The sequence below is a fragment of the Erwinia sorbitola genome (assembly GCF_009738185.1).
Taxonomy (GTDB): Bacteria; Pseudomonadota; Gammaproteobacteria; order Enterobacterales; family Enterobacteriaceae; genus Erwinia; species Erwinia sorbitola.
Genome location: NZ_CP046509.1, coordinates 1,532,808 through 1,590,478 on the forward strand (window position 1 = coordinate 1,532,808; position 57,671 = coordinate 1,590,478).

49 protein-coding genes and 2 riboswitches (2 of these 51 cut by a window edge) are annotated in these 57,671 nt (G+C 54.1%); of the genes, 17 read left to right on the plus strand and 32 right to left on the minus strand.

The annotated features are described in order from the left end of the window. Window positions 1-932, minus strand: partial view of a YeiH family putative sulfate export transporter gene (locus tag GN242_RS06825; RefSeq protein WP_154751721.1) — the 5' portion only. The gene continues 121 nt to the left of window position 1, outside the view; 932 of the gene's 1,053 nt are visible here — the first part of the coding sequence; the start codon lies at window positions 930-932; the stop codon falls past the left edge of the window. Window positions 933-1,676: 744 nt separating this feature from the next. Between GN242_RS06825 and yieE the strand changes: the two genes are divergently transcribed. The 4 genes from yieE (at window position 1,677) to GN242_RS06845 (ending at window position 6,218) form a co-directional block, all read left to right on the plus strand. After that, window positions 1,677-2,543 (plus strand): DNA-binding transcriptional regulator YeiE, encoded by an 867-nt coding sequence (gene yieE, locus GN242_RS06830; RefSeq protein ID WP_154751720.1) that lies wholly within the window; start codon window positions 1,677-1,679, stop codon window positions 2,541-2,543. A gap of 193 nt (window positions 2,544-2,736) precedes the next feature. Continuing rightward, window positions 2,737-4,203 (plus strand): amino acid permease, encoded by a 1,467-nt coding sequence (locus GN242_RS06835; RefSeq protein ID WP_154751719.1) that lies wholly within the window; start codon window positions 2,737-2,739, stop codon window positions 4,201-4,203. Window positions 4,204-4,350: 147 nt separating this feature from the next. Beyond that, complete coding sequence (locus GN242_RS06840; protein ID WP_154751718.1) at window positions 4,351-5,433, plus strand: FecCD family ABC transporter permease; 1,083 nt, start codon at window positions 4,351-4,353, stop codon at window positions 5,431-5,433. Next, window positions 5,433-6,218: an ABC transporter ATP-binding protein gene (locus GN242_RS06845; protein WP_374189534.1), complete on the plus strand. Its 786-nt coding sequence runs from the start codon at window positions 5,433-5,435 to the stop codon at window positions 6,216-6,218. The genes GN242_RS06840 and GN242_RS06845 overlap by 1 nt, the downstream gene beginning before the upstream one ends. A 138-nt stretch (window positions 6,219-6,356) precedes the next feature. On the opposite strand, the gene fghA is transcribed toward GN242_RS06845, so the two are convergent. The 3 genes from fghA to ptrR form a co-directional block, all read right to left on the minus strand. Further along, entirely contained in the window at window positions 6,357-7,199 is an 843-nt protein-coding gene (gene fghA, locus GN242_RS06850; RefSeq protein ID WP_154751716.1) for an S-formylglutathione hydrolase, read from the minus strand. Window positions 7,200-7,210: 11 nt separating this feature from the next. Beyond that, window positions 7,211-8,338, minus strand: a complete 1,128-nt coding sequence (locus tag GN242_RS06855; RefSeq protein ID WP_156287109.1) for an S-(hydroxymethyl)glutathione dehydrogenase/class III alcohol dehydrogenase — start codon at window positions 8,336-8,338, stop codon at window positions 7,211-7,213. Between the two features lie 149 nt (window positions 8,339-8,487). After that, window positions 8,488-9,366: a putrescine utilization regulator PtrR gene (ptrR, locus tag GN242_RS06860; RefSeq protein ID WP_154751714.1), complete on the minus strand. Its 879-nt coding sequence runs from the start codon at window positions 9,364-9,366 to the stop codon at window positions 8,488-8,490. Between the two features lie 101 nt (window positions 9,367-9,467). On the opposite strand from ptrR, the gene GN242_RS06865 reads away from it, so the two are divergent. The 7 genes from GN242_RS06865 (at window position 9,468) to mglC (ending at window position 17,812) form a co-directional block, all read left to right on the plus strand. After that, window positions 9,468-10,601 carry a YbfB/YjiJ family MFS transporter gene (locus GN242_RS06865; RefSeq protein WP_156287110.1) on the plus strand — a complete coding sequence of 378 codons (1,134 nt, stop codon included), beginning with the start codon at window positions 9,468-9,470 and terminating at the stop codon, window positions 10,599-10,601. Between the two features lie 140 nt (window positions 10,602-10,741). Then, window positions 10,742-11,407: a GTP cyclohydrolase I FolE gene (gene folE / locus GN242_RS06870; RefSeq protein WP_154751712.1), complete on the plus strand. Its 666-nt coding sequence runs from the start codon at window positions 10,742-10,744 to the stop codon at window positions 11,405-11,407. Between the two features lie 50 nt (window positions 11,408-11,457). Next, the gene (gene yeiB / locus GN242_RS06875) at window positions 11,458-12,636 is read left to right on the plus strand and encodes a DUF418 domain-containing protein YeiB (RefSeq protein ID WP_156287111.1); all 1,179 of its coding nucleotides are present in this window, start codon (window positions 11,458-11,460) and stop codon (window positions 12,634-12,636) included. 134 nt (window positions 12,637-12,770) lie between these two features. After that, on the plus strand, window positions 12,771-13,811 hold the full coding sequence (gene galS / locus GN242_RS06880; RefSeq protein ID WP_156287112.1) for an HTH-type transcriptional regulator GalS: 1,041 nt from the start codon (window positions 12,771-12,773) through the stop codon (window positions 13,809-13,811). Between the two features lie 317 nt (window positions 13,812-14,128). Then, a complete protein-coding gene (gene mglB / locus GN242_RS06885) occupies window positions 14,129-15,124 on the plus strand; it encodes a galactose/glucose ABC transporter substrate-binding protein MglB (RefSeq protein ID WP_154751709.1) in 996 nt (331 codons plus the stop codon). 137 nt (window positions 15,125-15,261) lie between these two features. Further along, window positions 15,262-16,782, plus strand: coding sequence for a galactose/methyl galactoside ABC transporter ATP-binding protein MglA (mglA, locus tag GN242_RS06890; protein ID WP_154751708.1), 1,521 nt, complete (start codon window positions 15,262-15,264; stop codon window positions 16,780-16,782). A gap of 19 nt (window positions 16,783-16,801) precedes the next feature. Further along, window positions 16,802-17,812: a galactose/methyl galactoside ABC transporter permease MglC gene (gene mglC / locus GN242_RS06895; RefSeq protein WP_154751707.1), complete on the plus strand. Its 1,011-nt coding sequence runs from the start codon at window positions 16,802-16,804 to the stop codon at window positions 17,810-17,812. Between the two features lie 67 nt (window positions 17,813-17,879). On the opposite strand, the gene sanA is transcribed toward mglC, so the two are convergent. From sanA to metG, 6 genes are all read right to left on the minus strand, one after another. Beyond that, window positions 17,880-18,593, minus strand: a complete 714-nt coding sequence (sanA, locus tag GN242_RS06900) for an outer membrane permeability protein SanA (protein ID WP_154751706.1) — start codon at window positions 18,591-18,593, stop codon at window positions 17,880-17,882. A 156-nt stretch (window positions 18,594-18,749) separates the two neighbouring features. Continuing rightward, entirely contained in the window at window positions 18,750-20,447 is a 1,698-nt protein-coding gene (locus GN242_RS06905) for an NAD-dependent malic enzyme (RefSeq protein ID WP_154751705.1), read from the minus strand. Window positions 20,448-20,574: 127 nt separating this feature from the next. After that, complete coding sequence (gene cdd / locus GN242_RS06910; RefSeq protein ID WP_156287113.1) at window positions 20,575-21,465, minus strand: cytidine deaminase; 891 nt, start codon at window positions 21,463-21,465, stop codon at window positions 20,575-20,577. Window positions 21,466-21,591: 126 nt separating this feature from the next. After that, window positions 21,592-22,284, minus strand: coding sequence for a CidB/LrgB family autolysis modulator (locus tag GN242_RS06915; RefSeq protein WP_154751703.1), 693 nt, complete (start codon window positions 22,282-22,284; stop codon window positions 21,592-21,594). Further along, the gene (locus GN242_RS06920; RefSeq protein ID WP_154751702.1) at window positions 22,277-22,672 is read right to left on the minus strand and encodes a CidA/LrgA family protein; all 396 of its coding nucleotides are present in this window, start codon (window positions 22,670-22,672) and stop codon (window positions 22,277-22,279) included. The genes GN242_RS06915 and GN242_RS06920 overlap by 8 nt, the downstream gene beginning before the upstream one ends. A gap of 72 nt (window positions 22,673-22,744) precedes the next feature. Beyond that, the gene (gene metG, locus GN242_RS06925) at window positions 22,745-24,826 is read right to left on the minus strand and encodes a methionine--tRNA ligase (protein WP_255476754.1); all 2,082 of its coding nucleotides are present in this window, start codon (window positions 24,824-24,826) and stop codon (window positions 22,745-22,747) included. A gap of 124 nt (window positions 24,827-24,950) precedes the next feature. On the opposite strand from metG, the gene apbC reads away from it, so the two are divergent. Continuing rightward, entirely contained in the window at window positions 24,951-26,063 is a 1,113-nt protein-coding gene (gene apbC, locus GN242_RS06930; RefSeq protein ID WP_154751700.1) for an iron-sulfur cluster carrier protein ApbC, read from the plus strand. Between the two features lie 29 nt (window positions 26,064-26,092). Here the strand turns inward: apbC and GN242_RS06935 are convergent, their stop codons facing one another. The 6 genes from GN242_RS06935 to GN242_RS06960 all read right to left on the minus strand — a co-directional run bounded on the left by GN242_RS06935 (window position 26,093) and on the right by GN242_RS06960 (window position 29,510). After that, window positions 26,093-26,341, minus strand: a complete 249-nt coding sequence (locus GN242_RS06935; RefSeq protein WP_154751699.1) for a hypothetical protein — start codon at window positions 26,339-26,341, stop codon at window positions 26,093-26,095. Between the two features lie 67 nt (window positions 26,342-26,408). Beyond that, window positions 26,409-27,026, minus strand: a complete 618-nt coding sequence (locus GN242_RS06940; RefSeq protein WP_154751698.1) for a trimeric intracellular cation channel family protein — start codon at window positions 27,024-27,026, stop codon at window positions 26,409-26,411. A gap of 110 nt (window positions 27,027-27,136) precedes the next feature. Next, the gene (locus tag GN242_RS06945; protein ID WP_154751697.1) at window positions 27,137-27,559 is read right to left on the minus strand and encodes a GNAT family N-acetyltransferase; all 423 of its coding nucleotides are present in this window, start codon (window positions 27,557-27,559) and stop codon (window positions 27,137-27,139) included. A gap of 170 nt (window positions 27,560-27,729) precedes the next feature. Next, entirely contained in the window at window positions 27,730-28,326 is a 597-nt protein-coding gene (gene wrbA, locus GN242_RS06950; RefSeq protein WP_156287114.1) for an NAD(P)H:quinone oxidoreductase, read from the minus strand. Window positions 28,327-28,524: 198 nt separating this feature from the next. Beyond that, a complete protein-coding gene (locus tag GN242_RS06955; RefSeq protein ID WP_156287115.1) occupies window positions 28,525-28,848 on the minus strand; it encodes an AzlD domain-containing protein in 324 nt (107 codons plus the stop codon). Then, on the minus strand, window positions 28,848-29,510 hold the full coding sequence (locus GN242_RS06960; protein WP_156287116.1) for an AzlC family ABC transporter permease: 663 nt from the start codon (window positions 29,508-29,510) through the stop codon (window positions 28,848-28,850). Before GN242_RS06960 ends, GN242_RS06955 begins: the two co-directional genes overlap by 1 nt. Before the next feature lie 103 nt (window positions 29,511-29,613). Between GN242_RS06960 and GN242_RS06965 the strand changes: the two genes are divergently transcribed. Further along, entirely contained in the window at window positions 29,614-30,162 is a 549-nt protein-coding gene (locus tag GN242_RS06965) for a helix-turn-helix domain-containing protein (RefSeq protein WP_154751693.1), read from the plus strand. Window positions 30,163-30,245: 83 nt separating this feature from the next. Further along, window positions 30,246-30,346: riboswitch (TPP riboswitch) on the plus strand. 734 nt (window positions 30,347-31,080) lie between these two features. Here GN242_RS06965 and GN242_RS06970 read toward each other — a convergent pair. Continuing rightward, the gene (locus tag GN242_RS06970; protein WP_156287117.1) at window positions 31,081-31,503 is read right to left on the minus strand and encodes a hypothetical protein; all 423 of its coding nucleotides are present in this window, start codon (window positions 31,501-31,503) and stop codon (window positions 31,081-31,083) included. Then, window positions 31,484-32,851 (minus strand): PAAR domain-containing protein, encoded by a 1,368-nt coding sequence (locus GN242_RS06975; RefSeq protein ID WP_156287118.1) that lies wholly within the window; start codon window positions 32,849-32,851, stop codon window positions 31,484-31,486. The genes GN242_RS06970 and GN242_RS06975 overlap by 20 nt, the downstream gene beginning before the upstream one ends. Before the next feature lie 411 nt (window positions 32,852-33,262). Then, a riboswitch (TPP riboswitch) is annotated at window positions 33,263-33,365 on the plus strand. 34 nt (window positions 33,366-33,399) lie between these two features. On the opposite strand from GN242_RS06975, the gene thiM reads away from it, so the two are divergent. The 3 genes from thiM to fbaB all read left to right on the plus strand — a co-directional run bounded on the left by thiM (window position 33,400) and on the right by fbaB (window position 36,186). Further along, a complete protein-coding gene (gene thiM / locus GN242_RS06980) occupies window positions 33,400-34,191 on the plus strand; it encodes a hydroxyethylthiazole kinase (RefSeq protein WP_156287119.1) in 792 nt (263 codons plus the stop codon). Further along, window positions 34,188-34,988: a bifunctional hydroxymethylpyrimidine kinase/phosphomethylpyrimidine kinase gene (gene thiD / locus GN242_RS06985; RefSeq protein ID WP_156287120.1), complete on the plus strand. Its 801-nt coding sequence runs from the start codon at window positions 34,188-34,190 to the stop codon at window positions 34,986-34,988. The genes thiM and thiD overlap by 4 nt, the downstream gene beginning before the upstream one ends. A gap of 145 nt (window positions 34,989-35,133) precedes the next feature. Beyond that, window positions 35,134-36,186: a class I fructose-bisphosphate aldolase gene (gene fbaB / locus GN242_RS06990; RefSeq protein WP_154751682.1), complete on the plus strand. Its 1,053-nt coding sequence runs from the start codon at window positions 35,134-35,136 to the stop codon at window positions 36,184-36,186. Window positions 36,187-36,315: 129 nt separating this feature from the next. Here fbaB and GN242_RS06995 read toward each other — a convergent pair whose 3' ends face one another. From GN242_RS06995 to GN242_RS07060, 14 genes are all read right to left on the minus strand, one after another. Beyond that, window positions 36,316-37,002: a GntR family transcriptional regulator gene (locus tag GN242_RS06995; RefSeq protein WP_154751681.1), complete on the minus strand. Its 687-nt coding sequence runs from the start codon at window positions 37,000-37,002 to the stop codon at window positions 36,316-36,318. 92 nt (window positions 37,003-37,094) lie between these two features. Beyond that, window positions 37,095-38,558 carry a mannitol dehydrogenase family protein gene (locus GN242_RS07000; RefSeq protein WP_156287121.1) on the minus strand — a complete coding sequence of 488 codons (1,464 nt, stop codon included), beginning with the start codon at window positions 38,556-38,558 and terminating at the stop codon, window positions 37,095-37,097. A gap of 48 nt (window positions 38,559-38,606) precedes the next feature. Continuing rightward, window positions 38,607-39,890 carry an MFS transporter gene (locus tag GN242_RS07005; protein ID WP_156287122.1) on the minus strand — a complete coding sequence of 428 codons (1,284 nt, stop codon included), beginning with the start codon at window positions 39,888-39,890 and terminating at the stop codon, window positions 38,607-38,609. Between the two features lie 76 nt (window positions 39,891-39,966). Beyond that, the gene (locus tag GN242_RS07010) at window positions 39,967-40,977 is read right to left on the minus strand and encodes a Zn-dependent oxidoreductase (RefSeq protein WP_156287123.1); all 1,011 of its coding nucleotides are present in this window, start codon (window positions 40,975-40,977) and stop codon (window positions 39,967-39,969) included. A gap of 10 nt (window positions 40,978-40,987) precedes the next feature. Then, window positions 40,988-42,202 (minus strand): D-mannonate dehydratase ManD, encoded by a 1,215-nt coding sequence (manD, locus tag GN242_RS07015; protein ID WP_154751677.1) that lies wholly within the window; start codon window positions 42,200-42,202, stop codon window positions 40,988-40,990. A 168-nt stretch (window positions 42,203-42,370) separates the two neighbouring features. Beyond that, entirely contained in the window at window positions 42,371-42,544 is a 174-nt protein-coding gene (locus GN242_RS07020; RefSeq protein ID WP_156287124.1) for a hypothetical protein, read from the minus strand. Between the two features lie 612 nt (window positions 42,545-43,156). Continuing rightward, window positions 43,157-44,056, minus strand: a complete 900-nt coding sequence (gene yegS, locus GN242_RS07025) for a lipid kinase YegS (protein WP_156287125.1) — start codon at window positions 44,054-44,056, stop codon at window positions 43,157-43,159. Window positions 44,057-44,553: 497 nt separating this feature from the next. Then, complete coding sequence (trhP, locus tag GN242_RS07030) at window positions 44,554-45,936, minus strand: prephenate-dependent tRNA uridine(34) hydroxylase TrhP (protein WP_154751673.1); 1,383 nt, start codon at window positions 45,934-45,936, stop codon at window positions 44,554-44,556. 162 nt (window positions 45,937-46,098) lie between these two features. Beyond that, window positions 46,099-46,806 (minus strand): envelope stress response regulator BaeR, encoded by a 708-nt coding sequence (gene baeR, locus GN242_RS07035; RefSeq protein ID WP_154751672.1) that lies wholly within the window; start codon window positions 46,804-46,806, stop codon window positions 46,099-46,101. Window positions 46,807-46,822: 16 nt separating this feature from the next. Beyond that, window positions 46,823-48,208, minus strand: a complete 1,386-nt coding sequence (gene baeS, locus GN242_RS07040; RefSeq protein WP_154751671.1) for an envelope stress sensor histidine kinase BaeS — start codon at window positions 48,206-48,208, stop codon at window positions 46,823-46,825. Further along, entirely contained in the window at window positions 48,208-49,614 is a 1,407-nt protein-coding gene (locus GN242_RS07045) for an MFS transporter (RefSeq protein WP_156287126.1), read from the minus strand. Before GN242_RS07045 ends, baeS begins: the two co-directional genes overlap by 1 nt. 4 nt (window positions 49,615-49,618) lie before the next feature. Beyond that, the gene (mdtC, locus tag GN242_RS07050; RefSeq protein ID WP_156287127.1) at window positions 49,619-52,693 is read right to left on the minus strand and encodes a multidrug efflux RND transporter permease subunit MdtC; all 3,075 of its coding nucleotides are present in this window, start codon (window positions 52,691-52,693) and stop codon (window positions 49,619-49,621) included. Further along, window positions 52,690-55,806, minus strand: coding sequence for an MdtB/MuxB family multidrug efflux RND transporter permease subunit (locus GN242_RS07055; protein WP_156287128.1), 3,117 nt, complete (start codon window positions 55,804-55,806; stop codon window positions 52,690-52,692). Before GN242_RS07055 ends, mdtC begins: the two co-directional genes overlap by 4 nt. After that, window positions 55,806-57,053: an MdtA/MuxA family multidrug efflux RND transporter periplasmic adaptor subunit gene (locus tag GN242_RS07060; protein ID WP_156287129.1), complete on the minus strand. Its 1,248-nt coding sequence runs from the start codon at window positions 57,051-57,053 to the stop codon at window positions 55,806-55,808. Before GN242_RS07060 ends, GN242_RS07055 begins: the two co-directional genes overlap by 1 nt. 284 nt (window positions 57,054-57,337) lie before the next feature. Here GN242_RS07060 and GN242_RS07065 point away from each other — a divergent pair, with 284 nt between their 5' ends. Continuing rightward, window positions 57,338-57,671, plus strand: the start of a protein-coding gene (locus GN242_RS07065; RefSeq protein ID WP_156287130.1) for an aldo/keto reductase. The gene runs 629 nt beyond the window's last position; the window shows 334 of its 963 coding nt (coding positions 1-334); its start codon is at window positions 57,338-57,340; the stop codon falls past the right edge of the window.

A 57,671-nucleotide genomic window follows, 5' to 3' on the forward strand; every position in this document is an offset into this window, starting at 1 on the left:
GTGGTCAGCCCAAGGGCGGCCATCGCAGTAGCCAGCAGCAGATTATCAAATTGATTAATATGAGTTATCCACGCATCCGGCAGCAGGTGCAGCGAGTTGAACAGCGTGACCCCGATAAACATCAGCGCGAACCACGGGAAAGTAATCGGGCCGCTGTGATCTGCCCCTTCGCTACGGCGTACTTTTGCTGCCAGCAGCAGCAGGAAGGGAGCCAGCATCATAATGCGCAGCAGTTTAGCGATTACCGCAGCATTTTCTGTCTCAGGGCCGATAGCGTGACCTGCTGCCACCACCTGAGCCACTTCATGCATTGTCGAACCGGTATAAATGCCAAAGTCTGAGGCGCTCACCTGTGGCAGATAAGTTTGAACCAGCGGCCACATCAGCGGGTAGATAAAGATTGCCAGCGTACCGAAAATCACCACGGTGGCAATTGCTACCGCGACTTTGGCGTTGTCCGCCTTGATTACCGGCTCAGTCGCCAGCACCGCCGCTGCGCCACAAATGCTGCTGCCCGCACCAATCAGCCAGCTGGTATCGCGATCCAATCCCAGTACGCGCTGGCCCAGCCAGCAGGCGCAGATAAAGGTCGTGGTCAGTGTCATCGCATCGATAATCACACCACTCAATCCTACATCGGTAAGCTGTTGCAGGGTCAGCCGGAAGCCGTAGAGTACAATCCCGGCACGCAGCAGACGCTGTTTTGCCAGCAGCACACCGCTGTCGCAGTGCGGCGACAGGCGAGAGTAAACGGTATTACCCACCAGAATACCGCCAATAATCGCCAGCGTCAGTGAACCGAGCCCCAGAGCTGTCACCTGCGGTTGATTGCCCAACCAGATAGCTGCGGAGGCGATAAGCAGCGCCAGCAGCACGCCGGCGGCATGGCGTGCAGGATGCGGGTGATGATGGGTTATTGTCAGTTCAGCCATGATAGTCCTCCTCGTGCAATGTCCTTATAATGTGTGGTGCTGGCTTAAAAGAGAAATTGATTATATATTTATAATTAACCACTATAAGTGTTAAGAGGCAGCTGCCACTGCTGGCCGGAGTGATCGCTTTATATCCTGAAAAATTCGGGTTGCAGGCAGGTGGCTACGCAGCGAATAACCAGGAGAGCTAACGCTCCTGCGGCCTGAAGTATGACTGTATCTATAACCCTAAATAATTCGGGTTGCAGGCAGGCGGCCACGCAGCAAATCCCCGGGAGCTTACATCAGTAAGTGGCCGGGGTGCGCGAGGAGAGCTAACGATCCTGCGGCCTGAAGTATGACTGTATCTATAACCCTGAAAAATTCGGGTTGCAGGCAGGCGGCCACGCAGCAAATCCCCGGGAGCTTACATCAGTAAGTGACCGGGGTGCGCGAGGAGAGCTAACGATCCTGCGGCCTGAAGTATGACTGTATCTATAACCCTGAAAAATTCGGGTTGCAGGCAGGCGGCCACGCAGCAAATCCCCGGGAGCTTACATCAGTAAGTGACCGGGGTGCGCGAGGAGAGCTAACGCTCCTGCGGCCTGAAGTATGACTGTATCTATAACCCTAAATAATTCGGGTTGCAGGCAGGCGGCCACGCAGCAAATCCCCGGGAGCTTACATCAGTAAGTGACCGGGGTGCGCGAGGAGAGCCAACGATCCTGCGGCCTGAAGTATGACGGGTTTGACTGAGGATGAGCCATGCACATTACATTACGCCAGCTTGAGGTTTTTACCGAAGTCCTGAAGAGTGGCTCGACCACCCAGGCCTCACAGGTGCTGGCGCTCTCGCAGTCAGCAGTGAGTGCTGCGCTGGCTGATCTTGAAGGTCAGCTTGGTGTGCAGTTATTTGATCGTGTAGGTAAACGGTTAGTGATTAATGAGCATGGTCGCCTGCTCTACCCGCGCGCTGTGGGGCTGCTGGAGCAGGCGCTGGAAATTGAACTGCTGTTCCGTGAAGACAACGGAGCGCTACGAGTTTCTGCCAGCAGCACCATCGGTAACTACCTGCTGCCGGGAATGATCGCCTGCTATCGTCGAGATTTCCCCATGCTGCCGCTGGAACTGAGCGTCGGCAACAGTCAGGATGTGATCACCGCCGTTGCCGATTTTCGTGTTGATATCGGTCTGATTGAGGGGCCATGTCATATGAGTGAGCTGGTCACGGAGCCGTGGCTGGAGGATGAACTGGTGGTGTTTGCTGCGCCGGGAGCCGATATTCTCAGCAGGCCGGTATCGCTACAAAGTCTGGCGGCTGCGCCGTGGATCCTGCGCGAACACGGTTCAGGCACCCGCGAGATTGTCGATTATCTGCTGCTGTCACATCTGCCGCAGTTCGATCTGGCGCTGGAGCTGGGTAATTCAGAAGCGATCAAAAATGCGGTACGTCACGGTATGGGGATCAGCTGCCTGTCGCGGCGGGTAATTGCTGAACAGCTTGAGATGGGCACACTGGTTGAGGTGGCGATCCCTCTGCCAAAACTCAAACGTACGCTATATCGTATTCACCATCGTCAGAAGCATATATCCAAGGCGTTGAGTCGTTTTCTGAGTTACTGCACCGAATAATGCTGTGCAGGAGATGCCCGGCTGCCGCCACGATATGCTCTGTGTGGTTGGTTTTTAACCAGTTTTCACCCGCGCTGTGCTAATAATTCCCGGTGGATCATGAAGCTAACTTATAACGTGGTGTAATCGCTATACGACCTCAGGTAGGTTGCTATAATCGCGGCTTATTTTTTGCAAGGCGCAGCGTTTAAACATGGATCATGACACAAAAACAACACAACCCCCTGGACTAAGGCGTGTACTGAAAGCACGCCACTTAACCATGATCGCCATTGGCGGATCGATTGGTACGGGCTTATTCGTCGCTTCAGGTGCGACCATTTCACAGGCTGGCCCCGGCGGAGCATTGCTCTCCTATATGCTGATCGGCCTGATGGTGTACTTCCTGATGACCAGCCTCGGCGAGCTGGCAGCATTTATGCCGGTTTCGGGTTCTTTCTCCACCTACGGCGCTAAATATGTCGAAGAGGGCTTCGGCTTCGCGCTGGGCTGGAACTACTGGTACAACTGGGCGGTGACTATCGCTGTTGACCTGGTGGCATCGCAGCTGGTGATGACCTGGTGGTTCCCGGATACCCCGGGCTGGATCTGGAGCGCACTGTTCCTTGGGCTGATCTTCCTGCTGAACTACATCTCTGTGAAGGGGTTTGGTGAAGCGGAATACTGGTTCTCACTGATCAAAGTCGCGACCGTGATCATCTTTATTATTGTTGGCGTGGCGATGATCGTCGGTATCATGCGCGGCGGTGAAAGCGCGGGCTGGCACAACTGGCAGATTGGCGATGCACCGTTCTCCGGTGGCTTTGCCGCCATGATCGGCGTGGCGATGATTGTTGGTTTCTCATTCCAGGGAACGGAATTGATCGGTATCGCGGCCGGTGAATCAGAAGATCCGGCGAAGAACATTCCGCGTGCGGTTCGCCAGGTGTTCTGGCGTATCCTGCTGTTCTATGTGTTCGCGATTCTGGTGATCAGCCTGATTATCCCTTACACCGACCCAAGCCTGCTGCGTAACGATGTCAAAGATATCAGCGTCAGCCCGTTTACGCTGGTGTTCCAGCATGCCGGCCTGCTCTCAGCGGCGGCGGTGATGAATGCGGTTATCCTGACGGCGGTGCTGTCGGCGGGTAACTCCGGTATGTATGCGTCTACCCGTATGCTTTACATGCTGGCATCGGAAGGTAAAGCGCCGCGCATCTTTGCGAAACTGTCGAAAGGCGGCGTGCCGCGTAACGCGCTGTATGCCACCACCATTGTGGCCGGGCTGTGCTTCCTGACCTCGATGTTTGGCAATCAGACGGTTTATCTGTGGCTGCTGAATACCTCAGGGATGACCGGGTTTATTGCCTGGCTGGGAATTGCCATCAGCCATTACCGTTTCCGCAGGGGTTATATGGCGCAGGGTCACGATCTGGCTGACCTGCCGTACCGTTCCGGGTTCTTCCCGCTGGGGCCGATCTTCGCCTTTGTGCTGTGTCTGGTCATTACCCTTGGTCAGAACTATCAGGCGTTCCTTTCGGATACCATTGACTGGGGCGGAGTGGCGGCCACCTACATCGGTATTCCGTTGTTCCTGATCATCTGGTTTGGCTTTAAACTGACGCGGAAAACGCGCTTTGTGAAGTACAGCGAGATGGAATTCCCGAAGTTCGAAAAATAACCCGAACGACGTAACAGACGTAACAGATGAAAGGCGCGGATTCCGCGCCTTTTTTTATGATATAAAATCAGACTCAAAATATTACTGATAAGTATTATCATTTGCTTTATTTTAACCGCCATTAACATGTTAAAGCAGGTATTCAGAATGAGCTTGACCCAGGAGCCCGTACAGCATGCGGGGAAAGTGGTGCCCGAAGGTGTGATGGGGCGCTACCATCAACTGTTACGCCACCGGTTAATGATTATGGCTGTGCTGGTCTTGGCTATTTTAGCTTCACTGGTACTGGATTTTACCTTAGGCCCGTCCGGCCTTTCGTTACAGGTGCTGTGGCAAACGCTGCTGTCGCCGGACACGGTTGATGCCGGAACCCGGGTGATTGTCTGGGATATTCGCCTGCCGTATGCGCTGATGGCGGTAGTGGTTGGCCTGGGGCTGGGGCTGGCCGGGGCAGAAATGCAAACCATCCTTAATAACCCGCTGGCCAGTCCGTTTACCCTTGGTGTCTCTTCGGCGGCGGCCTTTGGCGCAGCGCTGGCAATCGTTCTGGGTATTGGTATTCCCGGTATTCCCGACCAGTGGTTTATCTCTGCTAATGCTTTTGTCTTTGCGCTGATTGCCGCGCTGATGCTGGATGCGGTGACGCGCTGGACGCAGGTTTCCACCTCCGGCGTGGTGCTGTTTGGTATTGCGCTGGTATTCACTTTTAACGCGCTGGTTTCAATGATGCAGTTTATCGCCAGCGAAGACACCTTACAGGGGCTGGTTTTCTGGACAATGGGCAGCCTGGCGCGTGCTTCGTGGGAAAAACTGGGGGTTCTCTGTATCGCTTTGCTGATTCTGGTACCGTTCTCGATGTTAAGCGCATGGAAGCTGACGGCGCTGCGTCTGGGTGAAGATCGGGCGGTAAGTTTTGGCATTGATGTGCGTCGTCTGCGTCTGGTTACGCTGCTGCGCATCAGTGTTATTTCTGCCCTTGCGGTGGCCTTTGTCGGGCCGATTGGCTTTATTGGCCTGGTTGCTCCGCATATTGCGCGTATGGTGTTTGGTGAAGATCACCGCTTCTATCTGCCTGCCAGTGCGCTGACCGGGGCGCTGGTGCTGTCGATGGCGTCGGTGGTGTCGAAGAACCTGATCCCCGGCGTGATTATTCCGGTGGGCATTGTCACCTCGCTGGTGGGTGTTCCGTTCTTCCTGAGTATTATTCTGCGCCATCGGGGGAGTGTCTGATGCAGGGGCTGAAAATTAGCGGCTTTGATGCCGGTTATCCAAAACGTCAGGTGATCAGCAACCTTAATGTACCGCTGCTGCCGCGTGGCAAAATCACTGTGCTGCTGGGGCCGAACGGCTGCGGTAAATCAACGCTGTTACGATCGCTCGCCGGGCTTAATCGTGCCAAAGGTGAACTGTGGCTTAACGGTGAAGATCTGATGGCGCTGCCGTTTGCCCGCCGCGCCTCACGGGTGGTCTATCTGCCGCAGTCGCTGCCTGCCGGGGTACACCTGCACGTGCTGGAGTCGATTATCGTGGCGCAGCGCGCCAGCGGCGGCCGCAGCAATGCCGCCAGCGAAGCCGAAGTGATGACGCTGCTGGAGCAGCTGGGTATTGCCCATCTTGCGCTCAGTTATCTTGATCAACTTTCCGGCGGGCAGAAGCAGTTAGTCGGCCTGGCGCAGTCGCTGATCCGCCGCCCGGAGCTGCTGCTGCTTGACGAGCCATTAAGTGCACTCGATCTGAACTACCAGTTTCACGTAATGGATCTGGTTCGGCGTGAAACCCGGCTGCGCAATATTGTGACCGTAGTGGTGGTGCATGATATCAATATCGCGCTGCGCCATAGCGAGCACGTGCTGATGTTACAGAACGGCGAACTGATGGCGGATGGTTTACCGGAAGAGGTGATTACGCCGGATAGTCTGGCACGGGTCTACGGGGTGAAAGGGCGCATTGAGCGCTGTTCGCAGGGGGTACCACAGGTGCTGATTGACGGGTTAGTGGCAGAGGCTATCAGCTAGCGCGGGTATAACCCTTACATTCCTGGGCGATGCGGTGGTATTGGCAGGGGCGGGCGTACCCGACTCCTGTGGTTCGGTGGTATTTGGTAGGGGCGAGGCATGCCTCGCCCTGAGTCAGAGTTGCCACCCGTGCGCGATTTACACCAACAGATGTTTCGCGTGAAAGCGCAAATGATCTTCCACAAAACTGGCGATAAAGAAGTAACTATGATCGTAACCCGGCTGAATACGCACGGTAAGCGGATAGCCGAGATCTTCAGCAATCTCCTCCAGCCGCTGCGGCCTGAGCTGGTCGGCAAGGAACTGATCGCTGTCCCCCTGATCGACCAGCATCGGCAGCACGGCACCGCCGTTACGCATCAGCCAGCAGCTGTCATACTGCTGCCACGTACTGACATCAGCACCCAGATAGGCCCGGAATGCTTTCTGCCCCCATGCCACTTCCAGCGGATTGACGATTGGCGCAAACGCCGACACTGAACTAAACCTACCCGGATTACGCAGCGCAATCATCAGCGCGCCGTGACCACCCATTGAGTGCCCCATTATCGCCTGACGATCGCTGACGCTGAAATTACCGGCAATCAGTGCAGGCAGCTCGGTGTTGATGTAATCGTACATGCGAAAATGCGTCGCCCAGGGCGCTTCGGTAGCATTCAGATAGAATCCGGCACCCTGACCGAGATCGTAACCTTCATCGTTGGCAACCTCTTCGCCACGCGGACTGGTATCCGGCATCACCAGCACCAGCCCAAGCTCCGCCGCCACGCGCTGTGCGCCGGACTTTACGCTGAAGTTTTCGTCACTGCAGGTCAGCCCTGCCAGGAAGTACACCACCGGCGGCGGCGTACTGCTCTTAGGCCCGGGTAAAAAGATACTGAAAGTCATCGCGCAGTTCAGGCTTGTTGACTGGTGGCGATAGCGCTGCTGCCAGCCGCCAAACAGACGATGCTCTTCCAGAAGTTCCAGGGTCGATGGCATCCTTTCCTCTCTTATTTTTTAGCGAAATGCACCACGGAACGAATCGACTTCCCTTCATGCATCAGGTCGAACGCGTCGTTAATCTCTTCCAGCGGCATGGTATGGGTAATAAAGTCATTCAGCTGGAACTCACCGTTCATATAGCGCTCAACAATGCCCGGCAGCTGTGAACGGCCTTTCACTCCACCAAAGGCGGAGCCGCGCCATACGCGCCCGGTGACCAGCTGGAATGGACGGGTTGAGATCTCTTCACCCGCACCGGCCACGCCAATAATCACTGATTCGCCCCAGCCTTTGTGGCAGCACTCAAGGGCAGAACGCATTACGTTGACGTTACCGATACATTCGAACGAGTAGTCGACGCCGCCATCGGTCATCTCAACGATAACGTCCTGAATCGGCTTATCAAAATCTTTCGGGTTGATCAGATCCGTGGCACCCAGTTTGCGCGCCAGATCGTACTTGCTGGTATTGATATCAATACCGATGATACGGCCTGCTTTGGCCATTTTCGCACCGATAATCGCCGACAGGCCAATGCCGCCAAGGCCGAAGATCGCTACGGTATCGCCTTCTTTCACTTTCGCGGTATTGGTGACTGCGCCCATACCGGTGGTAACACCGCAGCCCAGCAAACAGACCTCTTCCAGCGGTGCTTCTTTGCTGATTTTAGCCAGCGAGATTTCCGGAATAACAGTGTATTCAGAGAAAGTCGACGTACCCATATAGTGGAAAATAGGCTGACCATCTTTAAAGAAGCGGGTGGTGCCGTCTGGCATTAAACCTTTACCCTGGGTGGTACGGATCGCCTGGCACAGGTTGGTTTTACCTGACAGACAGAACTTACATTTACCGCACTCCGGGGTGTACAGCGGGATAACATGGTCGCCCACTGCCACGCTGGTAACGCCTTCGCCAACGGCTTCCACTACGCCGCCGCCTTCATGGCCGAGTACCGCCGGGAATACGCCTTCAGGATCTTTACCTGACAGGGTGTAAGCATCGGTGTGACATACGCCGGTTGCGACGATACGTACCAGCACTTCACCTTTCTGCGGTGGCATCAGGTCAAGTTCTTCAATTTTCAGCGGTTCGCCGGGGGCCCATGCTACGGCGGCGCGTGTTTTAATCATCTGCATGTGTTGCTCCTGTGATTCGGGATAGAGATATAGACAGATATGACCAGCGTATCTGCGGCGCAAAACACGCCAGTTAAAATCAATAGCTGCCCCTGAGGGGGGCGAAGTGTTTAAGTTATAAGCGTAACCAGGCTTGACGGAAACAGCGGCTAATCGCTGGACTTCTCATCAAATTGTTCAATAATCAGATACTTCAGCGCCTCAACATTGGGCGTGAAAGCGTCGCGTCGCCATACCAGCAGAGTGGCGGTATCGCGTATCTCTGGCGGCAGCGGATGCTGGCGTACGCGCTCATGGCCCGGCATCTGTGCCAGCACCGCTGCGGGCAGTAGCGCCAGTCCGCCTCCGCAGGCAACGCAGGCCAGCATAGAGTGATAGGACTGTATCTCCATCACATTGCCCGGCTGAACGCCCGCATTGCGGAACCAGTTCTCAAAACGAATGCGGTAGGAACAGCCCGGACGAAAAGCAAACAGCGTGCTGCCAGCGGCATCGGCCGCTGTCACGATATCGGCATGTTCCAGACTGGAAATCAGCACCATCTGCTCGGGAAAAGCGACGCAGCTGTTGAGTTCATCGGCATTAACCGGCCCATCCGCCAGCGCGGCGGCCAGCGTTCCGGCGCGGACTTTTTCGATAATCTCCGAAGAGGTACCGGTACTCAGCGCAAAATTGACCGCCGGATAACGCTGATGAAACTCCGCGAGCAACGAAGGCAGGCGTGTGGCGGCGGTGCTCTCCATTGAACCAAGAGCAAAGTTGCCTGCGGGTTTACCGCCGTGCGCCATATTAAGCGCTTCTTCGCTCAGGGCGAGGATCCGCTGGGCATAACAGAGAAAATTGTGGCCCATCGGTGACAGGCGCAGACGCTGCTTTTCGCGGATAAACAGATCGGTGCCCAGCTCCTCTTCCAGCTGACGCAGGCGCGTGGTGAGGTTTGAGGGCACCCGATGTAACTGCTCTGCCGCCCGCACAACGGAACCACTGTCGGCCACTGCGCAAAACATTTTAAGTTGAGTCAGATCCATGTGTTCTCTTATCGTGAGCAACTTCGTTAGTATTATTCACTTTTCGTGATTCTAACCATCACTCATGCTGATGGCAACTGAAAATCGACTCTGGAGTCAAAATGGCGGTACGTGTCGCGTTGTGTGCTTTTCTGACGTTGGTAGTGGCAATGGGCATCGGGCGTTTTGCCTTTACGCCGCAGGTACCCTTAATGATAGGTGAACATCAGCTGTCGCTGACCAGCGCCGCCGTGGTAGCAGCGTTTAACTACCTTGGTTACCTGTGCGGCTCGTTTGATGCGATGCGCGCAACCCGGCGCGTTGAGTGGCGCTTACAGGCCGGAGTCTGGGGGGCCGTTGCGCTGACGCTGCTGTCAGCCTGGGTTTCCGGCCCGTGGCAGCATGGCGTGGTGCGTTTCCTGATTGGCTGGGCCAGCGGCTGGGCAATGGTGCTGATTGCTGCCTGGAGCAATGAACAGCTGCACCGCCATCAGCGCCCCGGGCTGAGTGCCGCTGTGTTCGCCGGACCAGGAACCGGGATCTTTATCAGCGGAATGCTGGCGGTGTGGCTGCATAGCCAGCAGGTCAGCGCTGCCTGGGCGTGGGGGGCTTACGGGGTGCTGGCGCTGATTCTGGTGGCGTTTATCGCCCGCACTCTGCCGCGCACAGGAGAGCTGCACCGCCCGGAAACCGCCCCGGAGCCGCTGCGTCTGACGCCTGGTCTGAAACGGCTGGTCTGGAGCTACAGCCTTGCCGGATTTGGCTATATTCTGCCCGCCACTTTTCTGTCGCAGATGGCGACCACGCGCTTCCCCGGGCTGATCAGCCAGTTTGTCTGGCCGGTGTTTGGCGGGGCGGCGGTGGCAGGGATCGCTATCGGCATTCTGACCCGCCATCTGGGTAACAGCAATCGCCGCCTTGCGCTGGTACTTGGGGTGCAGGCGTTGGGAGTTTTCGCTTCAGATTTGATCCCCGGGCTGGGTGGTCTGGCGCTGGGTTCGGCATTGATCGGCGGTGGCTTCCTCTGCGTAGTGCAGCTCTCTCTGCAATATGCCCGCGAGCTTGCTCCGCTGCATACGCGCTATTTAGCCGGACTACTGACCACCGGCTATGCAGTAGGTCAGCTGGTTGGCCCGCTGCTGTCGGCCCTCTCGACTGCGCTGACTCACCGTCTGGAGCCTGCGCTGTACGTTGCCGGGGGGGCACTGCTGGTGGCCGGGGCGCTGGTGTGGCAGCGCGAAGCAGCGGCTAAATGAAAGTGTTTCATCGACATTTAAATTGATTCACTGGATCGGACACCGATTGTGTTTCAAAATAGCGTCTCAGAAATCCCCTTTATTATAAAATCCATTGGGGATTGGATTTTGGTCAGACACCTGCTGGAGAAAAGAAACACATGGCGACGTTAAGTCAGGAAGCCACACTGGTTCATGAGGCGCTGGTTGCTCGTGGCCTGGAAACCCCGCTGCGTTCACCCGTGCGTGATATGGACGATGACACCCGTAAAAAGCTAATTGCGGGCCATATGACCGAAATCATGCAGCTGCTCAATCTGGATCTGGAAGATGACAGTCTGGCTGAGACGCCGCAGCGTATTGCAAAAATGTATGTTAATGAGGTCTTTTCCGGCCTGGATTACGCAAACTTCCCAAAAATTACCGTCATTGAAAATAAGATGAAGGTTGATGAAATGGTGACAGTACGCGATATCACCCTGACCAGTACCTGCGAGCATCACTTTGTGATTATCGACGGTCAGGCGACCGTGGCCTATATCCCGAAAGAGAAGGTGATTGGCCTGTCGAAGATCAACCGTATTGTGCAGTTCTTCTCCTCGCGTCCGCAGGTGCAGGAGCGCTTAACTCAGCAGATTCTCGTCGCACTGCAAACGCTGCTGGGTACCAGCAATGTTGCCGTCTCTATTGATGCGGTGCACTACTGTGTGAAAGCGCGTGGCATTCGCGATGCTACCAGCGCCACCACTACCACCTCGCTTGGCGGGCTGTTTAAGTCCAGCCAGAATACGCGCCAGGAGTTTCTGCGCTCGGTACGTCATCGCTGATAGATTTTGCAGGGTCAGGCATACTGCCTGGCCCCTACAGGAATGCCTCAATGTCCCGTATTCTCCCGCTCGATTTTATTCGGGGTCTGGCGATCCTCGGCATTCTCCTGCTGAATATCACTGCTTTTGGCCTGCCGAAGGCGGCCTATCTTAATCCTGCCTGGCAAGGGCTGCCCTCACTCAGTGATTTTCTGGTGTGGGCGGCGATGGATCTTTTCGCTCAGGCTAAATTTCTTACCCTCTTTGCTATCCTGTTTGGTGCCGGGCTGCAATTGCTGTTGCCGCGCGGTAAACGCTGGATACAGTCACGTCTCTCATGGCTGGTGATTTTCGGTTTTCTGCATGCGTTGCTGCTCTGGGAAGGGGATATTTTGCTGGCCTACGGTCTCACCGGGCTGGTGGCCTGGCGCATGATCCGCGATGTGTCCGGCACCCGGCAGCTGTTCAATACCGGGGTGATGCTGTATCTCATCGGTAGCGCAGTGCTGGTCGTGCTGGGAATGGCCTCCGGGCCGAATCCGAACAGTTCGTGGCTGCCAGGGGCGGCTGAGGTGCAGTATGAGACCTTCTGGCGCACTCACGGCGGCTGGGAGGCGATGTTCAACCGTCTGGATATGCTTGGTTCGGCACTTATGGCGCTGGCGGCGCAGTATGGCTGGCAGCTGGCAGGTCTGATGATGCTGGGAGCAGCACTGATGCGCAGCGGCTGGCTGCGTGGTACCTGGAGCCTGCAACACTATCGCCGTAGCGGCCTGCTGCTGGTGAGCCTTGGCATGCTGATTGAGATGGTCTCTGTCGCGTTACAATGGCACGTCAAATGGGAGTTCCGCTGGGCGGGATTCTTCCTCCAGGTGCCGCGTGAAATCAGTGCGCCGCTACAGGCGCTGGGCTATGCCGCGCTCTGCTTTGGCTGGTGGCCTCAGCTACAGCGTTTTCGCCTCACCCAAACGGTGAGCGCCGTTGGCCGCATGGCGCTCTCAAACTATCTGTTACAGACTCTGATTTGCACCACGCTGTTCAATCACTTTGCGTTATTTAATCAGCTCGACCGCTTGCAATTACTGCTGATTGTGCCGCTGGTCTGGGTGGTTAACCTGCTGTTTTCCCACTACTGGTTACGCATTTACCCTCAGGGACCGGTTGAATGGTTATGGCGTCAGCTCACCAGCGCCGGAATATCGTCTCAGGGTAAAAAACCAGCGGAAGATGATGTTCATCACAAAGGTTAAAAAATTGTATGTAACCGTTTTCAAGCCTGTGACGGAATTCACGTAGCACGCCGCTTCCGCCTGACAGAATAGACGCCAGAATGCGTCTGGGTAGGAAGGGCTATGCAAAAATTATACTTCGGTGGTAATCCCCTATGATTACCATACGTGATGTCGCTCGTGAGGCAGGTGTGTCTGTTGCTACGGTCTCGCGGGTACTGAATAACAGTGCCGCAGTGACCGAAGAGACCCGCGAGACGGTGCTGAAAACGGTTGCACGCCTCGGCTATCGCCCGAATGCGAATGCGCAGGCGCTGGCGACTCAGGTCAGCGATACCATCGGTGTGGTGGTAATGGACGTGTCCGATCCCTTCTTTGGTGCGCTGGTAAAAGCGGTAGACACCGTGGCCCAGCGCCTGCAAAAACATGTGTTAATCAACAACTCCTATCATCAGGCGGATAAAGAGCGCCATGCGATTGAAGTGCTGATTCGTCAGCGCTGTAACGCCCTGATTGTTCATGCAAAAGCGTTATCAGATCAGGAGCTGGCCGGGCTGATGCAGCAAGTGCCGGGGATGGTGCTGGTCAACCGTATTGTGCCGGGTTTTGCCCATCGCTGTGTCTGCCTCGACAATGTCAGCGGGGCGCTAATGGCGATGCGTATGCTGCAACAGCACGGCCATCAGCGTATCGGTTACCTGGGTTCTGTCCATCCGATTGAAGATAACGACCAGCGTCGTGAAGGGTGGGCGCAGGCGTTAAGCGAGCAGGGGATTACTCCGGTTGAAAGCTGGTGTGCCAGTGGTGAACCTGATTTACAGGGGGGCGAAGCAGCGATGGTGGAACTGCTCGGCCGCAACCTGCATCTTACTGCGGTATTTGCCTATAACGACAGCATGGCGGCCGGCGCGCTGGCAGCGTTGAAAGATAACGGTATTGCAGTGCCACAGCAGCTCTCAGTGGTGGGCTTCGATGATATTCCTATTTCGCGCTATACCGATCCGCAGTTGAGTACCGTGCGTTACCCGATTGTTTCTATGGCAAAACTGGCCACTGAACTGGCACTAAAAGGAGCCGCCGGGGAACTGGACAGCAGCGCCAGGCACTGCTTTATGCCGACTCTGGTCAGACGCCATTCGGTGGCAATGCGACAAAATGTGGCGGCCGTCACTAACTCAGGCGAATCTCAGATGTAACCGTTTCCAATCTGTGAGTAAATTCACAGTTAATTAACAACGCCTTCTCTATGATGGCAGCGTATGCAGGGTTTGAAACATTATGTAACGGCGCAACGGCCCCTTATCACGGCCTTTTGCCCTCCCTGCGAAACAGTTTCACACACAGCATTCAGGAAGCGTTCCGTACAGGGAAGTCGGGTTTGATGTTAGCTATCATCGGTGCCGCTGATCATAGATTTAACATTTTGCGTCACCGTTAATAAACTGATCGCCCCGTGCTTCCTCACTGAAGAGCACGCGGCGTTGAGTACTACCCTACAAAAACCGGAGATACCATGAATAAGAAGGTTTTCACTCTCAGCGCCCTGGTTGCCAGCATGCTGTTTGGCGCAACTGCTCAGGCAGCAGATACCCGTATTGGTGTAACAATTTATAAGTATGACGACAACTTTATGTCGGTAGTGCGCAAGGATATTGAGAAAGAAGCCAAGAGCAACCCGGGTATTCAGCTGTTAATGAATGACTCGCAGAACAGCCAGTCTACTCAGAACGACCAGGTAGACGTACTGGTTGCCAAAGGTGTTAAAGCCCTGGCAATTAACCTGGTTGACCCGGCCGCTGCTGCGGTAGTGATCAGCAAAGCAAAAGCTAACGACATTCCTGTGGTGTTCTTCAACAAAGAGCCAACGGCAAAAGCGCTGGCCAGCTACGACAAAGCTTACTACGTCGGTACTGACTCTAAAGAGTCTGGCGTTAAGCAGGGCGAGCTGATTGAGAAACACTGGAAAGCCAATGCTAACTGGGATCTGAATAAAGATGGTCAGATTCAGTTCGTGCTGCTGAAAGGCGAACCAGGTCACCCGGATGCGGAAGCCCGTACTAAATACGTGATCGACACGCTGAATAAAGATGGTGTGAAAACCCAGCAGCTGCATCTGGATACCGCTATGTGGGATACCGCACAGGCGAAAGATAAGATGGATGCGTGGTTATCTGGTCCGAACGGCAACAAAATTGAAGTGGTTATCGCTAACAACGATGCAATGGCAATGGGCGCAGTGGAAGCACTGAAAGCGCATAACAAGTCATCTGTACCGGTATTTGGTGTGGATGCCCTGCCAGAAGCGCTGGCGATGGTTAAATCGGGCGCAATGGCCGGTACCGTGCTGAACGATGCGAAAAACCAGGCGAAAGCGACCATTGATATGGCAATCAACCTGGCGGCGGGTAAACCTGCCACTGAAGGCACAGACTACAAACTGGATGGCAAAGTGGTTCGCGTTGCCTATGTACCGGTAGACAAAGACAACCTGGCAGATCTGCCTAAATAAGTTCTATCTGATAACGGGTGCGTATATTAAGCACCCGTTTTAAGATGTTAATTAATACCTGTAATAATTCAAGCTGCGTCCAACGCATCTGTCGCTTGAAGAATGAAGGGTAGATACTCTTTCAGCCGGGTAGATATATGGGCAGCGATAACGTGCAAACACAGCGCGAATTTCTACTGGAGATGACTGACGTCAGTAAGTCATTCCCCGGGGTTAAAGCGCTCGATAATGTAAATTTAAAAGTCCGTCCACACTCAATTCACGCCTTAATGGGCGAGAATGGTGCCGGTAAGTCAACACTTTTAAAATGCCTTTTTGGTATTTACAGTAAAGATACAGGGAGCATTCTTTTTCAGGGCGAGGAAATTAATTACAAGAGCTCTAAAGAGGCGCTGGAAAATGGCGTGTCGATGGTGCATCAGGAATTAAACCTGGTTCTGCAACGTACCGTAATGGATAACATGTGGCTTGGTCGTTATCCTAAGAAGGGCTTTTTCGTCGATCAGGATAAAATGTATCGCGATACTAAAGCGATTTTCGACGAGCTTGATATTGATATTGATCCACGGGATAAAGTTATTTCGTTGTCTGTTTCGCAAATGCAGATGATCGAAATTGCTAAAGCGTTTTCCTACAACGCGAAAATCGTCATTATGGATGAGCCAACCTCATCATTGACGGAAAAAGAAGTGAACCATCTGTTTACGATTATTCGTAAGCTGAAGGATCGCGGCTGCGGCATTATCTATATCTCACATAAGATGGAAGAGATTTTCCAACTGTGTGATGAGATTACTATCCTGCGCGACGGTCAGTGGATCGCTACTCAGCCGCTGGAAGGGCTGGATATGGATAAGATCATCGCTATGATGGTCGGGCGATCGCTGAATCAGCGTTTCCCGGATAAAACCAACGTGCCGGGTGAAACTATCCTTGAAGTACGTAACCTGACCTCTCTGCGTCAACCGTCGATTCGTGATATCTCCTTTGATCTGCGCAAGGGCGAAATCCTTGGCATTGCAGGCCTGGTGGGGGCGAAGCGTACAGATATCGTTGAGACGCTGTTTGGTATTCGCGAGAAGTCGGGCGGAACAATCAAGCTGCACGGTAAAACAATTAATAACCACAGTGCCAATGAAGCCATTAATCATGGTTTTGCGCTGGTGACCGAAGAACGCCGTTCTACCGGGATCTACGCTTATCTTGATATTGGTTTTAACTCGCTGATTTCAAATATCAGCAAATATAAAAACAGCATTGGCCTGCTGGATAATACCCGGATGAAAAGTGATACGCAGTGGGTCATTGATTCAATGCGGGTAAAAACACCGGGGCACCATACGTCGATTGGCTCATTATCAGGCGGTAACCAGCAGAAGGTTATTATTGGGCGCTGGTTATTAACCCAGCCGGAAATATTGATGCTCGACGAACCGACTCGTGGTATTGACGTTGGGGCGAAATTTGAAATCTATCAGTTGATTTCAGAACTGGCGAAGAAAGGTAAGGGCATTATTATTATCTCTTCTGAAATGCCAGAGTTATTGGGCATTACCGATCGTATCCTGGTAATGAGTAATGGCCTGGCCGCAGGCATTGTCGAAACGAAGACTACCACGCAAAACGAAATATTGCGTTTGGCATCGTTGCACCTTTAATGATGTAAGGGCTGTTACTATGAAAGCAGTGAATAAAAAAAGTTTGCTCACCTGGCTGAAAGAAGGTGGGATTTATGTGGTGCTGCTGGTATTACTGGCCATCATTATTATCCAGGATCCAACGTTCTTAAGTTTAATGAACCTGAGTAATATTCTTACGCAATCGTCTGTACGTGTGATTATTGCGCTGGGTGTTGCCGGTCTGATTGTGACTCAGGGTACTGACCTCTCAGCAGGTCGTCAGGTGGGGCTGGCGGCGGTTGTCGCCGCGACGCTGTTACAGGCGATGGATAATGCCAATAAGGTGTTTCCGCACCTGGATACTCTGCCAATCGCCGTGGTGATCGCTATTGTCTGTGCAATTGGCGCGGTAATTGGTCTGGTCAACGGCCTGATTATTGCTTACCTGAAGGTGACACCGTTTATCACCACGCTGGGTACGATGATCATCGTTTACGGCGTTAACTCACTGTATTACGACTATGTAGGCGCTTCTCCGGTCGCTGGCTTTGACGAGAAGTTCTCCACCTTTGCTCAGGGCTTCCTGCGTCTGGGTGATTTCAAACTCTCGTACATTACTTTCTACGCGATTATCGCCATCTTCGTGGTGTGGATCTTGTGGAATAAAACGCGCTTCGGTAAAAATATTTTCGCCATCGGTGGTAACCCGGAAGCGGCGAGAGTGTCAGGCGTTAACGTTCCGTTCAACCTGATCCTGGTTTATGCCCTGTCCGGTGTGTTCTATGCCTTTGGCGGGATGCTGGAAGCGGGCCGTATCGGTTCTGCTACCAACAACCTCGGCTTTATGTATGAACTGGATGCGATTGCCGCCTGTGTGGTCGGCGGGGTGTCGTTTGCGGGCGGTGTGGGTACGGTAGCAGGCGTGGTGACCGGGGTGATTATCTTTACGGTTATCAACTACGGCCTGACTTATATCGGCGTTAACCCTTACTGGCAGTACATCATCAAGGGCGGCATTATCATCTTTGCGGTAGCGCTGGATTCCCTGAAGTACGCACGTAAGAAGTAATTTTTCAGAATACGCAGAGGTCGGGGTACGCCCGATCTTAAAAAGGGCGAGGTATACCTCGCCCTTACTATTTCTTACGCTGTATATCCAGCAGCTGCTCCGGTGTCACCGCCGGGTAACTCTGGGCATCCTCAGGCACTTCATGCCGGGCGGGGATGGGCACCAGGGGCCCAAGGAAGCGCGGTTCACGCTTCATCAGATACAGATCAGCCAGCGCTCCAAGACGGGCGCCCACTTCGCGCATGCGCACACTCCACATATTCTTCGGCGAAGGCACCGCATAACACTGCGCCTGAATCCCCATATGCAGCGCAATAAACAGCGCACGTTCACAGTGGAAACGCTGGGTGATAATAATAAAGTCGTTGGTATCAAATACCTTGCGGGTGCGCACAATCGAATCAAGGGTACGGAAACCGGCGTAATCCAGCACAATATCGGCGGGCTGCACGCCTGCGGCAATCAGGTCACGGCGCATGGTCATCGGCTCGTTATAACTTTGCAGCGCATTGTCACCGCTTAACAGCAGATAGTTCACCTTGCCGCTGTTGTAAGCATTAATCGCGCCCTGAATACGATAAAGGTAATACTGATTGATCACCCCGGTACGGTAATACTTGGCGGTACCCAGCACCACACCAACCTGGCGATGTGGCAGTGCTTTCATATCGTCATAAACGTAGGGGGCAGTTTTCCAGCTCATCCAGCGATCGAGGCCCAGCGCGGTCAGAACCACCAGGGTGATGATGATAATCAGACCATAAATCAGGCGTTTCAACATGCTGAACGTGGCTCGGGTTGGCAGTGGAGAGTGGATTCAAGGCTACTTGAGGCGGGGAGGTGAAGCAAGTCGCACAGCGCCGGATGGGGGTTTTTCAGTCAAAAATCCCCTTCCTGAAGCACGATAACGCCAGGCAGGAAGGGGGATCGGCCGTTCTCAGATAGATGTACGACGATAATTACGATACTGCGGCAGCCAGAAATTGGCCGCGATGGCTTTTGACAGCACATCTTCTGAGGTCACAACCGCGACGCCAGACAGCTGTGCCGCTTTACCTACCGCCATGGCGATCAGTTTGGATACGCCCTGAATATCCTGCACTTCAGGCAGTACCGGGCCTGCACCATCGTTAACCAGCGGTGAGCAATCAGCCAGCGCCCGGCTGGCAGCCATCAGCATGCTGTCCGTCACGCGGGTAGCGCCAGACGCAATAACGCCAAGGCCAATGCCCGGGAAGATATAGGAGTTATTACACTGGGCAATAGGGTAGGTTTTATCTTTCCAGGTCACCGGAGAGAACGGGCTGCCGGTAGCAACCAGTGCGTTACCGTCAGTCCACGCCATAATATCCTGCGGAGTTGCTTCCACGCGTGAAGTTGGGTTTGACAGCGGCATGATGATTGGGCGGGCACAATGTTTATGCATTTCACGCACGATCTCTTCGCTGAACAGACCCGGCTGGCCGGATACACCAATCATAATATTTGGCTGGACATTACGCACTACATCCAGCAGTGACAGTGAGTCGCTGCTGCTGTCCCAGCTGGTCAGACTCTCACTTTTCTGCACCAGTTTGCTCTGGAAGTTCAGCAGGTTTGGCAGCTTATCGGTCAGCAGGCCGAAGCGGTCAACCATAAACACGCGGCCACGGGCTTCTTCATCGCTGAGACCTTCTGATTTCATCTGCGCAATTATCTGCTCGGCGATACCGCAGCCAGCGGAGCCGGCACCGAGGAATACCACTTTCTGTTCACACAGCTTGCTGCCTGCCGCGCGACTGGCAGCAATCAGCGTACCCAGCGTTACCGCCGCAGTGCCCTGAATATCATCGTTAAAGCAGCAAACTTCATCGCGGTAGCGCTCCAGCAATGGCATCGCATTTTTCTGGGCAAAATCCTCAAACTGCAACAGCACATTTGGCCAGCGACTCTTCACCGCGTGGATAAAATCATTCACGAAGCTGTTGTACTCTTCGCCGGTTATGCGCGGATGACGCCAGCCCATATAGAGCGGGTCATTTAGCAACTGCTGGTTATTGGTACCAACATCCAGCACTACCGGCAGGGTATAGGCCGGGCTGATACCGCCGCAGGCGGTGTAGAGCGACAGTTTACCAATGGGGATCCCCATACCGCCGATGCCCTGGTCGCCCAGGCCAAGAATACGCTCACCGTCGGTGACCACGATCACCTTTACATTCTGCTTGGTGGCGTTCTGCAACATATCTTCGATGTTGGCGCGATTAGGGTAAGAGATAAACAGGCCGCGAGCGCGACGATAGATCTCAGAGAAGTGCTCACAGGCGGCACCCACCGTTGGGGTGTAGATAATCGGCATCATCTCTTCCAGATGATTGTCGAGCAGCCGATAGAACAGGGTTTCGTTGGTGTCCTGAATATTGCGCAGATAGACGTGTTTATCGTTATTGTTTTTGAAGTCCTGGAACTGTCGCCACGCGCGTGTTGCCTGCTCTTCAATAGTTTCGACAGTTTCAGGCAACAGGCCATTCAGATTGAAGTCGTTACGTTCTTCAATGGAGAAGGCACTACCTTTATTCAGAAGGGGGAATTCCAGCAAAATCGGGCCAGCATAAGGGATGTAAAGCGGTCGTTTACTTTCGTATTCGAGTTCCATGCAATTCATACTCTATTTTAGGAGCGGGGGTCGTGGGGCCAATCCTAAAATAATTCATCTGAAAGTACAGCTTTTGTTAACACGCAATAACAAAAGCTGCGATCTTTCTCTAACTACAAAGACTTTGTTACGCTTTAATCAGAGAAACCGTGGTGAAACGGTTACATCCAAGGGCTGCCAGCGTGGCTGAGGTGGCACTTTGCTGACTCAGCGTGGCATCCGGAGCTTCGGCCAGCACGGCGCGCTGGATATCATTCAGGCTGAATCCACTAAGACTGAGCAGATTCAGTGCGCCCTGAAGCGGAGGCAGGCTCGGATTAAATGCGGCGTTTTCCGCATAGCGCCCGGCAAAAATAGCCCCCTGGGTAGTTTGCAGCGCTACGCCACTCCACGCTTTACTGTAGGGGGCGTGGCTGTGGCTGGCAGCGGCGATGGCGGCCTGCTCCAGCGCATCGCCGGAGAGGGTGAAACCGTGATCGATATCGTCCATCAGCAGGGTGCTGATCGCCAGATCGCGTGGCCCGAAAGAGTCCGGCAGATAATCACCGAGCGTGGCCGCTGTACGGCCTGGCAGCTCAATGGTTAACTCGCTGCCGCTGTTCAGCTCATTCATAAACTGTCGGCAGTGGCCGCATGGCGTGTAGTTAACGGTGATGCATTCCAGTGCCTGCTCGCCCCGGAGCCAGGCATGGGTGACCGCGCTCTGTTCCGCGTGGACAGTCTGCTGCATCGTGGTACCGGTAAACTCCATATTGGCACCAAACCACAGCGTTCCGCTTTTGCCGCGGGCGATGGCGCCCACTTTAAAATCAGACAGGGGCGCGACAGCACAGGCCGCCGCCAGCGGCAGCAGAGCAAATGCCAGCTCGCTGTCAGTCAATCCGCAATGTTTTTTTATTTTGCTGGCCTGTGGTGCCGTAATAAATCCGGCGAAATCGTCAGCGGCCAAAATCGGCTGAATGGCGCTCTGTAACAGGGTGGGCAGCGTGGCAAATGCCAGTGAATAACGTGGGTGCATGATGGAGCCTCTTTCGCTTGATACAACCCATGTTAGTGGGCCGGCAGCCAGTTATATGTGATCTAAATCTCGCTATCAATGTAATAAATGAAATTGATTAGCAAAATGCGAGACTTATCGCAACTTTTAACCCCAGAGAGCCATCAGTAATGGAAATATAAAGGGTGCCATTAACGAGGTGATAATCCCGCACAGCACCAGCGCCAGCGAGCTGAACGCGCCTTCCTGATAATCGACCTCAGCAGCGCGGGCAGTACCGAGGGCATGTGATGCGTTACCAATTGCCAGCCCGCGGGCAGATTTACTGCGTACGCGCAGCAGGTTGAGCAGCATATGCCCGAATACGGCACCCAGTACACCTGCCAGCAGTACACAGATGGCGCTGATGGCCGGGATGCCGCCAAGCGTACCGGATATGGCCATCGCTATCGGCGTGGTGACTGACTTTGGCAGCAAAGTGGCGGCAATTTCCGGCGTGGCACCCAGCCATAGCGCAATAGCGGTACCGGAAATCATCGCCGTGATGCTCCCGATAAAACAGACGCTGATTATCGACTTCCAGCGCGAGCGAATCTGGTGAAGCTGCTCATACAGCGGCACGGCCAGCGCCACCACCGCCGGTTGCAGCAGTTCATTAAGCAGGGCGCTGCCCTGGAAGTAGCGGGCGTAGGGCATTTGCAGCAGCAGCAGTATGGGAATGATCACCACGATGGCAATCAGCAGCGGGTTGAAAATCGACAGTTTAACTTTCGTCGCCAGCCAGCGTGCGGCAAGGAATACCAGCACGGTAAGCGGCAGTGACCACCAGATATCACTCATCTTCAACTCCAGTGCGGCGGTTATGGCGGTTATTAAGGTGTTGCGACAGCAGCCCGATAGTGACCAGAACAATCAGGGTACTGACCACGCAGGAGATGACAATCGGCCCAAACTGAGCGGTGAGAATATCCACATCGTTCATCACGCCTACGCTTATCGGCACAAACAGCAGCGCCATATAACGGATCAGCACACTACAGCCCGGTTTAACCCAGTCAACGGGCATGATGCGTAATGAGAGCAGGAGAAACAGTGCCAGCATTCCCAGGATACTGCCGGGAATGGAGACAGGAAGAAGGGCAGACACGCCGCGCCCGGCATAGAGACAGAGATAAATAATGACGAAGGCACGAAGGTATTGCCAGACAATGAGGAGAGCGTTGCGCATGGATAGATCCCATAAAACGTAGGGGCGGGGGAGTCCCCGCCCGGGTCAGAGATGTCTGACCCCTACGCGAGTTTACTTAACCTGCTGGCCCGGCTGCGCACCGCTATCCGGACTAAGCAGGAAGATATCTTTCCCACCAGGGCCTGCCGCCATCACCATGCCTTCTGAAATACCAAAACGCATTTTACGTGGGGCAAGGTTTGCCACCATTACCGTCAGGCGGCCTACCAGCACCGCCGGATCGGCGTAGGCTGCACGGATGCCTGAGAACACCTGACGTTTTTCACCACCAAGATCGAGCGAAAGACGCAGCAGCTTGTCGGAACCCTCAACAAACTCCGCATTTTCGATCAGCGCAATACGCATATCGATTTTGGCGAAATCGTCAAAACTGATGGTGTCCTGAATCGGATCGTCAGCCAGTGGGCCAGTAGCGGGCGCTTTCGCCGCCGCCGCATCTTCTTTCGAAGCTTCAATCAGGCCGTTAACTTTATCCATCTCAATTCGACCATATAGTGCTTTAAATGGCGAAATACTGTGGTTAAGCAGCGGCTGCTGAATGCCATCCCAGCTCAGTTCCTGATTGAGGAAGGCTTCAGTACGGGCGGTCAGCGACGGCAGTACCGGCTTCAGCCAGGTCATCAGTACGCGGAACATATTGATACCCATTGAGCAGATGGCCTGCAGCTCGGCGTCACGGCCTTCCTGCTTCGCCACCACCCACGGTGCCTGCTCGTCAACATAGCGGTTGGCGACGTCGGCCAGTGCCATAATCTCGCGCACCGCACGGCTGAACTCACGGCTTGCCCAGGCTTCACCAATGCTGGCAGATGCATCAGTAAAGGTCTTATACAGCGCCGGGTCTGCCAGTTCAGCAGAAAGCTGACCGTTAAAGCGTTTAGTGATAAAACCAGCGTTACGCGAGGCCAGGTTAACCACTTTATTAACGATGTCGGCATTAACACGCTGCACGAAATCTTCCAGATTCAGGTCGATATCGTCGATACGCGAAGAGAGTTTCGCCGCGTAGTAGTAACGCAGGCTGTCGGCGTCCAGATGTTGCAGCCAGGTGCTGGCCTTGATAAAGGTGCCGCGCGACTTAGACATTTTCGCACCGTTAACCGTGACATAACCATGTACAAACAGGTTAGTTGGCTTACGGAAGTTGCTGCCTTCCAGCATCGCCGGCCAGAACAGGCTGTGGAAGTAGACAATATCTTTGCCGATAAAGTGATAAAGATCGGCATCGGAATCTTTCTGCCAGAAGGCGTCAAAGTCGATATCACCACGTTTGTCGCACAGGTTCTTAAACGAGCCCATATAGCCGATTGGTGCATCCAGCCAGACGTAGAAATATTTACCCGGGGCACCAGGAATTTCAAAGCCGAAATATGGTGCATCGCGTGAGATATCCCACTGCTGCAAGCCGGATTCGAACCACTCTTGCATTTTGTTCGCCACCTGCTCCTGCAGCGCACCTGAGCGCGTCCAGGCCTGCAACATGGCGCTGAATTCCGGCAGATCAAAGAAGAAGTGCTCGGAATCACGCATGACAGGCGTAGCGCCAGAGACCACTGACTTAGGATTAATCAGTTCAGTTGGGCTGTAAGTAGCTGAACAGACTTCGCAGTTATCGCCATACTGATCCGGTGCCTTACATTTCGGGCAGGTGCCTTTAACGAAGCGATCGGGCAGGAACATGCCTTTTTCCGGGTCGTAAAGCTGAGAGATAGTGCGGTTCTTGATAAAACCGTTCTCTTTCAGACGGGTATAGATCAGCTCCGACAGCTCGCGGTTCTCTTCGCTGTGCGTCGAGTGATAGTTGTCATAGCTGATATCAAAACCGGCAAAATCGGTCTGATGTTCCTGACTCATATCAGCAATCATCTGCTCCGGCGCGATGCCCATCTGCTGTGCTTTCAGCATGATCGGGGTGCCGTGTGCGTCATCGGCACAGATGAAGTAAACCTGGTTGCCGCGCATTCGTTGGTAACGAACCCAAATATCTGCCTGGATATGCTCGAGCATGTGGCCGAGATGAATGGAACCGTTAGCGTACGGCAGTGCGCACGTTACCAAAATTTTTTTTGCGACTTGAGTCATAGCGAGACTTAGCTCATACCTGTTAAAAAAGGGCTTTAGATGGTAACCGATTGGCTGACCCTGCGTAAACAAGGGGTTCAACTCACAGTGGTTTTTCCCCACCAGCTGAGTCAGCCATGAGCAGATCTGATATGCTTATTGCATCGATCCAGAAGCACAGTATCAAGGAAACCAGATGAATTCACAATCCCAGGGAGCACACTCCCCTGAAGCGCTGCGCGCTATCGTCATGGGCGTGCTGACCACCTTTGAACATCCCACACTGCAACACAATCTTACGGCACTGAAGGCGCTGCGCCACTGTGCGTTGCTGGATAATACCCTGCATATCGAACTGACGATGCCGTTTGTCTGGCAGGGGCCGTTTGAGGCGTTAAAAGAGGCGGTGAGTGCTGAACTGCTGCGTCTCACCGGGGCGGTAGCGATCTCCTGGCGTTTAACGCTGAACGTGGCGACGCTGCAACGGGTGAAGAATCGTCCAGGCGTTAACGGCGTGAAGAATATTATTGCCGTCAGCTCGGGCAAGGGCGGGGTGGGCAAATCGACAACGGCGGTGAATCTGGCGCTGGCGCTCGCGGCTGAAGGAGCGAAGGTCGGCCTGCTGGATGCGGATATTTATGGCCCCTCAATCCCCGATATGCTCGGCACCGAGGATCAGCGTCCGACTTCGCCTGATGGTACCCATATGGCGCCGATTATGGCACACGGCCTGGCGACCAACTCCATTGGCTATCTGGTGACCGAAGATAACGCCATGGTGTGGCGCGGGCCGATGGCGAGTAAGGCGCTGATGCAGCTGCTGAACGAGACATTATGGCCGGAGCTGGACTATCTGGTGCTGGATATGCCGCCAGGAACCGGCGATATCCAGCTTACGCTGGCGCAAAACGTGCCGGTTACCGGAGCGGTGGTCGTGACCACGCCGCAGGATATTGCGCTGATTGATGCACGCAAAGGCATTGTGATGTTTGAAAAAGTGAATGTTCCGGTGCTGGGCGTGGTGGAAAATATGAGCATGCATATTTGCAGCCAGTGTGGTCATCATGAAGCTATTTTTGGCACGGGTGGCGCGGAAAAACTGGCGGAGCAGTATCATACTCGCCTGTTGAGCCAGCTGCCGCTGCATATCAGCCTGCGTGAAGATCTGGATAATGGCGAGCCGACGGTTATCCGTCGTCCTGAGAGTGAATTCACCGCGCTTTACCGTCAGCTTGCGACGCAGGTGGCCGCACAGCTGTACTGGCAGGGTGAAGTTATTCCGGAAGATATCGCCTTCCGCGCCGTCTGATTTACCCCGCCGCCATCCGGCGGCGGCCATTACGCCGGTCTGACGTGGCGCTGTTGAAACCCATCCACCATTGAATAGTCGAAATCGATTTTACCGGCGTCAAACAGCTGGTTAATCAACGTGAAGTCATTATCCGGTGTGACGTTACAACGATGATTAAGCAGGATGTCCTGAATGGTAAATGCGCGATCGCCACGGGCGATACGGTTGAGGTATTGCAGCATGTCGTACGCACGCAAACTTACGCCAGCCTGTTCGTGAGGGGGTCTGCTTGTCATCGAATATGTCCATCTTTTAATTTTATACCCGAAATTACTCGGGGTGCAGGCTTAAAGTATGACGGTATTATAAGCCGTTGTGCTTAATCGAGGGCAAGCCGATTTTATATCTTAGTGAAATCAGCCGCAGCAGCGTACAGCCGATAATAGCGCACCAGGCACTCCAGAATTGCGGGATTATTCCGGCGGATCCTGTCAGTTGAATTGCGGCACCTACCAGCGCTGCGCTGGCGTATATATCCTGGCTGAAGATGGCAGGGGGTTTACCGGTTAGCAGATCGCGCAGGCTACCGCCGCCTACGGCACTGATACAGCCAAGTAACAGAGAGAGTTCAATATTTTGCGTGTGCTCCCAGGTTTTATTCGCGCCGTAGGCGGCGAAAAAGCCCAGACCAAGTGCATCGAAGAACAGCGTGGCTTTCTCGAAAGAGAGGATCAGACGCTGAAAAAAGGCTACGCAAATCATCGCTGCAATAATAATCAACAGATAGGCCGAACTGACAAGCCCGGCAGGAGGAAGGCTGGCAATGCAGATATCGCGGATCACGCCGCCGCCAACAGCCGTTGCCGCTGTCAGTACAAATACACCGAAAATATCATAATCTTCGCGTACCCCAGCGGTGGCACCGCTTAGGGCAAAGGCCAGCGTCCCGACCAAATCAACAATATGGAAAACATTCAACATGTCACAAACCCTGGTGAGCGTGAAAAATGATTTTCCAGCGCATCTTTAAAGGGCTACAGATAGCCCTTAATACGCGTAATCGTCTTGAGCAGAGAGTGTGGTCATCAGAATTACAGCACGTAATGCATCAGCAAATACTCGCCCTGTTCACTCTCCCCGTCTGCTACCACACGCCAGCCATGTTTTTTATAGAAGCTCTGCGCCTGCACGTTTTCGGCAAGGCACTTAAGGGCACCGGTAGAGGTGAAGGTTTTCTGCACTGCCTGAAGGAGCGCGCTGCCTGCGCCGCTGCCCTGCCAGGCCGGATCGATAAACAGACTGTGCAGGAAGTTATCGTTTTGCAGCACGGCGGCGAATCCAACGCGGTGACCGTCTTCCTCGGCCACCAGCACCCGCTCGCCCAGCGTCACCTGGTCGAAATCTTCCAGCTGCCACTGGCTGTCGTCCAGCCATGTCCAGTTGGCTTTGCGTGAGGCAAGAAACAGCGTGCGTAGAAACGGCCGGTCAGCTTCAGTAAAAGGACGGATTATCATCGTGAAACTCCTGCAAAAAATACGCCGGGTGGCAATGGCGCAGAGTTTATCGCAAAAGCGCACGGGTAACAGCCAAACGCCGCAGCTGGAACGTAAAGATAGCGCGAACTGTTTTTCAAGATGAAAAAAAGAGATGAGGCTGTCATCTCTTTTATAATTACTTCAGGCGGTTACTTCATCTTAAGCGCAATTTCAGCCACATATTTCCCCTGATGCTTTGCGATGGCCAGCTCGTGTGCAGTTGGCTGACGAGAACCATCTCCGCCCGCCAGCGTTGAGGCACCATAAGGCGTTCCGCCCCGCACTTCGGAAATATCAAACAGCTCTGGGGTGCTGTAACCGATAGGAACAATAATCATCCCGTGGTGCGCCAGGGTGGTCCAGGTGGAGGTAATGGTCATCTCCTGCCCGCCGCCCGTACCGGTAGAGGTGAAGACGCTGGCGACTTTCCCTACCAGCGCGCCCTTTGCCCACAGACCACCGGTCTGATCAAGGAAGTTACGCATCTGGCCCGACATATTACCGAAGCGGGTTGGGGTGCCAATGATGATCGCATCGTAGTCGGCAAGTTCCGTCGGGCTGGCAACTTCTGCTTTCTGATCGGTTTTGCCGCCGTACTGTTTAAACGTCTCGCTGTTCATCGTTTCCGGGACGCGCTTGACGAATACTTCTGCACCCGTGACGCTACCCGCGCCTTCGGCCACCTGGTAGGCCAGCGTTTCAATATGCCCATACATTGAGTGATAAAGGACTAAAATCTTAGACATTCTATTTTCCTCATTGAGATGGATAATGCGTTCTGGTGACAGGGAATACTTAAGGATGAGATTTGTTCGCATCTCTTTATGCAGGTGACGACTGATGGTAAGTCTAGCTCCGCCAGCGCGTTATGCCGTATCCCCGGTACAAATAGAGCATCTTTCGACCTCCGATCGCTCTGAGGCATCAGGCATCATCTCAATCTCTTAGCTGATGCCGATATAGCGCAACAGGGCGGTCACTGCTGCTGCGGCAATGATTACCACAATCAGGGGGACTTTACGCCACGCCAGCAGCATGGCAACTGCCACACCGGTTACCCGCGCCATGCCGGCAAAGTGCGTACCTTCGTAAAACATATTGCCAAGCGCCACCGCGAACAGCAGCGTGGTCGCCGCATCGGACAATAGTTTGCGTGTGTTTTCCGACAGCGGCATCCGGTTGCCCAGGGTGGCCCCGGCAAAACGCATCAACCATGTTCCGCCAGCCAGCAGTGCGATGCCGCCGATAATCAACATATTGTCAGCCATTATTTTCTCCTCGCCAGCAGACCCGCCAGTGAAAGCAAGACCGGCAAGCCAACGGGTGTAAAGGGCACGGCCAGCAGCGACAGCGCCGCGCCGCAGGAAGCTCGCGTCAGCGTAACGCGGGATTTCAGCGCGGGAAGCACCAGCGCCATGATGATGGCGGGAAATACCGCATCGAGGCCAATCATCTGTGTGTCCGGCAGAAACTTACCGATGACACTGCCCAGCACTGCGCCCACGGGCCAGATAACGGCTACGCCGAGGCCACACAGCCAGAAGGCAGCCTTGCGCTGCTGCTGCGTGGACTGCGACAGGCCAAACACCACGCTTTCGTCGTTCATGATATGGCATCCCAGCAGTGCGGAGAGACGTGAACCGACCAGATCCCGTACGGCGATACCAAAGGGGAAGTGGCGCGCATTCACCAGCAGTCCGGCCACCGCAGCGGCCAGCGGGTTACCCCCTCCGGCGACAATGGCAATAAACATAAACTCGGAGGCGCCAGCCAGAACAAACAGACTGGAGAACAGCGGCACCCATAGCGGGAAACCATAGGCGGTAGCCAGTGAACCGTAGGAGATCCCCACCACGCCAACCGCCAGGCAAATCAGATAAATGGCTTTACGCGTGTCCCGACTAAGCGATGAAAAATGAGCGCTGAACATAAGGCTTTTACCATAACGAACGAAATTTCCATTATAATGAACGTAGTTTAAAATAAGGTCAATACGAACGTTTTGTTCGTTTTATCGAACGGTAAGGTGAGAAATGACACAGCCCATTGCGATAATTGCACAAAGTTTAATCCGGGAGCGTACGCTGGCTGGCCTGTCGCTGGCCGAAGTCGCCAGGAGGGCGAATATTGCGAAATCGACGCTGTCGCAGCTGGAAGCCGGGAATGGTAATCCCAGCCTGGAAACGCTGTGGGCGCTCTGCGTTGCGCTGAATATTCCGTTTGCGAAACTGCTGGAACCTGTGAGTCATCAAACTCAGGTAATACGGCGTGGCGAAGGGATGAAAGTGGTGGCCGGAGAGGCCAACTATCAGGCGATCTTACTGGCCAGCTGCCCGCCCGGAGCGCGGCGCGATATCTATTTGCTGATGGCACAACCCGGCGCAGATCGTCTGTCGCAGCCCCACCTTGTTGGCTCGGTGGAGCATATTATCGTGACGCAGGGGCGCGCCCTGGTAGGACTTAAGGATGCCCCGGAAACTCTGGAGCCTGGAGATTACATCTGCTATCCCGGCGACCGCGAACATATCTTTAAGGCGCTGGAACCGGACACGCTGGCGCTGCTGGTGTCGGAGCAGGGATAGAGGGGTAGCGGGTATGCAAGGACGCTGCTTCTCCCTTATTCTGTCCATCTCTGAGTGCGTGACTGAGCACATTAAATTAAGTTGTTAATGACTCGGGGTGCCGTTCCTTTCCAAAGCGACGGCTGAGAAAAACCCGCATAATCTGAACTGGATAATGCCAGCGTAGGGGCCGAAATTCGGCCTACTGATCATGACATTGACTCTCTTTTTGTCGGTACGTAATGCACTTGAGGTACAAAAAGGGTGTATTTATGGGGCACAAAACTCTTCCATACACGTTTCAACCAAACGGTAATTACTCTCTACAGGTCTGGCTTTCATATGGCAGGATGTATAAAAAATCACTCCTTACTGATAGTTATGGCGAAGCCTTGCTCATGAAGTTGACTCTATTTTTTCCGTCCGTAATGCACTAAGCAGTCTGACAAGTGGTAAAAATGGATAATGTTTTTATTGGTATATAAAGGAGCCATAAGAGGTGAGCTCGAAAAGCTGGAAAAGTCACAGATAAAATCTGATGTAGGCAGCCAGCGTCACTACTTCCTGATAGCCGAGGGAGGGCTGGTGAAAACGCACAATATTACCTGACGGGTCTTTATCCATCCGAAGATAATCGGATGGGGGGGAATTACGTTAATATTTAGTGGAAAGAGCGGATTTTCAGAAGTGGCAGGTACGAACATGACTAAGCCAGGCAAAGTGTTTGCGGATCTACGTGAGCAAGCCAGCAGTTTTTTTCTGTGATGGCTGGTTCGGTGAAAACCCCTTTGTACCTACAGCAGACCACGAAAAATCTGAGGGATCACTAAATGCTATTTTACATGCGTTGTCTTATCTTCATTATATTATGTCTCGATGGAATTGATTGGGCGTTAGTAAATGGCCAAACTTCATGTTTGGCTATATGCTGTATTAAGCCTAAATGAAAGGTGGTAAGTAAAAAACTGATAGCATCATGAATAATAAAACAATTCCAATAATAGAGAGTCGTGCTTTTATACGTAACCAATCGGTGTACTGATTGGGAAGTTCTTTAATGAAGCGGATTTGTTCGTTATCCATTTCTCTGGTATAGAATGAGTTTTCCTTAAAGTATAAGGCCTTGATAAAAAACGCATCACGCATAAACGAAAAAAAAGACCCTCCATTTTTATAAATTAAAACTTCTGCTGGTTCCGTTCCAAATTTATCAACAAATAGCGAGCAGAGTGTAATGAACTTATCCTTCGTAACTCTGTTGTGAACAACTGAAATAACACCATTAAGTATAAGACATAAACACAATACTACTCCAATTTCATTTTGGTGCATAACTATAAAATCAATGACCGAAGGTATCATACAGCTGTTCTCCACTCCATTCGCCAAATACACCACCGGCGCTACTCCCCGCATAGCCCAAACTTGTGCCGGCTATCACGATACAAATAAGCCCGCCAACACCAGCAGTACCTGCGCCGATAGCAACGCAAAGAGGCATAGCTAAAGCTCCTCCAGCAACACCAACGCTAGTACCTAATGCAAAACTACCTATTTCTGTGTACTTCTTCTTAGTACATTCAGCCTCACGACCCACCGAACAGGCCTCATTGATTTCATTCATGGAATGAACTGCACTGAACGCTATTCCAATATATCCGGTATAACGCATTGCTTTTACATATTTAGCAGCACGCTCGATATGTGTTGCGTAACCTTCTATATCGCCGACTCCTGCCTTATTCCATTTATGCGTGATCGAACTGGTTGATAAACCGAGTGCATTTTTTAATTTAGTATACTCACCGAGTTTCATAGCCTTATTCAGGAAGCCGAATTTAAGCACTGATTCAAGCTCTTTAAACAACTGGCTGCGTTTCACGTAAAATTGTTCACCGATTAACGCACCTCGCGTTATGTAGGTATTTTTATATGTTGTCTGAATCTCTTTGAGAATTTTTTCGATATTCTCAAAATATTTTCCTACCGGGTCGGCTGCAAGTCCAATGCCTTTATCAGCAATGTTAGAAAAGTTGGCAATGGTTGCATAATGCTTATGCAGGAAATTAGCTTCTTCATACGTCAGCGGATCAAGGGCCGCATCAACCCGCGCTTTTGCCTGCTGCATGTGGAGTATTTGTTCGCTGTCCTGTTTTTCAGGATCAACAATCAGCAGAATAGAACCGGCTTTGTATTCCTTACCTGTACCGTTAAGTAAGCGATAAAGTTCTCGCGTCCCATCAGGTTGAACACCTGCAAACAAAGTGTTTTCGAAAGAGTCAGTGGTTGATTGTTGCGGAATCAGGCAGAAACCAGCATCTACACCCGTGCGCTTTTTCTTAGCAGTTTGGTCGCGCTGCTCCGGATCTGTTGGTGTTGTTGCCCATGTGGTTCTGGGGGGCGCATTGATCTGAACTGTGTCTGGTGCAATCAGGAAGTTTGTACCATTCGGACAGCTACAAACGATAGGGGAACCATCTACTGCGGCATCCACACCCTCGTTTGATTGCCTGTAATCACCGGAAGCAATAAACCCAATTTCCCCACATTTAGGGCAGGGGGACGTTTTGTCTCCAATAAACAGTTGTAATTTACCCATAACGGTGATGCCTGATCTGCCTGCATAGCATTCAGAACCCGTAGAGGTTTTATCACCATCAAGGCCAACGTTCCTACCGTGAACGATGCAGCCTCTATTAACCGATGCCATCGTCAATCTCCTTATTTCAAAAACTATCTGCAACAATTCCCCGCCACTGCCTCCTTTTCTCAAATGCTGCCAGCATGTCGGAAGATAGTTTATAGGTATATTGCTGCATAAATCCCTATGCATGTTTGGTAGATAATAGCTGTGATTATTTTACAAATAATATTCACACAAGCAACAAGTATCAGGATTAAATAAATCTACGTTTCGTTGATTTTTTTACCTGTATGTTGAACAACGCACAACAGAAATATCGAAGACCGTCAGGAAGGGTTTTATTTTTCGACGGAAGGCACTTAAAGACACCTTCTGGTTTATGTATGGGATTGCCAAAAGAGAAAGTCTTAACCGGGCTGGCAAGCTTGCATCCACAAGCGACTTCCCCTAATCTGGCAAAAAGTATAGAGATTCTATCTAAATGACTCGGGGTGCCGTTCCTTTCCAAAGCGACGGCTGAGAAAAACCCGCAACACCTGAACTGGATAATGCCAGCGTAGGGAAGTCAGATGCCTGACCGGCATCGCCTTCTTGATCGCCGGTTGGGAGACAATATGATCCAACCTCAACACCACAGCCATGCTGATGTGGCCCACTCTCTGAAGCAGTATCAACAACAATCCCCCCTGATTCACTGCATGACCAACGATGTGGTTCAGACCTTTACTGCCAACGTACTGCTGGCGCTGGGTGCTTCCCCGGCAATGGTGATCGATGCGGAAGAAGCTGCGCAGTTCAGCGCTATTGCCGATGCGCTGCTGATTAACGTCGGAACCCTGACGCGCGATCGCAGTGGCGCAATGCTGGCAGCAATTAAGGCTGCTAACGCAGCCGGACGTCCATGGACATTGGATCCGGTTGCGGCAGGCGCTCTGGATTTCCGTACCACCTTCTGCCATCAGGCTCTTGCGCTCAAGCCTGCCGCTATACGCGGTAATGCCTCGGAAATTATGGCGCTGGCAAAGCTGGAGGTCAGCGGGCGGGGCGTGGATAGCCAGCATTCATCGACAGCGGCATTACAGGCGGCGTTGCTGCTGGCTGCTGAAACCGGCGCGGTGGTGGCGGTGACGGGTGAAGTCGATTTTGTGACCGACGGCGTGCGCATTATCAGTGTGCACGGCGGTTCACCGCTAATGACGCGTGTGGTGGGTACGGGTTGTGCGCTGTCGGCGGTGGTGGCTGGATTTGCTGCACTGCCGGGCGATCGGCTGCTTCATATTGCCAGTGCCTGCCGCGTGGTGGCGCTGGCGGGAGAGCGCGCAGCAGCGGTGGCACAGGGGACGGGCAGCTTTATTCCCGCATTTCTCGATGCTCTCTATCAACTGCATCCGGAGGGGCTGGTATGAAACGCATTAACGCCATGACTATTGCCGGAACCGATCCAAGCGGTGGTGCCGGGATCCAGGCCGACCTCAAAGCCTTCTCCGCGCTGGGTGCCTATGGCACCAGCGTTATTACGGCGCTGGTGGCGCAAAATACCACCGGCGTGCAGTCGGTCTATCGCATTGAACCAGAATTTGTCGCAGCACAGCTCGATTCTGTGCTGTCGGATGTGCGTATTGATACCATCAAGATCGGTATGCTGGCTGAAAGCGCCATTGTCGAGGTGGTGGCCGATCGTCTTAAACAGACCTCCGTGCCCTGGGTGGTGCTGGATACGGTTATGCTGGCAAAAAGTGGCGATCCGCTGCTCTCTGCCGAGGCTGTTACCACTCTGCGTGAGCGCCTGCTACCCCTGGCTTCCCTGATTACGCCCAATCTGCCCGAAGCCGCTGCGCTGCTGGCCTGCGATCCGGCACGCAACGAGCAGGAGATGCGAGAGCAGGGGCGGGCGCTGCTGGCATCAGGCTGTCAGGCGGTGCTGATGAAGGGCGGCCATCTCAGCGACTCGGAAAGCCCGGACTGGCTGTTTACCCGGCAGCTGGAGCAGCGCTTTACCGCTCCACGTATTAACACCCGCAACACACACGGCACCGGCTGTTCGCTATCGGCGGCGCTGGCGGCGCTGCGCCCGCGTCATGATGACTGGGTAAGTACGATGCAGGCGGCCAGGCACTGGTTGCAGGGGGCACTGGAGCAGGCAGACTCGCTGGAGGTAGGGCACGGACACGGGCCGGTACATCATTTTCATCAGTGGTGGTAAGAGGCAGCGCTCTTTCGTGCGGTTAGTTGTGAAAAATGGAGTTAGCAATTTGCCTTAATCACTGTTTTGGGGCCACGCTGTTAGGGTCAGAAAACTGACCAGCGGATCCTGAAGAGGATCCTCACTCATTTTAACAGGAGTTATCATGACGGACATCGTACAGTTATTGGGCAAAGAAGCAGACTCTCTTTTGCAACATCGCTGCATGACTATTCCAGCGGACAACCTCTATCTTCCCGGGGCGGACTATGTGGATCGGGTAATGGTCGATAATAACCGTCCCCCGGCTGTTTTACGCAATATGCAAACCCTGTATAACACCGGACGTTTAGCCGGGACAGGTTACCTCTCTATCCTTCCCGTTGATCAGGGCGTCGAGCACTCGGCTGGTGCCTCATTTGCCGCTAATCCGCTCTATTTTGATCCGAAAAACATTGTGGAGCTGGCGATTGAAGCGGGCTGTAACTGCGTGGCATCCACCTATGGTGTGCTCGCCTCGGTCTCGCGCCGTTATGCGCATCGTATTCCTTTTATGGTCAAGCTGAACCATAACGAGACGCTGAGTTATCCCACGCAGTATGATCAGACGCTGTACGCCAGCGTTGAGCAGGCGTTTAACCTGGGCGCGGTGGCGGTTGGCGCGACCATCTACTTTGGCTCCGAGCAGTCACGGCGTCAGATTGAAGAGATTTCCGCAGCCTTCGAACGCGCCCATGAGCTGGGCATGGTCACGGTGCTGTGGGCATACTTGCGTAATAACGACTTTAAAAAAGATGGTGTGGATTATCATGCCAGTGCCGATCTTACCGGGCAGGCAAACCATCTTGCCGCCACCATTGGTGCCGATATTGTGAAGCAGAAGATGGCAGAAAATAACGGCGGTTATACAGCAGTAAAATTCGGCCATACCGATGAGCGTGTTTACTCTACCCTGACTACCGATAATCCTATCGATCTGGTGCGTTACCAGCTGGCAAACTGCTATATGGGCCGGGCCGGGATGATTAACTCCGGCGGGGCAGCGGCAGGGGATACCGATATCGCTGAATCTGTACGCACGGCGGTGATCAATAAGCGCGCCGGTGGGATGGGGCTGATTTTAGGACGTAAAGCCTTTAAAAAATCGATGAAGGACGGAGTGGCGCTGATTAATTCGGTGCAGGATGTCTATCTGGCTAAAAACGTTACTATCGCCTGACAGGCTATTTAACTGGCGATTTTGAACGCTGCCGTGCACCGATCCTCACGCACTGTATATACGCGATGGTTCCGGTGCGCTGGCAGCGTCCATTCTGGTCACAGAGCAAATTTTACCGCAGAACAGGTTTTACAGCGCTTCAAACCACTCGCTGTTCTGTTCGGCAATCGGCGTGATGGAGAAAATCATCTCCTGTAAATGGCGGCGCAGCGCCTGCTCTGCGGCATCGGCATCTTTAGCGCACAGCGCCTGGTAAATCTGGCGGTGCTGTTCAATCAGACTTTCCGGCGGTGACACTTTACTTAGCGTCAGAAAGCGGACGCGATCCATCGTTGCTTTAATATTTTCCACTGTCTCCCACGCCAGTTCACAGCCTATGCTTTGTGCAATCAGGCGGTGAAATTCATCGTCCAGCAGCAGAAATGCCTGACTGTCGTGGCGATCGGCTGCCAGCTTTTGTAATTGCAGATTATGTTCCAGCTCTGCCAGTCCGGCAGCGGTCGCTTCTGCGGCGGCACGGCGCACTACTGCCACTTCCACGGCTTCACGAATAAAACGACCGTCTGCCACGCGCTGGGCGGAAATCTTTCGTACAAATGTGCCGCGTTGCGGAAGAACCTGCACCAGACCCGCTTCTGCCAGTTTAATAAAGGCTTCACGTACCGGCTGACGTGAGACGTTAAAGCGCGTGGAAACCTCTTTTTCCGACAGCAGGGAGCCGGGATGGATGGCGCAGGTGACAATATCCTGACGCAAAAAACGGTAAATCTGCTGATTTACCGGTTCACTGGCGGTGATGGTATAAACGGTCGGCATTCGGCAACTTCCCTTTAACGGCGGGGCAACCGCCCGCCTGCACATGGCGTGAAAGCCTTCAGTCTAATCAGCCAGGCGCATCCGCGCCAGAGTTAAACACCGGCAACCAGCTGATGCACCGTTTCTTTTGCGCCCTGGCTTAACAGCAGGCGGTAAAAATGGTTAACCTGCTGAACAAACTGCGCGTTGTTGGCTAAATCCTCGCCAAATATATGTTTCAGCCCCAGCAGCGCGCTGACGCGCGGTTCCCCTTCGGCGCTTTCCGCTACCCGTTTTGCCAGCTCATCGCGCAGCGGATCGTTGATAACAATAGGCTGGCCCTGTTCGTCGCGGCCGCCGACATAGCGTATCCAGCCTGCAACGCCCAGTGCCAGCAGATCGAAATTGCTCTGACGGGCGAGGTGCCAGCGGATACTGTCGAGCCAGCGCTGCGGCAATTTCTGGCTGCCATCATTGGCAATCTGCGCGGTGCGGTGTTTGATGGCACGGTTACTGTAACGGGTAAGCAGCGAGTCAGCGTAGGCGGTAAGGTCAACGCCCGTGGTGCGCAGCGTTGGGGCCTGCTGCTCCAGCATCAGCTGGCGTGCCGCCTGCCTGAAATGGCTATCGGTCATACAGTCGCTGATATGCTGATAACCGGCGAGGTTACCGAGGTACGCCAGAAACGAATGGCTGCCGTTCAGCATGCGCAGCTTCATCTCTTCAAATGGCAATACGTCAGCCACCAGCTCGGCCCCTGCCAGTTCCCACGCCGGGCGACCGCTGACAAAGTTATCTTCAATCACCCACTGGAAGAAGGGTTCACAGGCTACCGCGACCGGATCGTCGCAGCCCAGCTTTTCACTTAAGGCATGATGGGTTTCATCTGTCATTGCCGGAACAATGCGGTCAACCATCGTTGAGGGGAAGGTGAGATGCTGCTGGATCCATTCGGCCAGCTCTGGCGACTGCTGGCGCGCCAGCGCGGTAATAACGTTGCGGGTAACGTGACCATTTTCCGGCATATTATCACAGGACATCACGCTGAAAGGGGCCAGTCCGCGTTCGCGACGGCGGCGTATAGCGGCGAGAATAATGCCCGGTAGCGACTGCGGGGCGTTGGGGTTAGCCAGATCGTGAAGAATGGCTGGGTGTTCAAGGTTGAGTTCACCGCTGGCCGGAAGGTGGCAGTAGCCTTTCTCGGTTACCGTCATGGAAACAATCGCCACCTCGGGCTGGCACAGCGCCTCCAGTACCGCTTCAATACCGTCAGACTGACCGTGCAGGGCGGCGGTCACCACGCCAACCACCCGCAGGTTAAGCTGGTCATCGGCCATTTCAGCCACCGTGTAACAGAGCTGCTGCTGGCGCAGTGCAGTAATCAGTTCACCGCTGTTAAGATTGATTTCGCAGTAGCCCCAGTCGCTTCCCTGCTCGGCGGCGAGCCGGTCGCTACAGAGCGCCTGGTGAGCACGATGGAAAGCGCCAAAGCCGATATGAACCATACGGGTACGCAGCGCACTGCGGTTGTACTGTGGGCGTTGAACGTCGGGCGGCAGTCTATCAAAAGACAACATAACGCATCCTTAAACGAGAAACGGGTGGGCATATCCCACCCGCGATGATCAGACGGACACCGGAGTATCCAGTTTCTTCGGCGGTTTAATCACAAACAGAACCAGGCAGGCCCCCAGTGCAGCGACCACGCCCGCCAGCACAAAGGCGCTGTCGAACTTGCCGGTATGCTGCACGATATAGCCGGTGACTATCGGGCCAACAATGCCGGAGAGGCTGCCGATCAGGTGAATAAATCCGCTGATGCTGCCAACGCGACTTTTATGCACCACATCCTGAATAATCGCCCAGTAAATCGCCCCGGTGATATAGAGGAAGAAGATGGAGACCGACATCAGACCGACGGCGGAAGTGACCTCTTTTACCGTACCCGCGAAGGCGACACAAATTGCCGCTGCCATTAACGAGACCACCAGCACAATTTTGCGCGACAGCAGCAGCTTACCTGTAATTTTGAAGATTTTATCCGAGATAATTCCCCCCAGCGCCAGCCCGACGAAGCCGACGATCCACGGGATCATAGTGGTGATACTCATTGCCTTAATATCCAGAGCGTGTGCCTGCACCAGATAGGCGGGGAACCAGCTGAGGAAGAAGAACAAAATATAGTTGTAGCAGAAGAAGGCGAACGCCGTGACCAGGATAATTGGCTGACGCAGATAGTAGCCAAGGCCATGCTGCGACTGCGAAAGCTCCTCTTCCGGGCTGAGTTGTTCATCTTTCAGCTGTGCAATCAGGGCGCGTTCACGTTCGCTGATCAGCTTGCTCTTTAACGGATTATCGGCAGCAATAAAGAACCATACCACCATCCAGATAATGCCAATTGAGCAGATAATAGCGAAGGCCGGACGCCAGCCGAAGGCCAGTGCGAGGTAGCCAATAATCGGGCCTGCGACAGCGCCACCCAGAGGTGACCCGGCGCTTAACAGCCCCATTGCGGTAGCAGCCTGTTTTTTCGGGAACCAGCCATTGATCGCTTTATTTGCCGAGGCGCAGATTGGCCCCTCCGCCATGCCGAACAGCACACGCAGGATCAGCATTGACCAGAAGCCGGTAGCCAGTGCGGTAAAACCGCAGAAGAGCGACCACATTCCGACGGCAACCCCGAGGGTGATGGTCGGGCCGAATTTGTCGGTTGCCAGTCCACCAACGAAGTTAAAGATGGCATATCCGAAGAAGAAGCTGCCGAAAATCAGGCCAAACTCTTCTGCATTCAGCAGCAGGTCTTTTTCAATCATTGGCACCGTCAGAGAGAGCGCCACCCGGTCAAGGTAGTTAATCATGTAGACAAGGAACAGCAGCAGTACTATGGTCCAGCGCAGGTTTTTAAACATTTTTCTTTCTCCGCTTATTATCTTTTTTATTCAGCCAGGGTAGAGGTAAGCCGGGCGTTACCCGGCATTCTGAGCGTTAATTCATACTGATAATCACTTTGCAGCAGCTGCGCGGATCTTTTTCAAACAGCGTCATAGCCTGTTCGATATGGATCAGCGGCAGCGTATGGGTAACCAGCTTTTCCGGCTGTATCAGCCCCTGTTCCATCCACTCGATAACCTGAGGGAAGCGATGGCTGTTTAATCGTGAAGTAAACAGCGACAGCTCTTTACTGGTGAGGCTTTGCTGCGTCAGTGAGCAGGGTTCACTGGAGAAGCCCAGCAGGCCGATACGTCCGGCCGGTGAGGCAAGGGCAGCTGCTTCGGCGAGAATAGACGGGTGACAGGCGGCATCAATAATCAGCGTAGGTTGCACGCCGTTAAGCTGCTCTGCCAGCGGGGTGACGCTGTTGTTCAGTACCCGGTCAGCACCGTTGGCCAGCGCCATGGTGAGGCGCTCCTCAAGACGGTCAGCGACAATCACAGTTTTGACTTTATAGACGCCTTTCAGCACCTGAATGGCGGTAAGCCCCATCGGCCCGGCACCGTAAATCAGTGCTACATCATTCGGCTGTGGCTTAAGAAAGGCGCTGATATTAGCGGCGATGGTAAACGGTTCTACCAGACTGGCCAGTGTGTCCGGGATGGTGGCCGGCAGTGGGTAAGCATTGCCCTCCGGGGCCAGCGCATATTCACTGAATCCGCCATCTAGGTGCACACCAATCACCTGTAGTTCGCTACAGACATTGGGCCGGCCTACGGAGCACGGATAACAGTGACCACAGCTGACCACCGGATCAACTGCCACGCGCTCACCAATACGCGAACTGTCGACGCCGCTGCCCGTTGCATCGATCAGGCCGAAAAACTCATGGCCGATGACGCGCGGATAGCGGGCGAATGGATTATGTCCATGCCAGATATGAACATCGGAACCACAGATGCTGGCGTATTTAACTTTGATCCGTACTTCTCCTGCTGCCGGTTCCGGCAGGGGGCGATCCTGGAGCTGTAACTCGCCTGGGCGTTCAATAACGACACTTTTCATACTGTTTTCCTCACCAGTTCCACAGGGTGCCGTCTTCAAGACGGGCGACGGGAAGATAAGCAGGTTCGTAGGGATATTTCGCCGCCAGCTTTTCGTCGAACTCAATGCCAAGGCCCGGTTTGTCGCCAGGGTGCATATAGCCGTTATCGAAACTCCAGCTGTTAGGGAACACTTCCAGCATTTGCGCGGAGTAACCCATATATTCCTGTACGCCAAAGTTCGGCACCCAGAGGTCAAAGTGCAGCGCCGCTGCCATGCAGATCGGTGAAAGGTCTGATGGCCCGTGTGATCCGGTACGAACCTGGTATAACGAGGCGAAATCCGCGATACGGCGCATGCCGGTTATGCCGCCGGCATGGGTAATAGTGGTGCGGATATAATCGATAAGCTGTTCTTCAATCAGCTGTTTGCAGTCCCAGATGCTGTTGAAAACCTCACCGACGGCAATGGGCGTAACGGTGTGCTGACGTATCAGGCGGAAGCTCTCCTGATTTTCCGCCGGAGTAGGATCTTCCATCCAGAACAGGCGATAATCCTCCACGCTTTTGCCAAAGCGGGCGGCTTCAATCGGGGTCAGGCGATGGTGCATATCGTGCAGCAGGTGCTCGTTAAAGCCGAATTTATCGCGAATGGCGTCAAACAGTTTTGGGGTGAAGTCGAGGTACTTCTCGGTTGACCACAGCTGCTCTTCCGGGCGTGCACCTTTGGTAGCTGGTTCATAGGCTTCACCTTTGCCTTTTGCCATGCCGTAGGTGGTTTTCATTCCCGGCACGCCGCACTGGGCGCGAATAGCTTTGAAGCCCAGCTCTTTATGTTTGGCGTAGTCGTCCATCACTTCATCAATGCTGTGACCGGTGGTATGGCAATAAACCATTACCCCTGTGCGGGAAGCACCGCCCAGCAGTTGATATACCGGCATATTGGCCGCTTTACCTTTGATATCCCACAGCGCCTGATCCACGGCTGAGATCGCCGACATCGTGACCGGGCCGCGACGCCAGTAGGCACCTTTGTAGAAAAACTGCCAGATATCTTCAATCTGGTGGGCATCGCGCCCGATCAGCTGTGGGCAAACGTGATCTTTCAGATAAGACGCCACTGGCAGCTCGCGGCCGTTAAGTGTGGCATCACCGATACCGGTCAGCCCCTGGTCGGTGGTGATTTTTACCGTGACAAAGTTTCTGCCCGGGCAGGTAACAAAGACTTCTGCGTTAACAATTTTCATTCTGAACCGCCTTGTATGCCAACAATGGTGAAAAAATACGCCGATAACGTACTACCATACAAGTTGCGAGTTCAGGATTCGCGAGAGCGATCACATTTCATTGAGCGGCGGCGGGGAAGAAAAAAAGCGCCGTATGGCGCTTTAACAGAGTGGAGAAAACCCGTGGAATTACGGCGTAAGCGGTGATTGAGATTGAGCGGCGGCTTGTTTTTCTCTTGCAGCAAGAATCGCATCCCTGGCCTCAAGGGCTTCACGAAACTGCTGCGATCTTCTCTCAAGTGCTTTCTGTAAAGCAGCTTCCTGCTCCTGTTCATAAATAGCATTGCGGCGTACGTATGACATATCCCCTCCTGTTGGGTTGAAAGCCTGATTCCAGGGTGTTTCCTGAAACGAAATGTTTTTTTGCGATATGTTGATATATGCGTGATAACTTTTCATTATTAGCCAGAAATAGATACATACCAGCATGATACTTTTTATAGTGTGCAATTAGTGCTCTTTCTACATGCCGGATAATGTGTATGGCTGAAATATGATGCTGTAAGGGTTTCTCAAAGTGCTGCTTAGAGGCGGGAGCGCGTCGGGCATCAAAATTAACTTCATATGCGCCTTGTCTACTCAGCCTAAAGCCTTCATGTAAGCAGATTCCTGAATCATCAATATGTGTGATTTGCTGAAGGGTTATCACGTAATCAACATTTTTTGATGTGAAATCATTAAAGTAAGTAATTCGGTTAGAGTAAAGATAGAATGGTCTGAATTCCATTTCTATTACCGCCTTATTAATCTGAAATAAAGATTAAGTCACTTATCTGTTACGTCAGATAATAACGACACCACATAATAATTTCAGTTAAACAGTCGGGTTTATTTATTCTTTTGAAGCCAGCTCGCAAAAAATAATCCTGGCGGGTTAATGCCAGGATTAATAATGCCGATATATATGATAAATAATTACACCAGCAGTTCACAGGATGGCGGCAGGCGGCACTCCAGTGCATCGGGCATAACTTCAATACGAAACTCCGTGCCGGAGAGTGGTTCACCGTCGAGATTAAACGTCATTTCATTGGGCGCACGGATAGTCAGCCATGAAAGTGAAGCGGTGATCAGGCTGGGATTCTCTTCATTACTGGTCAGTTTATGTACCAGAGTAGAGAGCAGCTCCTGCGAGGTAGCGATACTCAGCTCCAGTTTGCCATCGTTAATCAGCGCTGTCGGGCAGAGACGCTGCCCGCCGCCTGCCTGGCGGCCATTGCCAATGCCGATTACCAGCGCATCACCCTGCCAGTGAAAATCCGGGCCTTCCAGCGTGCAGCTGTCGGCTTTTAGCGTATCCATGCGCATCAGGCCATGAATAAAGTAGGAGACGCCGCCCAGTGCAGATTTAAGTTTTTCCGGGGTTTCAACGGTGATGCGCGTGCCGAACCCTCCGGTAGCCATATTAATAAAGTAGCGATCGTCATTAACCCGTGCGAGGTCGATAGGGAAGGCTTTGCCGAGGATCGCCAGACGTAAAGCATTTTCCATTTCCATGGGAATGCCTGCGCTGGTGGCAAAATCATTGGCTGTTCCCAGCGGTACCAGACCCAGCACCGGACGATGTTCAGGAGATAGTCTGGCCAGCGCCGTCGCCACTTCATTGATGGTGCCGTCGCCGCCAGCGGCAATGACGGTTTTGGCCTTTAATGCTGCCGCTTCACGAACATAGCGCTCGCCGTCACCGTACTCCCAGGTGACGCGCACTTCCAGCGGGAAGCCCTCTTTACGCAGCGTGGCAATAGCCTCGCGCAGTGCTTCATTGCCCGCTTTTTTGCCATTTAAGATGGCCAGCGTAAGTGAATGTTCTTCCATTTTTAATCCCTGAAGGCATGTGGGTTTGCATCAACATACAGCATAACCTGCCACAGAGGGTTAACGCAGGGCGAAAAACCGAAGAGTTTTCTGAAAAAGTGGTAAAAAAAAGAATGGCCCGCACGGGGGAGCCGTGCGGGCCGAATGAGGTGGTCTATAACCGTTTCTTTATATGCCGCAGATATTTTGGCTGTGTTTAATCGCTCCAGTCACTTACTGGTGTAAGCTCCCGGGGATCTGTGCACTTACCGCTTTCCTGCAACGCTAAATTTCCCGGTTATAGTGATACCCTAAATAATTCGAGTTGCGAAAAGGTGGCAATCCATAAATCCCCGGCAGCATAGATAACTATGTGACCGAAGTGAATGGGTGAAGCCAACGCATCCGCAGCTTGAAGTATGACGGGTAGATGCTATTTGGATTTGTTCGTTAGGAGCGGGGACATCATACTGGGGAATCCCCGGTAGTAATGTGATCGCATTCTAAAATCGGTAACATTATGAAACTTCTTTCGCTAATTCTACCGCATGGGGATTACGTGTGGTGGTTCCGGCAAGGTTACGCATCAGCAGGGCATACTGTAAATCCATCTCCTCCGGCAGCGGCAGCCATACCAGGTGACCGTTGCCCGGGGCTACATCAATCGCCTGGGCTTTGCCGTTTTCCATCTGCGTCAGGGTGAAGTTAATATTGCCCGCAGGAGACATCAGTTCCAGACTGTCGCCAACGCTGAATTTGTTTTTGACATCCACCTGCGCCAGCGCACCGCGCCGTTGACCGGTAAATTCACCCACAAACTGCTGACGATCGGAGACCGAATAGCCTGCTTCATAGCTCTGATAGCTGTCATGAGTATGACGGCGCAGGAAGCCTTCGGTGTAACCACGGTGAGCCAGGCCTTCCAGCGTTTCCAGCAGAGCAGGATCAAAAGGTTTACCGGCGGCTGCATCGTCAATAGCACGACGATAGACCTGAGCAGTTCGGGCGCAGTAGTAGAACGATTTGGTGCGCCCTTCAATTTTCAGCGAGTGAACACCCATCTGCGTCAGGCGCTCAACGTGAGCCACCGCTCGCAGATCCTTTGAATTCATAATATAGGTGCCGTGTTCATCTTCGAAGGCGGTCATATATTCGCCAGGACGCATCGCCTCTTCGATCATAAAGACTTTGTCGGTAGGCTGTCCGATGCCCAGCGTCGGCTCCACGTTATGAACGGCGATCGGCTCCTGACGATGCACGATATTACCAATCGCATCCTCTTTGCCTTCCTGTACGTTATATTCCCAGCGGCAGGCGTTAGTACAGGTACCCTGGTTCGGGTCGCGTTTATTGATATAGCCTGAAAGCAGGCAGCGCCCGGAATAGGCCATGCAGAGTGCGCCGTGGACGAATATTTCCAGCTCCATTTCCGGCACCTGCTGGCGTATTTCACTAATCTCTTCCAGCGACAGCTCCCGTGACAGAATCACCCGTGTCAGCCCCATCTGTTGCCAGAATTTCACCGTTGCCCAGTTAACGGCGTTTGCCTGTACTGAGAGATGAATATCCATCTGCGGGAAGGCTTCGCGCACCAGCATAATCAGCCCGGGATCGGACATAATCAGCGCATCCGGTTGCATATCAATGACCGGCTTCAGGTCGCGAATAAAGGTTTTTAGTTTGGCGTTATGCGGCGCAATATTAACTACCACATAGAACTTTTTACCGAGCGCATGGGCTTCGTTGATGCCGGTAGCAAGGTTCTCATGATTGAATTCGTTATTACGTACGCGCAGGCTGTAGCGAGGCTGACCGGCATACACTGCATCTGCGCCATACGCAAAAGCGTAACGCATGTTTTTCAGCGTGCCGGCCGGAGAAAGCAGTTCCGGTTTGTTCATGATGTCTCAGTCTGATGTCAGGTCAGAAATTGCAATAATTACGTTTTACAGGCGAGGTGTGCAGGAGTCAGGATCCCTGATCTCTTGCGTGGGGCGAGGCATGCCTCGCCCGGTATCTACCCGGTGGGGATTGTAATGGGGTGAATTAGAGAGGAAATTGATCTACATCAAGCGACAGATATCTGCTTCCCAGCGATAGCCCATACCGTACACCGCACGGATAAATGGCTGGTTAGCGTCCAGTATTTCCAGCTTACGGCGCAGATTTTTTATATGACTGTCGATGGTTCGGTCGGTTACCACCCGGTAGTCGTCATACAGATGATTCAGCAGCTGCTCGCGTGAGAACACTTTACCCGGCTCCTGGGCCAGCGTTTTCAACAGGCGGAATTCGGCGGGAGTCAGGTCGAGCGGTTTATCATCCCAGCTGGCGTGAAAGCGGTTTTCATCGACCTTGAGCAGTGAAATCTGCCGTGCTTCTTCCGGGGTTCGCTGGCAGCGTTTCAGTATGGTTTTCACGCGTGCGACGACTTCGCGCGGGCTGAATGGTTTACAGATATAGTCATCCGCGCCGATTTCCAGCCCGAGCAGGCGGTCAATCTCCTCAATTTTCGCGGTGACCATCACTACCGGCAGGTCGGAAAAGCTACGCAGTTCCCGGCACACCGACAGTCCATCCAGCCCCGGCAGCATCAGATCCAGCAGCACCAGATCCGGAGAGTGCTTTTTTACCCACTCCAGCACTTCATCGCCACGCAGCAGATGATGAGTACGGAAGTTAGCCGCCTGTAAGTAATCAATCATCAGCTGGCCGAGTTTGGGTTCGTCTTCAACGATTAAAATTAGCGGAGCGGGGGTATCCAGAGTCATTTTTTTATAACCATTATTAGTGAGTCTTATAAGGCAAGTGTACCGTAATTCTCACGCCACCTGCATCGGAGTGCTCCGCAACAATGGTGCCATCATGAGCTTCGACAATATTCTGACAGATAGCCAGCCCCAGCCCCGAACCGCCGCTTGCCCGGTTACGTGAGCCTTCTGCACGGTAAAAGCGATCAAAAATTTGTTCCCGCTGCTCATCGCTGATGCCGGGGGCGCTGTCATCAAAATGCAGGATATTCTCGCTGGCGGTCTGACGCAGGGTGATATGCAGGCTGCCGCCGGGATCGGTATAACGCAGGCTGTTTTCCATCAGATTGGTAAAAAGCTGCATCAGCCGATCGGGATCGCCAAACTGAGGTGCCTGATCGGGCAACGTCAGCGTCAGGGTCAGCGGGTGCTGTTCAAAACGGTGGCGGAAGTTGCCGGAAACCAGCTCCAGCAGCGGCACCAGGTCAGTCTGGGTTTTGCGATAGGCCAGCGCTCCTTCATCCGACAGTGAAAGCTGGTGCACATCGTCCACCAGCTTGGTCAGCGTGGCTACTTCGCCCTGCAAGGACATGATCGATTCTGGTGTCAGTTTGCGTACACCATCCTGAATTGCCTCCAGCTCACCGCGCAGGATGGCCAGCGGCGTGCGCAGCTCATGGGAAATATCGGCCATAAAAGCGCGGCGCATTTTTTCATTTTTCTCCAGTGTGCTGGCAAGACGGTTAAAGTCCTGTGCCAGCCTGCCCAGTTCATCACGGCTGGATGCCTGTACCCGGCTGGTAAAGTTACCGGTAGCGAGCTGGTAGGTGCCTTCCACCAGTCTTTTCACCGGGGCCAGCAGCCCGCGTGATAGCAGCCAGGTGACCGCCGCCGCCAGTAACATGGTGAGGCCGACAATCATCCAGCTGGTGCGCTTCTGTTGCTGATCGAAATTGATATCTGCACTGCGCGTCAGGCGTTCAGACGGTGAACCAATCACCCAGCCGACCACTTTGCCGTTGCTGGTGGTGATACTACGGCGGGAACCATCCTGCGGCACCGGAGCGCGAGGGCCGATCATCACCCGGTATTGCTGATCGATAATCCAGAACTGCGTGCGCCAGCCGTGGGGCGGTAGCTGGTTATTTGAATCGGGATTCTGCTCCAGTGAGCGCAGGATATTGAACACCAGCTTATTGTTATTGCGCAGAAAGTCCCAGTTACCGTGCTGCTCGTACTGTTCTCCCAGCGCATCGCCCAGCATCATCAGCCGCTGCTCATTGCCGCGCTTAATATAATCAATAAAGCCGTGCTCAAAGCTGAGTCTGACCCCCCAGTGCATGGTGATCAGCACCAGCATGCAGGTGGAAAAAATCGCCGCGAACAGTTTAGCGGTGATGCCGATACGTAATTTTGCCAGCATTAAGGCTTTCTCCTGCGCGGCAGTAGCGCGTTGGGGTGAGTCTCTTTGGGGACACGCCAGAAAACAAAGACCGGCAGGGCAATAATCAGCGCCACACACAGCCAGGTATAGATAAACGCCTGGGCGATCTGCGGGCTGCCGCCGATCGCCTGATGCCCGAAGGTGCCCAGCAACAATCCGGCAATGGTTACACCGATACTCATCGACAGCTGCATTACCATCGACAGCAGGCTGTTGCCGCTGCTGGCAAGATCATCGGGCAGCTCTTTCAGCGTGAGGGTATTCATTGCCGAGAAGCGGATGGCGTTCAGCATCCCCTGTAAAAACAGCACTACCGGCAGCAGCGCATGCCAGCCCATAAACGCAACGGCGGGGAACAGCAGCACTACCAGCGCCAGTCCAAGCGTGGATCCCATCAGCACATGGCGGTAACCAAAACGGTTAACAATCTGTACCACGATGCGCTTCATGCCCATATTCCCCAGCACCATCGGGATCATCATTAAACCGGCGTGCAGCGGGCTGTAGCCCATGCCAATTTGCAGAAAAATTGGCGTCATAAATGGCAGCATTCCGCTGCCGATCCGCCCCGTCAGACTGCCAATCAAACCAATAGAGTAAATGCGGTTATCAAACAGCTTCAGACTGAACAGCGCCGCGTCGTTGTTGCGCGCATGCAGCAGATAAAACAGCAGGCTGAACACACCCACCAGAATCAGCAGGCACAGCAGCAGGGGGGAGATCCCGGAGCCGCGCTGGCCGTCAAGCGCCAGGGTTAATGTGGCCATACCGGCCGCCAGCAGCAGGTAGCCGGTAAAATCGAAGCGCCGGGTTTGCAGGGTAAAGTTCGACATCAGCATCAGCGTGGCAATGGCCCCGATAATGCCTACCGGAATATTGATCAGGAAAATCCAGTGCCAGCTGGCGTACTCAACCAGTACGCCCCCCAGCGCCGGGCCGAGCAGCGGGCCAATTTGTCCGGGCAGAGTAACAAAGGTCATCGCCGCCATATATTCAGCGCGCGGCACCAGCTTCATTACCGTTAACCTGCCCACGGGAACCATCATCGCTCCGCCAATGCCCTGCAACACCCGCGACAGTAACAGCTGATCGAGGGTGGCGGAGAGCGCACAGCAGAGCGAACCTGCGCTGAACAGCACAATCGCGCTGAAGAATACATTGCGCACCCCGAAGCGGTCTGCCAGCCAGCCGCTGATCGGTAGCATCACTGCCACCGTCAGCACGTAGGAAACAATCACCGAATGCATATTCAGCGGGCTTTGATGCAGGCTGACTGCCATTGAGGGCAGGGCGGTATTGACGATGGTGGTGTCCAGCGTCTGCATAAAGAAACCGAAGGCGACAATCCACAGCTGCCAGCGCACGGAGGCGGGAGGGGCGGTCATGGCATCAGCTTTCCTCTGTCACAGGGTGGAAGCGGGGTTTACGTCGCAGTTTATCCATATACAGATAGACTACCGGTGTGGTGTAGAGCGTCAGCAACTGGCTCATTACCAGCCCGCCGACAATGGTGATCCCCAGCGGCTGGCGCAGCTCGGCACCATCACCGCTGGTCAGCACCAGCGGCAGTGCGCCAAACAACGCCGCAAGCGTGGTCATCATGATCGGGCGGAAGCGCAGCAGGCTGGCCTCGAAAATCGCCTCACGCGCCGTCATCCCGCCGATACGCTGGGCGTTGAGGGCGAAGTCGACCATCATAATGGCGTTCTTCTTCACGATGCCGATCAGCAGCAGGATACCGATTAGCGCAATCAGGCTGAACGGCGCATTAAACAGCTCCAGGGCCAGCAGCGCACCCACTCCTGCGGAAGGCAGGGTAGAGAGGATCGTCAGCGGATGAACATAGCTCTCATACAGGATCCCCAGCACGATATATACCGTGGCGATCGCCGCAACAATTAGCCATAGCTGGCTGCTTTGCGTCTGCTCAAATACCGCAGCTGTTCCGGCAAAGCTGCCGCGTACGCTGGACGGTACGCCCAGAGCGGTAATGCTGCGGTCAATGGCGGCAGAGGCCTGCGACAGGGAGACACCCTCCGGCAGGTTGAATGAAATCGTTGAGGCGGCAGAAAGCCCCTGATGGTTGACCGACAGCGGTGAGTTGGCCGGCTGCCATTTAGCAAACGACGACAGCGGGATTGATTTCCCCTCGCTGTTAATCACATACATCTGGTTAAGGGCGCTGATATCCTGGGTATAGCGCGGGTCGACCTCCATCACCACTTTATACTGGTTCAGCGGCTGATAGATGGTGGAGATCTGCCGCTGCCCGAAGGCGTTATTCAGCAGGTTATTAGCATCCGCCACATCAATGCCAAGGCGTGCCATACTGGCTCGATCGTAGGTCAGCGCCATTTCCGAGCCTTTATCTTCCTGGTCAGAGTTAACGTCGGCGAGTTCGGGCAGGGCAGCAAAGGCGCGGCGTATTTTCGGCTCCCACTCGCGCAGATCGTCCAGGTTGTCTGACAGCAGCGTGTACTGATATCCGGCGTTAGACTCGCGTCCGCCTACGCGGATATCCTGTACCGCCATCAGGAACAGATTCGCTCCCGGCTCTTTTGCCAGCTTGCCGCGCAGACGGGCGATCACCTGCTGGGCATTTTCGCTACGTTCACTGAGCGGCTTCAGTGAGATAAACATCGACCCGCTGTTGGTACGTGAACCCCCGGTAAAGCCCACCACGCTCTCTACAGCCGGATCCGCATGAACGATACGCATAAAATCTTCCAGCTTGCCGCGCATCGACTGGAACGAGATGCTCTGGTCAGCCTGAATAAAGCCCATCAGCCGCCCGGTGTCCTGCTCCGGCATAAAGGTTTTCGGAATAGAAATATAGAGGTAAACGGTCAGCGCAATGGTGGCGAGAAACACCAGTAGCGTCCAGCGCGCATGATCCATCACCCGATGCAGCGTGCGGCCATAGCCCTGCTGAACCGCCAGCAGCACCCGGCCAAAACCGCGAATGCGTGGTTGTGTATGTTGCGCTTTATTGCGCAGCAGCCATGCGCACATCATTGGCGTCAGGGTAACGGAGATCACCAGGGAGATGGCTATTGCCACCGAGAGCGTGACGGCAAACTCCTTGAAGAATCGGCCAATAATGCCGCCGAGCATCAGCAGTGGAATAAATACGGCTATCAGTGAAATGCTCATGGATACCACGGTAAAGCCGACTTCCCGCACCCCCTGCAAGGCCGCCTGTAGCGGCTTTACACCGGCTTCAACGTGGCGGGAGATATTTTCCAGCACCACGATCGCATCGTCGACCACAAAGCCCGTTGCCACGGTCAGCGCCATCAGCGAAAGATTATTCAGGCTGAAGCCGCACAGATACATGGCGGCAAAGGTGCCGATTAGCGATACGGGTACCGCCACCGCCGGGATCAGCGTTGCACGGCCAGATCTCAGGAAGGCAAACACCACCAGAATCACCAGGCCAACTGATATTGCCAGCGACTGCTCCACCTCATGCAGGGATGCACGTATCGTCGGGGAACGATCCTGCGCCACCTCAAGCTTGATCGACGCGGGAATAATCTGGCTCAGTTCCGGAATTTTTCCTCGAATGCGGTCAACGGTATCAATGATATTGGCTTCCGGTGCTTTGCGGATCAGCAACAGAATAGCCGGACGGGCATTGGACATCCCGGCGTTGCGCACATCTTCCACTGAATCAGATACGGTGGCGACATCCTGCAGGCGCACGGCTGCGCCGTTATTGTAATGCACCACCAGCGGCTGATATTCGGCGGCGGTTTTCAGTTCATCGTTCGTCTTCAGCCACCAGCGCTGGTGGTTATCTTCGATGGCTCCCTGAGGTTTACGTACGTTAGCACTGGCAATGGCAGTACGCACCGCATCCAGCGATACGCCCTGGTTGAACAGCGCCTGCGGATTAAGATCGACGCGCACCGCCGGGAGTGAGCTGCCGCCAACGGTGACATCGCCTACGCCGTCAATTTGCGACAGTTTTTGCGCCAGCTGGGTTGAGGCATAGTCATACAGCTGCCCCGGCGACCAGGTGTCTGAGGTCAGCGTCATAATCATAATCGGCGCATCAGAGGGGTTAGCTTTACGATAGGTAGGCCGGCTTGGCATGCCGGTGGGCAGCAGGCTCTGGGCGGCGTTTATCGCCCCCTGTACATCGCGGGCAGCACCGTTAATGTCGCGCTCGAAATCAAACACAAGGATAATTCGTGTGCTGCCAAGCGAACTGGTAGAGGTCATTTCGCTGATCCCGGCCACCCGTCCCAGAGCGCGTTCCAGCGGTGTGGCAACCGAGGATGCCATGGTTTCCGGCGAGGCCCCTGGCAGTGAGGCGCTGACGACAATCACCGGGAAATCCACCTGCGGCAGCGGTGAAACCGGCAGCAGACGGAAACCCAGAATCCCGGCCAGCAGGATCGCCACGGTCAGCAGCGTGGTGGCGATGGGGCGATGAATAAACAGGGCGAAAAATTTCACTCTGCCTCCCGACGAGTCAGGCGGCGGGTAGCCCGCGACAGACGGTCAAACAGCAGATAGATCACCGGAGTGGTGAACAGCGTCAGCACCTGGCTGACAATCAGTCCCCCCACCATGGCGGTACCAAGAGGGCGACGCAGCTCGGCCCCAACGCCGGTACTCAGCATCAGCGGCAGCGCACCGAACAGCGCCGCCAGAGTGGTCATCAGGATCGGGCGGAAACGCAGCAGGCACGCCTGATAGATCGCCTCATACGGCGTCATACCCTGTTCGCGTTCGGCGGCCAGCGCAAAGTCGATCATCATGATGGCGTTCTTTTTCACAATGCCAATCAGCAGAATGATGCCGATAATGGCAATCACATCCAGCTCGCTACCGCTCAACAGCAGCGCCAGCAGAGCGCCGACTCCGGCGGTAGGCAGCGTGGAGAGAATGGTCACCGGGTGAATAAAGCTCTCATACAACACGCCCAGCACGATATACATCGCCACCACCGCAGCAACAATCAGCCAGACGGTGCTGGAGAGTGCGGCCTGGAAGGCGAGGGTGCTACCCTGGAACTGGGTCATAATCTCGGATGGCATCGCCAGATCCTGTTCGGTCTGAGTGATGGCATTTACCGCCTGCTCCAGTGAATAACCCTCGCTGACGTTAAATGAGAAGGTAGTCGACGGGAACTGGTCGAGGTGATTAATGCTTAATGCGCCGTGGCGCTGCTCAACGCTGGCAATGGCGCTGAGTGGTACGCTGCCACCATCAGTGCTGTTCAGGCGTATGGATTGCAGTGCTGCCAGTCCGGGGGTGGCTGCGGTATCGTGCTCCAGCACGACGCGATACTGGTTGGCCTGGGTATAGATCGTTGATATCAGCCGCTGACCAAAGGCGTTATACAGCGCGTTATCCACATCGGCCATTGAGATGCCGAGGCGGCTGGCGCTGTCACGATCGACGCGGATATAGGCTTCCAGCCCCTGATCCTGCCAGTCGCTGCTGATCTCTTTTAACTCGGGCCGCTTAACCAGCTCTGCCTGGAGTTTAGGTACCCAAAGACTGAGAGAGTCCAGCGATCCGGCCTGCAAGGTAAACTGATACTGGGTGCGGCTGGCCTGGGTATCAATAGTCAGATCCTGCACCGGTTGCAGCCAGAGATTAACTCCGGGGATCTGTGCTGTCTGCTGTTGCAGTCGGGCAATCACCGCCGGGATGCGATCTGCGCGCTCATTCAGCGGCTTAAGATTAATTTGCAGCCTTCCGCTGTTCAGCGCCGCGTTTGTGCCGTCAACGCCGACAAACGAAGTCAGGCTCTGCACCGCTGGATCTTTCATTATCACCGACGCTACAGCCTGCTGGCGCTGTGCCATATTGCTGTAGGAGACTGACTGCGGTGCCTGTATTGAACCCTGAATAATGCCGTTATCCTGCAAGGGGAAGAAGCCCTTCGGGATCACCATCCACAGCACGACGGTAAGCGCCATGGTGCCGAACGCCACACCGAGCGTCAGCCACTGATGTTTCAGCACCGTCTGCAACATGCGACCATAGCGGGCAATTATCCGCTCGAATAGCGCTTCGCTGGCACGTGAAAAGCGGTTCTGCCTGCGCAGTGACTCAACGCTTAACATGCGCGCGCACATCATTGGCGTCAGGGTTAATGAAACGAAGGCGGAGATAAGAATTGCCACCGCCAGAGTAACGGCGAATTCGCGGAACAGGCGGCCGACAATATCACCCATAAACAGCAGTGGGATCAGTACCGCTATCAGCGAGAAAGTTAACGAGATAATGGTAAAGCCAATTTCGCCCGCACCTTTCAGCGCCGCCGTTAGCGGTTTTTCGCCTTTTTCGATATAGCGCGAGATGTTTTCGATCACCACGATGGCATCGTCAACCACAAAGCCGGTGGCGATGGTCAGCGCCATCAGCGTCAGGTTATTCACCGAGAAACCGAAGAAATACATTGCAGCAAATGTGCCGATCAACGACAGCGGGACAGCAACGGCAGGAATAATCGTGGCTGCCACGTTACGCAGGAACAGATAGATAATCATCACTACCAGCGCCAGAGCCAGCAGCAGTTCAAACTGCACATCGTTTACCGAGGCGCGAATATTAGTTGTGCGGTCGGTCAGCAGCTGCACTTCAACGGATTTTGGCAGTGACGCGGTGAGGGCAGGCAGCATCCGGCGAATATTGTCGGCGGTGGCGATGATATTTGCCCCCGGCTGACGCTGGATATTCAGGACGATGGCGGGCTGACGGTTAGCCCAGGCACCGAGCCAGCTGTTTTCCGCTCCCTGTTCCACCGTGGCGACATCACCAAGCCGCACCGGTGCACCATTCTGGAAGCTGACAATCAGCTGTCGGTAGCCTTCGGCGGTTTTGATCTGGTCATTAGCGGACAGAGTAATTGACCGTTCCGGCCCATCCAGGCTCCCTTTTGCTGAGTTAACGTTCGCGTTACTGATAGCGGTGCGCACCGTCTCGCTGGTGATATTCATCGCCGCCAGCGCCTGGGCGTTAAGCTTCACCCGCACGGCCGGGCGCTGGCCGCCGGAGAGAGTAACCAGACCGACGCCGGAAACCTGCGATATTTTCTGCGCAACGCGGGTTTCCACCATATCCGCAACCTGCGTCATCGGCAGGCTGGTGGTGGTGACAGCCAGAGTCATAATCGGCGGATCGGCCGGATTGACCTTGCTGTAGACCGGCGGGTTAGGCAGATCGGTGGGCAGCAGATTAGTGGCTGCATTAATGGCAGCCTGCACTTCCTGTTCGGCGACATCCAGCGGCAGCGCGAGCTGGAACTGGAGGGTGACCACGGAGGCCCCGCCGGAACTCTGCGAAGCCATCTGCTTGAGGCCGGACATCTGGCCAAACTGGCGCTCCAGTGGCGCAGTAATGGCTGATGTCACGACATCCGGGCTGGCCCCGGGATAGAGGGTGACGACCTGAATAGTGGGATAGTCGACTTCCGGCAGCGCTGAAACCGGCAGGGCACGATAGCCGATAATCCCCGCCAGCAGAATGGCGATCATCAGCAGCGTGGTCGCAACCGGACGCAGAATAAACTGGCGGGACGGGCCGCCGCCTGGCGTTGGGGGCATAACCTGCATCAGTCGCTGGCTCCCTTCGCCGGTTGAGCAATTTTACCCGAGGTGAGCGGTGTGGCCTGCGAGGCAACCACTTCTACTTTAGCTCCTTCGGTCAGGCGATCGATGCCGTCGGTCACCACTTTTTCACCGGCTTCCAGCCCGGCTTTGATCACTACTTTTTCGCTGTCCTGGAATTCGATAGTGACAATTTTCTTACTCACTTTATTGTCGCTGTTCACCACCCAGACAAAGCTGCCTTCGTTACCCATTTGCAGGGCGGCTGCCGGGATGACAATCGCATCCTGTAGGGTGCTGACCTTCAGGCGGGCGTTAACAAACTGATTGGGGAACAGGCGGTCATCCAGATTATCAAAGCGGGCTTTCAGCTTAACGGTTCCGGTGGTGGTATCAATCTGGTTATCCATACTCAGCAGCGTACCGTTTGTCAGCAGCGTTTTATTACTGCGATCCCAGGCTTCAACCGGCACCGCGCCTGTTTTTTGCGCGCTGATGATCGCTGAAATATCACTTTCCGGCAGGCTGAAGATCAGGTCGATAGGATGGGTCTGGGTAATCACCACAATTCCGGTGGTATCGCCGCTGCTGATATTGTTGCCGATATCGACCTGTTTCAGGCCTACGCGCCCGTCAATTGGTGAGGTGACACGGCTGTAAGTGAGATTCAGACGGGCGCTGGCCACATTGGCTTCATCAGCTTTAATGGTGCCGAGGGTTTCACTGACCAGCGAGCGCTGGGTGTCCAGCTCCTGCTGTGAGACCAGGTTGGTTTTCGCCAGCTTCTCAAAACGCGCCAGGTCGCGGCGGGCATTGGCGAGGGTTGCCTGGCTTTTTGCCAGCTGTCCTTCGGCCTGCAACAGCGCTACCTGATAAGGGCGCGGGTCAATCTCTGCCAGCAGCTGTCCGGCTTTCACCTGCTGCCCTTCAGTAAAATGTATTGCCACCAGATAGCCGTCAACCCGGCTGCGCAGCGTTACGGTATTAGCCGCCGTTACCGTACCCAGCCCCGAAAGATACTGCGGAACGCTCTGGCGTACGGCTTCTGCTGCCTGCACTGGTGCCATGGCCGCGCCCATTGCGCCACCGCGCCGCCCTCCGCCCTGCTTGCCTTTACCTGGTGATTGCTGTGCACCTGCGGCAGGCTGTGGCTGGGAAACGCTACTGTGGCTGTACCACCAGTATCCGCCTCCCGCTATCAGCGCGACGGCGATAACCAGGGGAATAAGAGGGAAACGACGCGGTGTTTTCATGTTTAATAGCTCTCAGTGAACCGGGTACATACCCAGGCAGGACAAAAAGGTGTCCCGAATTTTATTAGAATAGCGAATGCTGACCGCTGAAAAATGAAGGAATTAAGGATAACTGTATAGTTATACGCTGTCGCGTCGGTCAAATACGTTTTTTTTCCCTGACGCAAATCGATTGCCATAAATGAACGAAGCGCGCTCAGGGTTCTTTGTTAGACTAATACCCGTCACACTTTATATTCAGGGTATAGCGACTGCATTATTGACTTACAATCAGGAGAATCATTATGAGTACTTTAGAACATCGCCAGCTGGGCCGTTCAGGGCTTCAGGTTCCGGTGCTGACCTTTGGTGGTAATGTATTCGGCTGGACTATCGATGAAAAGACCTCGTTTTCTCTGCTCGACGCATTGCTGGAAAAAGGACTCTATTTTATTGATACCGCAGATGTCTATTCGCGCTGGGCGCCGGGCAACGCTGGCGGCGAATCGGAAGTGATAATCGGCAACTGGTTAAAAAAGAGCGGCAAACGCGACAAGATTGTGCTTGCCACTAAAGTCGGTATGGATCTGGGCGACGGCAAAACCGGCCTGGCACCAAAATATATTCGTCAGGCGGTAG

Excerpts from the sequence above, each read along its gene's own strand:
- galS (WP_156287112.1), top strand. The coding sequence starts at position 12,771 with ATGATTACCATACGTGATGTCGCTCGTGAGGCAGGTGTGTCTGTTGCT.
- GN242_RS07005 (WP_156287122.1), bottom strand. The coding sequence starts at position 39,890 with ATGTTTAAAAACCTGCGCTGGACCATAGTACTGCTGCTGTTCCTTGTC.
- GN242_RS07020 (WP_156287124.1), bottom strand. The coding sequence starts at position 42,544 with ATGTCATACGTACGCCGCAATGCTATTTATGAACAGGAGCAGGAAGCT.
- thiD (WP_156287120.1), top strand. The coding sequence starts at position 34,188 with ATGAAACGCATTAACGCCATGACTATTGCCGGAACCGATCCAAGCGGT.
- GN242_RS06975 (WP_156287118.1), bottom strand. The coding sequence starts at position 32,851 with ATGGCATCGGTTAATAGAGGCTGCATCGTTCACGGTAGGAACGTTGGC.
- GN242_RS06855 (WP_156287109.1), bottom strand. The coding sequence starts at position 8,338 with ATGCAGATGATTAAAACACGCGCCGCCGTAGCATGGGCCCCCGGCGAA.
- baeS (WP_154751671.1), bottom strand. The coding sequence starts at position 48,208 with ATGCTGGCAAAATTACGTATCGGCATCACCGCTAAACTGTTCGCGGCG.
- manD (WP_154751677.1), bottom strand. The coding sequence starts at position 42,202 with ATGAAAATTGTTAACGCAGAAGTCTTTGTTACCTGCCCGGGCAGAAAC.
- GN242_RS06960 (WP_156287116.1), bottom strand. The coding sequence starts at position 29,510 with ATGTTCAGCGCTCATTTTTCATCGCTTAGTCGGGACACGCGTAAAGCC.
- wrbA (WP_156287114.1), bottom strand. The coding sequence starts at position 28,326 with ATGTCTAAGATTTTAGTCCTTTATCACTCAATGTATGGGCATATTGAA.
- cdd (WP_156287113.1), bottom strand. The coding sequence starts at position 21,465 with ATGCACCCACGTTATTCACTGGCATTTGCCACGCTGCCCACCCTGTTA.
- GN242_RS06965 (WP_154751693.1), top strand. The coding sequence starts at position 29,614 with ATGACACAGCCCATTGCGATAATTGCACAAAGTTTAATCCGGGAGCGT.
- sanA (WP_154751706.1), bottom strand. The coding sequence starts at position 18,593 with ATGTTGAAACGCCTGATTTATGGTCTGATTATCATCATCACCCTGGTG.
- GN242_RS06845 (WP_374189534.1), top strand. The coding sequence starts at position 5,433 with ATGCAGGGGCTGAAAATTAGCGGCTTTGATGCCGGTTATCCAAAACGT.
- folE (WP_154751712.1), top strand. The coding sequence starts at position 10,742 with ATGGCGACGTTAAGTCAGGAAGCCACACTGGTTCATGAGGCGCTGGTT.
- GN242_RS06905 (WP_154751705.1), bottom strand. The coding sequence starts at position 20,447 with ATGGAACTCGAATACGAAAGTAAACGACCGCTTTACATCCCTTATGCT.
- GN242_RS07060 (WP_156287129.1), bottom strand. The coding sequence starts at position 57,053 with ATGAAAACACCGCGTCGTTTCCCTCTTATTCCCCTGGTTATCGCCGTC.
- mglA (WP_154751708.1), top strand. The coding sequence starts at position 15,262 with ATGGGCAGCGATAACGTGCAAACACAGCGCGAATTTCTACTGGAGATG.
- fbaB (WP_154751682.1), top strand. The coding sequence starts at position 35,134 with ATGACGGACATCGTACAGTTATTGGGCAAAGAAGCAGACTCTCTTTTG.
- GN242_RS06920 (WP_154751702.1), bottom strand. The coding sequence starts at position 22,672 with ATGCGCAACGCTCTCCTCATTGTCTGGCAATACCTTCGTGCCTTCGTC.
- yegS (WP_156287125.1), bottom strand. The coding sequence starts at position 44,056 with ATGGAAGAACATTCACTTACGCTGGCCATCTTAAATGGCAAAAAAGCG.
- GN242_RS06970 (WP_156287117.1), bottom strand. The coding sequence starts at position 31,503 with ATGATACCTTCGGTCATTGATTTTATAGTTATGCACCAAAATGAAATT.
- apbC (WP_154751700.1), top strand. The coding sequence starts at position 24,951 with ATGAATTCACAATCCCAGGGAGCACACTCCCCTGAAGCGCTGCGCGCT.
- GN242_RS06915 (WP_154751703.1), bottom strand. The coding sequence starts at position 22,284 with ATGAGTGATATCTGGTGGTCACTGCCGCTTACCGTGCTGGTATTCCTT.
- mglC (WP_154751707.1), top strand. The coding sequence starts at position 16,802 with ATGAAAGCAGTGAATAAAAAAAGTTTGCTCACCTGGCTGAAAGAAGGT.
- GN242_RS06835 (WP_154751719.1), top strand. The coding sequence starts at position 2,737 with ATGGATCATGACACAAAAACAACACAACCCCCTGGACTAAGGCGTGTA.
- ptrR (WP_154751714.1), bottom strand. The coding sequence starts at position 9,366 with ATGGATCTGACTCAACTTAAAATGTTTTGCGCAGTGGCCGACAGTGGT.
- GN242_RS06840 (WP_154751718.1), top strand. The coding sequence starts at position 4,351 with ATGAGCTTGACCCAGGAGCCCGTACAGCATGCGGGGAAAGTGGTGCCC.
- GN242_RS06940 (WP_154751698.1), bottom strand. The coding sequence starts at position 27,026 with ATGTTGAATGTTTTCCATATTGTTGATTTGGTCGGGACGCTGGCCTTT.
- GN242_RS07045 (WP_156287126.1), bottom strand. The coding sequence starts at position 49,614 with ATGACCGCCCCTCCCGCCTCCGTGCGCTGGCAGCTGTGGATTGTCGCC.
- GN242_RS06865 (WP_156287110.1), top strand. The coding sequence starts at position 9,468 with ATGGCGGTACGTGTCGCGTTGTGTGCTTTTCTGACGTTGGTAGTGGCA.
- baeR (WP_154751672.1), bottom strand. The coding sequence starts at position 46,806 with ATGACTCTGGATACCCCCGCTCCGCTAATTTTAATCGTTGAAGACGAA.
- thiM (WP_156287119.1), top strand. The coding sequence starts at position 33,400 with ATGATCCAACCTCAACACCACAGCCATGCTGATGTGGCCCACTCTCTG.
- trhP (WP_154751673.1), bottom strand. The coding sequence starts at position 45,936 with ATGAACAAACCGGAACTGCTTTCTCCGGCCGGCACGCTGAAAAACATG.
- GN242_RS07010 (WP_156287123.1), bottom strand. The coding sequence starts at position 40,977 with ATGAAAAGTGTCGTTATTGAACGCCCAGGCGAGTTACAGCTCCAGGAT.
- yieE (WP_154751720.1), top strand. The coding sequence starts at position 1,677 with ATGCACATTACATTACGCCAGCTTGAGGTTTTTACCGAAGTCCTGAAG.
- fghA (WP_154751716.1), bottom strand. The coding sequence starts at position 7,199 with ATGCCATCGACCCTGGAACTTCTGGAAGAGCATCGTCTGTTTGGCGGC.
- GN242_RS06935 (WP_154751699.1), bottom strand. The coding sequence starts at position 26,341 with ATGACAAGCAGACCCCCTCACGAACAGGCTGGCGTAAGTTTGCGTGCG.
- GN242_RS07055 (WP_156287128.1), bottom strand. The coding sequence starts at position 55,806 with ATGCAGGTTATGCCCCCAACGCCAGGCGGCGGCCCGTCCCGCCAGTTT.
- GN242_RS07000 (WP_156287121.1), bottom strand. The coding sequence starts at position 38,558 with ATGTTGTCTTTTGATAGACTGCCGCCCGACGTTCAACGCCCACAGTAC.
- GN242_RS06945 (WP_154751697.1), bottom strand. The coding sequence starts at position 27,559 with ATGATAATCCGTCCTTTTACTGAAGCTGACCGGCCGTTTCTACGCACG.
- GN242_RS06995 (WP_154751681.1), bottom strand. The coding sequence starts at position 37,002 with ATGCCGACCGTTTATACCATCACCGCCAGTGAACCGGTAAATCAGCAG.
- GN242_RS06955 (WP_156287115.1), bottom strand. The coding sequence starts at position 28,848 with ATGGCTGACAATATGTTGATTATCGGCGGCATCGCACTGCTGGCTGGC.
- mglB (WP_154751709.1), top strand. The coding sequence starts at position 14,129 with ATGAATAAGAAGGTTTTCACTCTCAGCGCCCTGGTTGCCAGCATGCTG.
- yeiB (WP_156287111.1), top strand. The coding sequence starts at position 11,458 with ATGTCCCGTATTCTCCCGCTCGATTTTATTCGGGGTCTGGCGATCCTC.